The organism is Alicyclobacillus sp. TC, assembly GCF_016804365.1.
Taxonomy (GTDB): domain Bacteria; phylum Bacillota; class Bacilli; order Alicyclobacillales; family Alicyclobacillaceae; genus Alicyclobacillus_I; species Alicyclobacillus_I tolerans.
Map to the genome: position 1 here is coordinate 2,766,208 of NZ_CP044434.1, position 42,383 is coordinate 2,808,590.

General features: G+C 41.3%; 47 protein-coding genes (1 of these 47 running past the window's edge). 6 read left to right on the forward strand and 41 right to left on the reverse strand.

The genetic code is table 11. The annotated features are described in order from the left end of the window. The 7 genes from FY534_RS13515 to purU all read right to left on the reverse strand — a co-directional run. Positions 1-1,400: the 5' portion of a M3 family oligoendopeptidase gene (locus tag FY534_RS13515; RefSeq protein ID WP_203115656.1), read on the reverse strand. 295 nt of this gene lie to the left of the window's left edge; the window shows 1,400 of its 1,695 coding nt (coding positions 1-1,400); the start codon lies at positions 1,398-1,400; its stop codon lies off the left edge, out of view. A 72-nt stretch (positions 1,401-1,472) separates the two neighbouring features. Beyond that, positions 1,473-1,955 (reverse strand): hypothetical protein, encoded by a 483-nt coding sequence (locus FY534_RS13520; RefSeq protein ID WP_203114864.1) that lies wholly within the window; start codon positions 1,953-1,955, stop codon positions 1,473-1,475. Beyond that, positions 1,952-3,118: a ParM/StbA family protein gene (locus tag FY534_RS13525; RefSeq protein WP_203114865.1), complete on the reverse strand. Its 1,167-nt coding sequence runs from the start codon at positions 3,116-3,118 to the stop codon at positions 1,952-1,954. Before FY534_RS13525 ends, FY534_RS13520 begins: the two co-directional genes overlap by 4 nt. Before the next feature lie 327 nt (positions 3,119-3,445). Beyond that, entirely contained in the window at positions 3,446-4,999 is a 1,554-nt protein-coding gene (locus tag FY534_RS13530; RefSeq protein ID WP_203115601.1) for an IS1182 family transposase, read from the reverse strand. Positions 5,000-5,137: 138 nt separating this feature from the next. Beyond that, positions 5,138-5,557 (reverse strand): MaoC/PaaZ C-terminal domain-containing protein, encoded by a 420-nt coding sequence (locus FY534_RS13535; RefSeq protein ID WP_072874370.1) that lies wholly within the window; start codon positions 5,555-5,557, stop codon positions 5,138-5,140. Then, entirely contained in the window at positions 5,557-5,997 is a 441-nt protein-coding gene (locus FY534_RS13540) for a MaoC family dehydratase N-terminal domain-containing protein (protein WP_203114866.1), read from the reverse strand. Before FY534_RS13540 ends, FY534_RS13535 begins: the two co-directional genes overlap by 1 nt. Positions 5,998-6,034: 37 nt before the next feature. Further along, positions 6,035-6,901: a formyltetrahydrofolate deformylase gene (gene purU / locus FY534_RS13545; RefSeq protein WP_203114867.1), complete on the reverse strand. Its 867-nt coding sequence runs from the start codon at positions 6,899-6,901 to the stop codon at positions 6,035-6,037. A gap of 181 nt (positions 6,902-7,082) precedes the next feature. On the opposite strand from purU, the gene FY534_RS13550 reads away from it, so the two are divergent. Next, a complete protein-coding gene (locus FY534_RS13550) occupies positions 7,083-8,066 on the forward strand; it encodes a L,D-transpeptidase (RefSeq protein ID WP_203114868.1) in 984 nt (327 codons plus the stop codon). 6 nt (positions 8,067-8,072) lie between these two features. Here the strand turns inward: FY534_RS13550 and cls are convergent, their stop codons facing one another. Next, positions 8,073-9,518, reverse strand: coding sequence for a cardiolipin synthase (gene cls, locus FY534_RS13555; protein ID WP_203114869.1), 1,446 nt, complete (start codon positions 9,516-9,518; stop codon positions 8,073-8,075). Positions 9,519-9,796: 278 nt separating this feature from the next. Between cls and FY534_RS13560 the strand changes: the two genes are divergently transcribed. Continuing rightward, entirely contained in the window at positions 9,797-9,961 is a 165-nt protein-coding gene (locus FY534_RS13560; protein WP_203114870.1) for a hypothetical protein, read from the forward strand. 343 nt (positions 9,962-10,304) lie between these two features. Continuing rightward, positions 10,305-11,507, forward strand: coding sequence for a transposase (locus FY534_RS13565; RefSeq protein ID WP_203114185.1), 1,203 nt, complete (start codon positions 10,305-10,307; stop codon positions 11,505-11,507). 130 nt (positions 11,508-11,637) lie between these two features. Here the strand turns inward: FY534_RS13565 and FY534_RS13570 are convergent, their stop codons facing one another. Next, positions 11,638-12,255: a nitroreductase family protein gene (locus FY534_RS13570; RefSeq protein ID WP_203114871.1), complete on the reverse strand. Its 618-nt coding sequence runs from the start codon at positions 12,253-12,255 to the stop codon at positions 11,638-11,640. A gap of 232 nt (positions 12,256-12,487) precedes the next feature. On the opposite strand from FY534_RS13570, the gene FY534_RS13575 reads away from it, so the two are divergent. Next, positions 12,488-13,663 (forward strand): solute carrier family 23 protein, encoded by a 1,176-nt coding sequence (locus FY534_RS13575; protein ID WP_072874375.1) that lies wholly within the window; start codon positions 12,488-12,490, stop codon positions 13,661-13,663. A gap of 75 nt (positions 13,664-13,738) precedes the next feature. Here FY534_RS13575 and rlmH read toward each other — a convergent pair whose 3' ends face one another. The 15 genes from rlmH to ychF form a co-directional block, all read right to left on the reverse strand. Beyond that, positions 13,739-14,218 carry a 23S rRNA (pseudouridine(1915)-N(3))-methyltransferase RlmH gene (rlmH, locus tag FY534_RS13580; protein WP_072874376.1) on the reverse strand — a complete coding sequence of 160 codons (480 nt, stop codon included), beginning with the start codon at positions 14,216-14,218 and terminating at the stop codon, positions 13,739-13,741. An 84-nt stretch (positions 14,219-14,302) separates the two neighbouring features. Next, positions 14,303-15,523 carry a S1C family serine protease gene (locus FY534_RS13585; protein ID WP_238413589.1) on the reverse strand — a complete coding sequence of 407 codons (1,221 nt, stop codon included), beginning with the start codon at positions 15,521-15,523 and terminating at the stop codon, positions 14,303-14,305. Between the two features lie 81 nt (positions 15,524-15,604). Next, positions 15,605-16,411 carry an MBL fold metallo-hydrolase gene (locus FY534_RS13590; RefSeq protein ID WP_238413590.1) on the reverse strand — a complete coding sequence of 269 codons (807 nt, stop codon included), beginning with the start codon at positions 16,409-16,411 and terminating at the stop codon, positions 15,605-15,607. A gap of 22 nt (positions 16,412-16,433) precedes the next feature. Next, on the reverse strand, positions 16,434-17,276 hold the full coding sequence (gene yycI / locus FY534_RS13595; protein ID WP_203114873.1) for a two-component system regulatory protein YycI: 843 nt from the start codon (positions 17,274-17,276) through the stop codon (positions 16,434-16,436). Next, positions 17,273-18,565: a two-component system activity regulator YycH gene (gene yycH, locus FY534_RS13600; protein ID WP_203114874.1), complete on the reverse strand. Its 1,293-nt coding sequence runs from the start codon at positions 18,563-18,565 to the stop codon at positions 17,273-17,275. The genes yycI and yycH overlap by 4 nt, the downstream gene beginning before the upstream one ends. Continuing rightward, positions 18,558-20,351, reverse strand: coding sequence for an ATP-binding protein (locus FY534_RS13605; protein ID WP_203115658.1), 1,794 nt, complete (start codon positions 20,349-20,351; stop codon positions 18,558-18,560). Before FY534_RS13605 ends, yycH begins: the two co-directional genes overlap by 8 nt. Further along, a complete protein-coding gene (locus tag FY534_RS13610) occupies positions 20,338-21,030 on the reverse strand; it encodes a response regulator (RefSeq protein WP_203114875.1) in 693 nt (230 codons plus the stop codon). Before FY534_RS13610 ends, FY534_RS13605 begins: the two co-directional genes overlap by 14 nt. 31 nt (positions 21,031-21,061) lie before the next feature. Further along, positions 21,062-21,514, reverse strand: a complete 453-nt coding sequence (locus FY534_RS13615) for a hypothetical protein (RefSeq protein WP_203114876.1) — start codon at positions 21,512-21,514, stop codon at positions 21,062-21,064. Beyond that, a complete protein-coding gene (gene dnaB / locus FY534_RS13620) occupies positions 21,511-22,851 on the reverse strand; it encodes a replicative DNA helicase (RefSeq protein ID WP_072874417.1) in 1,341 nt (446 codons plus the stop codon). The genes FY534_RS13615 and dnaB overlap by 4 nt, the downstream gene beginning before the upstream one ends. A 78-nt stretch (positions 22,852-22,929) precedes the next feature. After that, entirely contained in the window at positions 22,930-23,379 is a 450-nt protein-coding gene (rplI, locus tag FY534_RS13625) for a 50S ribosomal protein L9 (RefSeq protein WP_203114877.1), read from the reverse strand. A gap of 20 nt (positions 23,380-23,399) precedes the next feature. Then, positions 23,400-23,705 (reverse strand): MazG-like family protein, encoded by a 306-nt coding sequence (locus tag FY534_RS13630; protein WP_072874384.1) that lies wholly within the window; start codon positions 23,703-23,705, stop codon positions 23,400-23,402. A gap of 172 nt (positions 23,706-23,877) precedes the next feature. Then, entirely contained in the window at positions 23,878-24,108 is a 231-nt protein-coding gene (gene rpsR / locus FY534_RS13635) for a 30S ribosomal protein S18 (protein WP_072874385.1), read from the reverse strand. Positions 24,109-24,153: 45 nt separating this feature from the next. Beyond that, positions 24,154-24,636, reverse strand: a complete 483-nt coding sequence (ssb, locus tag FY534_RS13640) for a single-stranded DNA-binding protein (protein WP_072874386.1) — start codon at positions 24,634-24,636, stop codon at positions 24,154-24,156. Between the two features lie 23 nt (positions 24,637-24,659). After that, positions 24,660-24,947, reverse strand: a complete 288-nt coding sequence (rpsF, locus tag FY534_RS13645; RefSeq protein ID WP_072874387.1) for a 30S ribosomal protein S6 — start codon at positions 24,945-24,947, stop codon at positions 24,660-24,662. Positions 24,948-25,137: 190 nt separating this feature from the next. Beyond that, complete coding sequence (gene ychF, locus FY534_RS13650; protein WP_072874388.1) at positions 25,138-26,241, reverse strand: redox-regulated ATPase YchF; 1,104 nt, start codon at positions 26,239-26,241, stop codon at positions 25,138-25,140. Positions 26,242-26,457: 216 nt separating this feature from the next. Here ychF and FY534_RS14895 point away from each other — a divergent pair, with 216 nt between their 5' ends. After that, on the forward strand, positions 26,458-26,580 hold the full coding sequence (locus FY534_RS14895; protein WP_255567376.1) for a hypothetical protein: 123 nt from the start codon (positions 26,458-26,460) through the stop codon (positions 26,578-26,580). 33 nt (positions 26,581-26,613) lie between these two features. Here FY534_RS14895 and FY534_RS13655 read toward each other — a convergent pair whose 3' ends face one another. The 4 genes from FY534_RS13655 to FY534_RS13670 form a co-directional block, all read right to left on the reverse strand. After that, positions 26,614-28,620: a molybdopterin-dependent oxidoreductase gene (locus FY534_RS13655; protein WP_203114878.1), complete on the reverse strand. Its 2,007-nt coding sequence runs from the start codon at positions 28,618-28,620 to the stop codon at positions 26,614-26,616. Further along, positions 28,617-28,817, reverse strand: coding sequence for a DUF951 domain-containing protein (locus tag FY534_RS13660; RefSeq protein WP_072874390.1), 201 nt, complete (start codon positions 28,815-28,817; stop codon positions 28,617-28,619). The genes FY534_RS13655 and FY534_RS13660 overlap by 4 nt, the downstream gene beginning before the upstream one ends. 29 nt (positions 28,818-28,846) lie before the next feature. Next, positions 28,847-29,692, reverse strand: a complete 846-nt coding sequence (locus FY534_RS13665) for a mechanosensitive ion channel family protein (RefSeq protein ID WP_072874391.1) — start codon at positions 29,690-29,692, stop codon at positions 28,847-28,849. 74 nt (positions 29,693-29,766) lie between these two features. After that, complete coding sequence (locus FY534_RS13670) at positions 29,767-30,369, reverse strand: hypothetical protein (protein ID WP_203114879.1); 603 nt, start codon at positions 30,367-30,369, stop codon at positions 29,767-29,769. A gap of 136 nt (positions 30,370-30,505) precedes the next feature. Here FY534_RS13670 and yyaC point away from each other — a divergent pair, with 136 nt between their 5' ends. Next, on the forward strand, positions 30,506-31,105 hold the full coding sequence (yyaC, locus tag FY534_RS13675) for a spore protease YyaC (RefSeq protein WP_129583592.1): 600 nt from the start codon (positions 30,506-30,508) through the stop codon (positions 31,103-31,105). Between the two features lie 47 nt (positions 31,106-31,152). Here the strand turns inward: yyaC and FY534_RS13680 are convergent, their stop codons facing one another. The 13 genes from FY534_RS13680 to rpmH form a co-directional block, all read right to left on the reverse strand. Further along, positions 31,153-31,683 carry a DUF4446 family protein gene (locus FY534_RS13680; protein WP_203114880.1) on the reverse strand — a complete coding sequence of 177 codons (531 nt, stop codon included), beginning with the start codon at positions 31,681-31,683 and terminating at the stop codon, positions 31,153-31,155. A gap of 113 nt (positions 31,684-31,796) precedes the next feature. Then, the gene (locus tag FY534_RS13685) at positions 31,797-32,519 is read right to left on the reverse strand and encodes a DUF554 domain-containing protein (RefSeq protein WP_072874395.1); all 723 of its coding nucleotides are present in this window, start codon (positions 32,517-32,519) and stop codon (positions 31,797-31,799) included. Positions 32,520-32,521: 2 nt separating this feature from the next. Then, positions 32,522-33,376, reverse strand: coding sequence for a ParB/RepB/Spo0J family partition protein (locus FY534_RS13690; RefSeq protein WP_203114881.1), 855 nt, complete (start codon positions 33,374-33,376; stop codon positions 32,522-32,524). Next, entirely contained in the window at positions 33,369-34,175 is an 807-nt protein-coding gene (locus tag FY534_RS13695) for a ParA family protein (protein WP_203114882.1), read from the reverse strand. Before FY534_RS13695 ends, FY534_RS13690 begins: the two co-directional genes overlap by 8 nt. A 109-nt stretch (positions 34,176-34,284) precedes the next feature. Next, positions 34,285-35,121, reverse strand: a complete 837-nt coding sequence (noc, locus tag FY534_RS13700) for a nucleoid occlusion protein (protein WP_203114883.1) — start codon at positions 35,119-35,121, stop codon at positions 34,285-34,287. 154 nt (positions 35,122-35,275) lie between these two features. Then, positions 35,276-35,989 (reverse strand): 16S rRNA (guanine(527)-N(7))-methyltransferase RsmG, encoded by a 714-nt coding sequence (gene rsmG, locus FY534_RS13705; protein ID WP_203114884.1) that lies wholly within the window; start codon positions 35,987-35,989, stop codon positions 35,276-35,278. Beyond that, positions 35,982-37,907, reverse strand: coding sequence for a tRNA uridine-5-carboxymethylaminomethyl(34) synthesis enzyme MnmG (gene mnmG, locus FY534_RS13710; RefSeq protein WP_203114885.1), 1,926 nt, complete (start codon positions 37,905-37,907; stop codon positions 35,982-35,984). Before mnmG ends, rsmG begins: the two co-directional genes overlap by 8 nt. A 14-nt stretch (positions 37,908-37,921) precedes the next feature. Continuing rightward, entirely contained in the window at positions 37,922-39,316 is a 1,395-nt protein-coding gene (gene mnmE, locus FY534_RS13715) for a tRNA uridine-5-carboxymethylaminomethyl(34) synthesis GTPase MnmE (RefSeq protein WP_203114886.1), read from the reverse strand. A 129-nt stretch (positions 39,317-39,445) separates the two neighbouring features. After that, on the reverse strand, positions 39,446-40,102 hold the full coding sequence (gene jag, locus FY534_RS13720; RefSeq protein WP_203114887.1) for an RNA-binding cell elongation regulator Jag/EloR: 657 nt from the start codon (positions 40,100-40,102) through the stop codon (positions 39,446-39,448). A 31-nt stretch (positions 40,103-40,133) separates the two neighbouring features. Further along, positions 40,134-40,931, reverse strand: coding sequence for a YidC/Oxa1 family membrane protein insertase (locus FY534_RS13725; RefSeq protein ID WP_072874402.1), 798 nt, complete (start codon positions 40,929-40,931; stop codon positions 40,134-40,136). A gap of 14 nt (positions 40,932-40,945) precedes the next feature. Next, positions 40,946-41,167: a membrane protein insertion efficiency factor YidD gene (gene yidD, locus FY534_RS13730; protein ID WP_072874419.1), complete on the reverse strand. Its 222-nt coding sequence runs from the start codon at positions 41,165-41,167 to the stop codon at positions 40,946-40,948. Positions 41,168-41,191: 24 nt separating this feature from the next. After that, positions 41,192-41,533 (reverse strand): ribonuclease P protein component, encoded by a 342-nt coding sequence (rnpA, locus tag FY534_RS13735; protein WP_238413592.1) that lies wholly within the window; start codon positions 41,531-41,533, stop codon positions 41,192-41,194. A 110-nt stretch (positions 41,534-41,643) separates the two neighbouring features. Next, positions 41,644-41,778: a 50S ribosomal protein L34 gene (gene rpmH / locus FY534_RS13740; protein WP_072874403.1), complete on the reverse strand. Its 135-nt coding sequence runs from the start codon at positions 41,776-41,778 to the stop codon at positions 41,644-41,646. Positions 41,779-42,383 lie beyond the last annotated feature (605 nt).

A 42,383-nucleotide genomic window follows, 5' to 3' on the forward strand; every position in this document is an offset into this window, starting at 1 on the left:
AATGGATTATTTTCATAATCTCGATGCGGTAAATATTCTTTCTCTATGTTCGACCATATTTCTTTGCGTTCCCTTGGTGATAGATTGGGTTCGCTATAGATTTGATGTTGAAATTCATCTACTGCCACGCCATATGGAATAAAAGTTAGCGCCTCTGATAGATGTTTATAGCGAAATTTATCCGCATCTTCTGCAAAGAAGTTATCCATCCAGGGCCATGTGATAAATTCCATACTCATAGAATGGATTTCACATGCTTCTAAAGTTGGAAATAAATATTCAGGTACCGGCAATTTTCGGCTCATATAACTCTGAAAAGCATGCCCAGCTTCATGAGTCAGTACAGTAACATCATGATAAGTGCCATTAAAATTAGCAAAAATAAAGGGGGCTTCGTATTTAGGAATTACCGTGCAGTACCCACCTACCGCTTTTCCCTTCTGAGCCAGCAAATCCATTAATTCGTTCTCCTGCATATTGCGGAAAAACTGCCCCGTTTCAGGAGAAAGTTCTTCATACATCTGAGCTGCTTGAGCTATAATCCAATCTGCGTTTCCGTGTGGATGGGGATTTCCATTAGCAAAAGTCAACGACTCATCATAGTATCGAAGGTTCTCCAGTTGCAGTCTGTTTCTTTGCTCCTCACGGAGTCTACTTGCTATGGGTACTATTTCCTGTTTAACCTGCCGCCTAAAGCGGGCTACCATTGCGGCATCATAATCTGTTCGATTCAGTCTTGCATAGGCGAGTTCCACAAAACTTGGATAGCCAAGTTTTCTGGCCATTTCATGTCGAACATGGACTAATTCGTCATAAATATTATTTAAATCTTCTTCTCTTTCTAAAAAATAATTCCACAAGCTTTCTTGTGCGTCTTTCCTTGTTTCGCGATTCGTTGACTGAACGTAGGGACCTAGCTGCGAGAGATTGAGTATTTGGCCTTGAAACTCTATATTGGCTGCTGCCATCAATTGTTGATAACTTGTTATAAGCTGATTTTCTTTTTGTAAATACGGGATGATGGATTCATCAAATGTTTTTACACTATTTTCTGCGATTCGGAAAAGCTGTTTTCCCCATTTGAGCTCTAGTTCACGACGAAAAGGTGAATTGATGAGTTTCTGATAATATTTATTAATCATCCCCTCCATAATGGGGCCATTCTGATCAAAATATGCCTGCTGTTCTTTGTAAAATTCATCTTCGGTGTTCATACTATGCCTTATGTAGACCAACGACTGCCGAGAATTGTAGTCCATTCTCAATCGTTGTATTTCTTCCAAAACTTCATCTTGTTTTTCGGCAGATGTACTACTCTCAAACTTTTCTATTAATAGGGAAAACTTTTCCGCCATCTCCTGTATATCCGGTTTCTCATACAACATTTCTGTAAATCTCATATCAATCGTCATCTCCCCTCGTTTCCTCTTCTTCTATTCAAAGTATACTGAAACTCAGGGATGATGACTGAATTAATTTTCTTGTTGACGTGGTGCCTGTTGAACGAGTGCCATACGCTGGCGACGAAGCGCTTCTATTGCCTTCATGGGTAAACTTGCAGGAGTTTCTGCCGTGTGCGATTGGCTAACTGATTGTTCATCTGTCGAAGCTGTAATGGATTCTCCCCCTGTGACTTGATTTAGCGTTTTATTCTCCACTGATGGGCGAGTTACATTTGTTTGCTTTTCATCTGTTCTAACGGGTATCGATTCTAAAGCCTCCATGTCTATGTTTTCTTTCACTTTGTCTACCGTTGTATCACTTGTCATGATTCTCGATTGTTTTAGATGTTGCTCCACAATTCTCAATATCTCGTAGCTAAAATCGCCTTCGCTCTTTAGTTGATTAATAAAATTTACAACTTCTTGCGGCGTGTCAGACGCAATATAAATATGAATCAAATCTCCATGTCGAACTGTCTTTTCCCTGCGACGCCGCTCTCGCCGCTCATTCACGCTTTATCAGCCTCTGCTGAAGCTATTTCCATTTGAGCTGGCGACAAAGCGGTCGCTAAAGAGCGGAAAGTTCCACGCAAATTACGCATTTGTGCTAATTCTGGTGTATCAAAACGAAGTGGATGTCCTTGTCGGTCTAACTCTTTTATATAGGGGCTGAGTATGGCCGATCCGCCACCGATAAATAAAAATTCTTCCGCTTCTGGTGCAGCTGCCCACGCATCAAGTACTCTATCCAGTACTTCTCGGGCCAACTCGCTTAAGTGCAAATTTGCAATATCAGCAATACTTCCTTTAACTAAACCCTGCCATCGTACTTCATAATCTTTATGAACCAATCTTTCTACTACATTGACATCACTGCTTAAATACTCTTGTCCCATAGCAGTATTAAAATCTTTGCGAATTTTAGTGACAATGTCGTTTAAATTAATTCGAAATCCTGTGGAAGTATAGTCGTCAAGTTGCAAACCTGGTCGAAAAAATGCAATATCCAGGTCAATTCCACCGAGATCAGCCACTCCAAAAGCTTTGTTGGCAAGTGAATTCCCTTTTTCACTGGCAATATCAATAATACCAGCCACGTTATCAACATTTACTCCATCAGGCAGCGCAATATCCAGTTCGACTACAACTCCAGCATACTCGGGTGTTGATTTAAATTGTACGGTATGAATTCCGGCTGTCAGTTTTTCTTCAAATAGTGCTGCTTCTCCCACTTCTGCTATAGGTAATCCGATACCAAGTTGTACATCGACTCGTAATTTTTTAACTCCGTTCTGGATATCTTGCGCATGTTTTTGCGCAGCTGCATAAGCGATGGCGGTTAACGTTGTAATGAGCGTCTCTACTCGTTGCGATTTCATCTGGGCTGCCCGATAACCAACAATGGATTGGGCGCGAGCATTTCGAGATGCTAAGACACCCACGTGATAATTTCTTCCTGCCCCTTCCGGAATCGCTGGAGAGACAATTTCCACATCTAAATTTTCTATGGGAGAGCCTTGGTTTAGAATCACTTTTCGTTTGATATCCGATTGGAAAATTACATTGGGAAACATGAAAGTTTGATCAATATTTTCATATGCTGCCTTAACAAAACTATTGCCATTGTCGACAGCGATAACGAGTTTTGTTTCTTTCATATTGGATTCCTTGGCCATGGGCTGCTCTCCTTTTAATCATTCTTTCCTCTGTCCAGCAAAACTGTCATTCTGTAATCACTATCCTACCTACCACTCATTATAGAGATTGTGCTAGATTATCGTCAAACATCAATGCATTTATGAATTTATGGGTTAATAAATAAATGAATATACTAGTTAACTACTAAATTCATATATTCATTAACCCCTAAACCCGTTATCGAAAAAAGTGAAATCAAAATAAAAAGGGGCTGTCCCAAAAGCGGTTGAAAACCGCTGACGGGCAGCCCCTTCGTTTGTGGTTGGGGATTTTTCATTGGAGGTTTAGAAAAGGATGAGATCTCCTCATCCAACCCTGTGCCTCATTTCGTCAATCGCGGCTTTCTTCAACAAATTGTGGGCAAGTGAAATCCACCCAACTTCCATGGTAACCTTGGGCAGGTTTCGGAGTAGGAATCGTCTGAATCCACGGTTGTTCTTTATCTGTCCAAATACGCTCTCCACTTCAGTCATTCGCCGTATGGCTAAGTCCCTTCCTTCTGGACTCTTAAGTCGTTCGGCTGCTTGCTGCTTGTAGAGCAGATACTGCAGGCTCACTCGAATCTCCCTATTACCAGCGGACTTTGTACAACGTTCCCGAAGTAAACACCCTTCACAGTTCTCGCTTCGGTATGTTCGTAGCTGTGTCTGGTATCCATTATCAGTGTTTCTGTTGCTTTGCCCCCAAAATGTCAGCTTTCGTCCATTCAAACACGTCCATACATCCTGCTCAGCATCGTAGTGCCAATTCTCAACTCGGCTTGGGTCATTCTTCCACGTCTTAGACTGCTCTTTGTGAAATGTGTTGTACTTTACAACGCCATCAAGTTCTTCTTTTTCGAGATACGCGTAATTCTCTTCGCCACCGTATCCTGCATCTGCAATAATTGTTCTTGGAAGTTTGCCTAGACGGTCTTTTACCTGTTTTAGATGTGGGATCAGGCATCTTGTATCCGTTGGACGCTGGTGTAGGGTATACCCCAAAATAAACTGGTTTTCCGTACCTATTTGAACATTGTAACCTGGCTTTAATTGTCCATTTTTCATATGGTCTTCTTTCATTCTCATAAACGTAGCATCCGGGTCAGTTTTACTGAAGCTATTCCGGTCACCAAGTGTCTGTTCTTGCGATTCGTACTTCTGTAGGCGAGGCAGAAGATCCCGACGAATTTGGCGTACACTTCGCCGAAGCGGCTTGTCCTTCGGTCTTTCTTGTAGTCGAGCTTCTAGATTTTGTACAGCCTGCTCCAGCTTTTCACTGGTCAACTGCGAGGACTCACCCAACTCAAGTAAGTCATCACCACTATGCTCAAGCTCCTCTTGTCGTTCCAATTCCTCTATGTTGGAAAAGAGTGTTTTCACGTTCTCCTGAAGTCGAGCTTTATGCTTGGCAACAGCCTTTCCCCAGACAAATGTGTATCGATTCGCGTTGGCTTCAATCTTCGTGCCGTCAACAAAGTAGTTCTCCAGCTTGACGTATCCCTCTTCAACCAGTAGTTCTAGTACGCCGGTGAAGATTTTCTCCAAAACGTCCTTCATGCGTTCCGTTCTGAATCTGTTAATCGTCCGGAAGTCCGGTGTTTGTCTTCCAGCTAACCACATGAACGGTACGTTCTCTCGAACAGCTTTGGCGATTTGGCGAGAGGAATATATACGTTGTGTATAGGCATAAATCACAATTTTGGTCATCATTTTGGGATGGTAACTATCCCGACCGCCGCCAGGGTAAGCCGTTTTAAAAATGGTGTCATCTAGGCGGTTAACGGCTGTGTTTACCACCCGAGAGATGTGACCAGGGGGAATGTCTAACTCCAAATCCATTGGGAGGTATTGCTGATCCATGTTATACTCAATAAACAAAGAAATCGCTCCTTTGGTGTTTTGGTTGCTCACACTTCCATTTTACCAAAAGGCGATTTCTTTTTGTTTACACCAAAGGGGCTATCCCTCAGTCATCTACGATGACTTTTGGGACAGCCCCAAGAAAAGAGAAAATCATTACTGCTGAGGAACCATAAAAGTAGCCGAACCTGCTACAACACGAGCTCCATTCTGAGTATGAGCTTCAATATCACACTCAACGTAATATTCCGTACCTTGCTCTTCTATTTTTGTTACTTTACCACTACAAGTAACAACATCCCCAGGCCGAACCATTTCCTGAAATCGAACCCCAAACTGTAAAATTCGGCCTTGATAAGGCTTAACCGTATCCTTAATCATTTGTCCCACAAAAGCCATGGTCAGCATACCATGCGCGATAACTCCACCAAGGCCCGCTTCAATTGCAAACTCGTCCACCGTATGAATGGGATTAAAATCACCTGATGCACCAGAATACATAACCAGTTGTGTTTTCGTTATGGGTGGCTTGATCAAACGAGGTAACTCCTGCCCAATCGTGAATAAAGGATTCATCACTTAGCACCTCCCGTACGAATAACTGTTAAATTTTCAACCAACAAAAGTTCTCCAGCACTGTTCCTAACTTCAGCTTCAAACATGTAAAATGTCATGCTACCTAGCCGACCTGAGCTCTCGCGCACTTTTAACAATTTACGACTGCAAAAAACTACATCTCCAGCATAGATAGGTTTGTGGTATGTAAATCTCTGCTCACCATGTATTAACCCAGCTTTAGGCATCTCAAGACCAGGTATCTCTCCGTAATCAAATGTACGAGAAAAAGTAGGAGGAACCGGAATGGCAGGAAAACCAGCTTTTTTTGCCGCTTCCTCATCCCGGTAAACGGGATCTTTATCTCCTATCGCTTCAGCGAATTTTCGAATAGCTCCCTTTTCAACCTCATTTTTTACAGGTTGCGAAGAAACACCAACCATATCCTGCAAAGACGACATTTTATACACCCCTTTTTAAGAACATACTGCTTCATCATCATACTAGTACAATAGTTTTATTACGATGCACAAGAATCCGATCCTCCACATGCCACTTCACAGCTTGAAATAATGTGGAACGTTCCACATTTTGACCAATTCGTTTCAGATCATTTACTGAATCTCTATGGCTAACCCGCAAAACCTGTTGTTCAATAATAGGTCCCTCATCCAATTCTTCAGTCACATAATGGGCAGTCGCACCAATTAACTTTACACCACGATGATAAGCCTGTTCATACGGATTACAACCTACAAATGCCGGCAAAAAAGAATGATGAATATTAATGATACGGTTAGGAAATGCCGCTAAAAAATGTGGGGAAAGAATCTGCATATATCTAGCCAAGACAATAAAATCAACTTGCTTTCCAATGAGGTTAAGTTGTTTTTCTTCAATTATCGATTTCGTGTCTGGACGAACAGGCAAATAATGAAAAGGTATCCCTAAAGATTCAACCAAAAAACGAGCATCATCATGATTGCTGATCACCATGCAAATATCCGCATGCAAGTGACCTATTTCCCATTGCCATAACAATTCTCGTAAACAATGTTCTTCTCGAGAAACAAAAATAACAAGTTGTTTGCGACGATTGGAGAGTTCAAAGTGATAATCCATAACAAATCTATCCGCAATCTCAGCAAACTCAGAACGTAAACGATAAATTAAACTTCCAACTGAAGGTATCTCAAATTCAATCCTCATAAAAAACAAGTTGTCATCTTCACTCGTGTACTGATTAGATTCCACAATATTAGCGTCATGAAGGAACAGGAATTCAGAAATAGATTTGATAATGCCTGGTTGGTCTTTACAAATCACTCTTAATCTGCAGCGAGAATCTCTTTCACGCAATAACAAACATTCACCACCTCTATAAACTCAACCCTAGACAGAAAGAAATAAGAAAGACAGACAAGCATTCTGCATAATTTTACACTACGCAAACTTAATTTCGACAGTATTTGACGTCCTGTCTTTGTTACACTTTCCACATTGTCATCATACATATATTTACATCGAAATTAGGATGGTGCCTTGTATGAAAATAAAATTGGCGCAAATCATTACATTACTTCTGACAACACTTACGATATGTGCAGTAAGCGGATGCTCCACATGGGACACGTTAAAATCTGCACACACAACAACCGATATATCTGGCAACGCAAAAACCCAACCCATCGATACCCATGTTAAAGTCAAGGTAGACGTTATAAAACCAAAAACGATTCCCCTCCTGACGAGAGGAATGACTGGCAATGAAGCACTATGGTATAACGAAGCGTTAGCCATATTAGGTTATTTACCTGTGACATGGAACGACCCACAAACTTCCGAACTTCAAAGCACAACAGCGGCCACATACACAACACCAACAAACGATACAGAGAATGAAGAAATGATCGAAAGTCAGTTTGCAACGCAACTCGTCCATCATCAGTTAGAACCCATACTATCAGTGCAGTGGTCTTGGAAAGGGAACTATCCCGAAGTCCTACAAAACGATTGGAATCCTTACAAAGCGACAGCCATTACACAAGGGGCAATCATGAGTTTTGAACACCAACACCAACTTGCTGTGGATGGAATAGCCGGACCAGAAGTGAATCAAGCACTCTACCAAGCATTGTTACATCATCAACAGAACAGCCAACCATACACTTATATTGAAGTACAAAAAACAAAGCCTGAAACCTTACAAGTGTGGGAGAGCGGTCAACCCATTTTTAAAAGTTTAGCTAATACGGGAATAGCAGCAAGTCCAACGCCCAACGGTATCTGGCCAGTCTATCTACGATTAAAAGAACAAACCATGCGTGGGACCAATCCCAACGGAACTCCTTATGACGATCCGGGAGTACCCTTTATCAATTACTTCTATCATAGTGACGCTGTCCATGGATTCATTCGCGCATCCTACGGCTTCCCACAAAGTCTCGGTTGCGTAGAGCTACCCATGATTAACGCAAAGACAGTCTATTCCATCATCCATTATGGAACACCCGTACAAATCATTAGTTAAGGCATATTAAAGAATGGGGGATAGCAAGCGGGCACATGATTCAGCAATTCGAACTGCATGTGGACGTTTTTGATATAACTCACGAGTCAACTCAGAGCTTTTTTCAATATCCGTATAAAACAGATCCGCCAACCGGCATGCGATTCGACTGTCATACAAAACAGCGTTAACTTCAAAGTTTAATTTAAAACTGCGAATATCAAGATTTGCAGTGCCAACGGATGCTAATTCACTATCGATAACAACCGTTTTGGCATGTAAAAAACCGTTTTTATACAAATAAAACTTTACGCCTACCTCCAAAAGCTCCGCCAAATAAAAGCGCGAAGCAAAATAGACCAAGTAATGATCAGGTTTATCAGGTAGCATAATTCTTACATCAACACCAGAAAGAGCCGCTGTCTTTAGTGCAGTCAACAAACTTTCGTCAGGAATAAAATAAGGACTTTGAATTAAAATTTGCCGTTTGGCTAAATAAATCATTTTTACATAAGCATTTCGAATCGTTTCTGAACGACTGTTTGGTCCACTAGAAACAATTTGAACTCCTACGTCACCTGTATCAGGTTGAAGAGGAAAATAGTCATCCGTTACACGAAGACGTTTTTTTGAGGCAAAATTCCAGTCCATCAAAAAGAGAGCCTGCATTTCCAACACAGACGTCCCTTCAATTTTCAAATGTGTATCACGCCAAGCTCCAAATCGTACATCACGGCCAAGATATTCATCACCAATATTAAATCCCCCAATATAACCCACTCTGCCATCAATAATCGCCAATTTACGATGATTTCGATGATTCATACGCGGATTGAAAAAAGGAAAAATAGAAGGAAAAAAGCGGGCAACATATCCTCCTGCTTGAATCAAATCGCCAAAAAAATCCATATGCAATCCTTTACTACCAACAGCATCATATAAAACTCTGACTTCAACACCCTCATTCGCTTTTTGAATCAAGGCGGACACAAGTTGCCTACCTAATCGATCAGGGCGAAAAATATAGTATTCTAAATGAATATGATGTTTCGCTTGTCGAATAGTATCTAATAAAGAAATAAATTTACTCTGTCCATCGTAAAAAACTTCCACCCGATTATCTTGGGTAAAAACAGCATAACTACTGACTAAATTCATATAAATAAGGTCTTGGTATCGCTGAACAAACGGATCGTAAAATTCAATATTTCCTTCACGGAGATTCGTCTTTTGAGCTTCAACAATCGCATTTACAAACTCTCTCTGCATACGACGAATCCGATACATTTTTACTCCATTTAATTTCTTTCCAAGTAATAAGTACAACAAAAAACCACCAATAGGAACAAACAAAAGAACCATTAACCATGCCCAAGTTACTGCAGCATCTCGTCGTTCAAGGAATATAATGACCCCCGCAGTCACCAAATCAATGGAAAATGTTACAATATAAAGAAGATGAATGAGCATCATACCTATGCAGCCCTCTCATGGTCACGCATGACCCAAACTTCAAAAAACATATTGCCAAAAATGACTCCAATCCTATTCAAGCAAATCCATCTGCTTTCAAAACAAAACGATTGCTTATCAACATTGTATCAAAATTACATGACTGGTATCGATTATGAGAGACGAATGGAAACCATCCAACACTGGTAGAAACAAGTCTGTTTAGTCTGTATAGAAAAACTTGTACGGAGACAAAGTGAAAGTGTGCCAACGATCAATCAACAAAGGAGACGATATAAATGGGTAACAGTAAAACGTATAATTATCCAAAAGCAAATTCCGTCAGTACCAGTTCTCAAGCCGGACATAGTTCTCGAGTTCAAAAACGCAAACCTGAACCCCACCAAACACAAAATCTCGAACAAGAAGACACTGCCAAGGGCTCACGCACTCTACACGATTAAGAATTACCCATTCATTGAGTTGGTTCATATAGGATGATCTAAAAAACTCCAAGCTAATACATGCAATCAAAAATTATCGATAAAAGGGCCTCCTTATCAACTCTGAAACTCTAAGAGTGAAAAGGAGGCTGTTCTCCAATTAAAATTCAGAACAAACTTTGAAACAATCGTGACATCCTCAATAAAAACATAACAGTGTTGAATATAAAACTTACTTGAGCGTTTTGCAGATTCATAAGCCCTTGTGGGACAAAGGATTTCAGAGCATGAAAAAGGACTTCACCCCAACTTGGAGAAGATTTCAAGTGACCAAACCCAAAATTCTCCTAGGAGGGAAGTCCACTTGTATCTTCTCCAAAAGTCCCTGTTTTCCTTTGAAGAGTGGCTAGAAATCGAACCCAGTGAACGACTTGAACTGTTCTTTTCTGCTCTGGATCTTCAGCCGTATGCCGCAAAGTTACGAAATTCATCACCCCAGGGTGCAAAGCCTATCAACCGTGAAGCGATTTTACGAGCGTTGCTCGCTGCTCCGCTTGAGGGGATTTCAACCTTTACCAAGTTGCACAAACGTTTGGTTAGCGACTTGCGGTTCCGGTACCAATGCGGGTTTCGGTTAGATGAATCCGCACCGTCAATTGCCACACTCAGTCGAGTCTTCAAGGCTGTAGTGGATAAAGATCTTGCCAAGGCACTCTTCATTGACCTGGTCAGTCAGTGCAAAGAGGCTGGAATCATCGATGGAAGTCACCTCGCCATTGACAGTACAGCGATTGGTGCCTATGAGAAGAAGCAACCGAAATCGCGTAGCCAAGAAACAGGTAATGCCAACTGGGGTGCCAAGTACGACACATTTGGCAATAAGCTCACGTGGTTCGGGTACAAAATTCATCTCGCTGTGGATACCTCCAGCGAGTTACCGGTAGCCTTAGAAGTCACACCCGCTCATATTTATGATGGTGAGATGGCGATTCCGCTCATGAAAGATGTCGTCGAAAACTACGGTTGGAAGGTCAAATACGTCATGATGGATGCCGGGTACGACCAGGTGAAAAACTACGAAGCTGCCCGTGGTTATGGTGCGCAAGCAATCATTGCACTCAATAAGCGTGGAGAAAAGGAACCACCTGCAGGCATGACATCCGATGGGACACCTCGTTGCTCCATGGGTTACGACATGGTTTATTGGGGAGCCGACGGTGACCGATTAAAGTTCCGTTGTCCACATGCAGTAGGCAAGGTTGACTGCCCGCTTGGGACTGCTGCTTGCTCGGACTCCAACTACGGAATGGTGGTCAAGAAGAGCATCACCGACGATGTAAGGCGATACGCCAATCCACACCGAAACACGCGGGGTTGGATGGAACTCTACAAGGAGCGAACGTCCGTGGAGCGATGTAATTCTCGGCTGAAAGAAAATCTTACAGCCAACGACACGCATGTCCGGGGTATTGAGAAGGTCACCACATACGTCTACCTCAATGCGATTATTCTACTTGCTTCTGCACTAGCGGTACATGCGACGGCAAGTTCACTGAAGACGGCTTAATCTTGGCACTCTGTTATTGGTAAAGGTATGTGAAAATCTAGACAACACAAACAAAAAAAGTAAATAATAGCCCTCAGACTAGTACTGTTTCTTTTTTCACTTCAAAGAGAAATGCAATTCTGCAAAACGCTCACTTAAAAACTTTTACTCGCTCAGAAATAGGATTGAACTGTTTTTCACCAGCAGGTTGCTCTGGCTTACCGAATGGCATCTGTGCAATCAATCGCCACGACTCTGGCAACTTCCATTCTGCTTTTACTTTCTCATCAATAAGAGGATTGTAATGCTGTAAACTTGCTCCCAATCCTTCTGCCTCAAGCGCCATCCAAATCACAAGCTGATGCATAGCGCTCGTATGCTGAGCCCAGACAGGAAAATTATCTTGATATAAGGGAAATTGTTTTTGCAAACTTTCGATTACTGACCAATCTTCAAAATAGAGCACAGTTCCATATGCTGATTTAAAACTATCCATTTTTTGCTGAGTAGAAGCAAATTGATCAGCAGGAACAACTCCACGCAATACGTCCGTCGTCAAATCCCACAATTCATCATGCTGTTTACCCAGCAAAAGTACTATGCGAGTACTTTGTGAATTAAAGGCGGAAGGTGTATGTTTAATGGCTTCTTCTATGATTTCCTGAATCCGAGCATCAGAAACAGGAGAATTTTTGCTTAAGGCATAGATGGAACGACGGTTACGAAGTGCCGTATAGAAATCAAATAATTGCTGAGTTTGTGTATTCATACTTCATTTACCTCCACTACTTATTTTTTGTTTGCTACGCATTTTTTATACTATCATCCTCTCTGACTAAAATCAATTCAGAAGAGCAGAAATATCATGCGAAAAGATACGAACAAGCATACAGTAGTTTTTTACCAAAGGACGGTTTACAAAAGATTTTCTAATTCATCTTGCAGAATACTTGTCCAAACCGTATACTTGTGGCAATTTGTGTACTTTGGAGGTGATTAGGATGCGATCGTTTTTCCGCGGCTTACCGCTCTCATTCCAACATGTCTTTGCAATGTTTGGCGCAACAGTCCTAGTCCCCTTGCTTACCGGTTTAAATCCTGGAGCGACTCTTGTTGCAAGTGGCGTAGGAACTCTGTTATTTCATCTGATTACAAGGGGCAAAGTGCCAGCTTATCTAGGCTCTTCATTCGCTTTTATTGCTCCATTGGCGCTATTTGTCAGTCAACATCATGCTCCTAATCAAGCAGCAGCCGGACTTATCAGTGTCTCCATTGTTTATTTTATTTTTACGATTCTGGTAGCTACGATTGGTTTTGACAAAATCCGCAAAGCGATTCCACCAGTCGTTGTAGGTCCAGTAGTTGCAATAATTGGTCTCTCTTTAGCGCAAACTGCGATTACAAGCGAAGCCAATACACATTGGGATGTGGCCATTGTCAGTCTTGTAGCCGCCATCTTGTCGGCAATTGTAGGAACTCGACAATTACGCCTTTTACCTATATTGGTAGGAATTGTCGTTGGTTACCTTTATGCCGTATTGCGAGGATATGTATCTTTTCAAAAACTCCACGCTTCTCCCTGGATACAAACACCAACTTTTCACATGCCAGATTTTACTTGGACTGTGGTACTTTCCATGGCTCCCATCGCACTAGTAACCATGATTGAAGATATTGGTCATATGTTTGTATTAAATGAAATTATTGGACGCGATGTGACGAAAGATCCAGGCTTTTCATCTATTCTCTTGGGAAACGGTGTCGCCACTCTTGTCTCAGCGCTCATTGGTGGCCCCGCTGAAACGACATATGCCGAGAATCTCGGTGTACTTGCCATGACTCGCCAATTCTCCAGCCGATTAATAGAAGGCGCTGCAGTAATTGCCATCATATTAGGACTGCTTGGCAAATTTGGCGGCTTAATTGAAACCATACCTGCTGCTGTCATGGGTGGAATTGGCATTTTGCTTTATGGAATGATTGCTGCCATGGGTATTCGGCATATGATTGAGGAGAAAGTTGATTTAACAAGAACTAAAAATTTAATCATCGTCGCAGTCATTTCTATTATAGGCGTGGGAGAGCCCAATAACGGCATTGCCTATGCCACCATTGCAGGACTGATTATTCATTGGATTTTGCCCGATCGCGATCGCCCCAAAGAAGTGACAGCGTAAAACGGCAGCTATCGATCATTTAAGCTGTGGAGGATGACATGAATTCACCGATGAAACGCTTAAGTGAGTATACCGTTACTTATGATACGGTTCACCCCGTTGAATACGAATACCCCGATATAGCTGCTCTAGAAGTACAACACGGGCAAGCGCATGTGGCAAAGTTAATGGTCCAAAAGACCATCGAAAATCAGACCGCGCACGTATTTCCGAATGAACGCCTAGTGAGCCCCCCACGATAAAGACCAGGCGCCCAAATCCACGCCCGCAAAGTTCTTGATATTGTTGACTCCACTTCTCAGAGGTCAGCTCTTTCCCTAAGATGTCCAACAAGACTAAGCCGTCTCTTTGCCGGAGATGTCGAGATAAACGCTTTGCTTCTAATTGCAGCACCCGTTCTTTATCCGCCGCAGAATAATGTTCTGGACATGGCTCATCATCGACTTCCAATATTTCCAATTGTACATAAGCGTTAAGGCGCTTTGCATATTCTGCAAGCGCCTCCTGATAAAATTTCTCTTTGATCTTCCCCACAGAAAGAATACAAATTTGCATGTCAGGCCACCTCATAAAATTCTCTTTCTATGACAGCAGCCTAAACCAGTCCAACATGTTTCCTGTATACCAAAGAAACTAAAATCAGCGAGTGCTCCAGAAATTTGGACCATATTCGGGGGCTCCCTGCAAAAACGGATCGACATCATCATCCGATGAAGAACTTGGAATGATGGAATTGGGGCTGGCTGTTGTCAATTTCGTATCCATTTTACCTATTTTCAACTTAAGATTCAGTTCGCGGCTACCCCGATATACTCGCAGTTGAGCTACATCGCCTGGATGCTCCTGAAAAAGATGCGTACGCAAATCAGCCATGGTTTTTACCGGATGATTATCCATAGCCACAATCACATCATTCTCCTGCAATCCGGAAGCACGAGCTTCAGGAGAAATAGCAGCCTTCACCCATACTCCATAATCAACAGGCACATCAGGCCACCACTGCTCTGGCAGAGTAGCCAACGAATATCCTTCAATACCTAGCGCGGGATGAATAGCATGGCCTGTCTTTAACAATTGATTGGCAATGGTCACAACCTCATTGGAGGGGATGGCAAAACCCATTCCTTCAAACTCAGGCGCTACAATTTTACTGCTGTTAATACCCATGACCTGTCCGCGAATATTGACCAAAGGCCCTCCACTGTTACCTGGATTGATAGCAGCATCTGTCTGTATCACCGCTTGATAATCAAGCACCTGATCCGTCTCAGGTTCGGAAACTGGCATAATACGCTTGGCAGCGCTCACAATACCTGCTGTCACCGAATCAGCAAAATCTAACCCCATTGGCGTTCCAATAGCAATCGCAGGTTCACCCACAATCAGATCATTTGAATTGCAGAAAGTCACAGGCTGAATTCCTCGTACTTCTGCAACTGGGAGTCGAATAACCGCCAAATCTGTATATGGATCGGTACCTACCACAGACGCTTGAATATGTTTTCCCGACTCTAAGACTGCGCTCACTTTAACAGAACCTTCTACCACATGGTTGTTCGTAACGGCGTAACCGTACTCGCTGTCTTTGTAAAAAAGTACCCCTGTTCCCACACCAGCGGGCTCAATTTTGGTCTGCTGAGTAATGTTGTTCGAGATTTGCGCATAATTGACAATGCCCATTACGGCTGGTTTTACACGTTTCACCGCGTCAGTGATATTGTTTGTGTAGCCGCCAGAAATCGCTATGGATTGGGCACTAGCTTCTGCATGAAAAAACACCGGGCTCAAGCAAAGAAATGTAGATACGCTGCTTAAAGCCAAGAAGCATTTTTTCATTCTTTGAACATGGCGCTGACTCATCATAGACACCCTCCAGATGGAGAATTCGGCAATGATTGCCTCTTCGAATTCTCCCTCTAGCGTGTCTCAGACCGACACTTCCTATGCGTTGCATTTAGCGGACACAGGAGTCAGTATCGTCGGTTCATAGCGACTTGTCCGTAACAGTGAGACCTGTTCTTGATAGGTCGATCGCGCTTCCTGCAAAATACTCGAAACTGTTAAATCAGCTAAATCGGGCTGATTGTTCTCCTCACTTAAATGAGCCAAATAAACTTTTACTTCTTGTTGACCGATAATATCAATCAATGCCTCTGCAGCATCCGTATTGGACAGATGCCCCTTATCGCCAAGGATGCGCCGTTTGATAGACCAAGGATACGGACCAGCTCGCAACATCTCTACATCATGGTTGCTTTCAAAAACATAGGTGTCGCAGCCAGCAATCACATCTTTAATCGAGTCACTGACAAAACCGAGATCCGTGACTACAGCCAGACTTTCGTCTCCTGCATCAAACCGATATGCTACCGGTTCTTCTGCGTCATGTGAAACAGCAAAAGGCGTAATTCGAATGTCGCCAATACTAAAAACTTCTCCTGCGCGTACAACCTTATGAATGTGATTTCCGCTTATTCCTGACACAATTTCCGCATATGTACCTTCCGTCGTATAGAGCGGTGCTTGAGAGAGCTTGAGTATCTGTTTTAAGCCGCGAACGTGATCGACATGCTCATGGGTAATCAGTACAGCCGTTATTTGCGAACCATCCACTTGGCAAGCGGTAGCTAATCGTTGGGAAATCTGCTTACCGCTAATACCCGCATCAAGCAACAAACGAGTCTGTTCTGTAGATATGTAAATTGCATTTCCACTGCTACCACTCGATAAAACACTAACAGACAACAAAGAGTGAATCCTCCATCCTGCGTCAAGCTGACGCACTCGATGCATTATCTACTTCACCTGTTAAAGCGTTGACGTCATAAGACTGGCTGGGTGTAATAATGCGCCAAACCGGAAACCAGAGTTGTTGTCCCAGGTGTCCACTAGAAATTTTTCCTACTCCAACTTTTCTGGCATATCCTAATTGTATACCTAAAATCACATTATCTGTGGCACTGTAGGTCTTGTCTACCGATTCTGCCAAACTATTGAGCGCATCAATCGCTGATATGACAGGTTTGGGTCGGCCAATCGGTTGGATATGGTGAATGGCCTGTTGACTATAACCTAAAATTTCACCATGTGAACCTGTTCGAATTTGAATATGGACATCAAAAACCGGAAAATTATTGTAGTTTTCCAGATAATCGGATATATTTTGCGTCGATGAATATTTATCAAATGTATACAACTGTCCATGAAAAGCTGTCTTCAACAGATCCACAGGCTGTATCCCTTGCAATGGAGGCTGAAATTGAATCTGCCAAGTTTCACCTCGCACTTTGATTTGACCCTCGGAATCTTGAATCTGTGTAGTAGACGTATAGAGAATTTTTCCATTTGGAAAAACTGCTTTGGCTAATTCATCTAACTTGGGCGTAATCCAATTGGCTTTAAAAGTAACCATCTCTGGTTGTGACTCTGGAACATGCGCTTGGAGAGTAAAACCGTGATCAGCCAATACCGTTTTCGTATTGGCAAGAAGATCGCTGTAGGACTCGACATAGCCATACGTTTGAATATGACTTTCATATAATTGCCAGCCAAGAATAAGATCTAAAATCAAAAAGGCAGCAATCAGCCAATTCTTTGCGACCTCCCAATTCACGGCAGATCCCCTCCTAAAACATGACCATCTATAGCGTCAATGATAAGCTGCTGCCCTTTCGGCAATTGTACAAAATACGCTGGAATTAAAGATACGATTGAACCTTCATCTTGCTCATCAAGGCCGAGTTGAATTTGTTGTATCTGTTTGATTTGTTGAACACTTAAAATCGTTTTTAAGACATTCAACAACTGCCAACCATTTAAAGCATTTCCTCGGGTTGAATCTATTTCACTGGCCAAATTGTACAAAGGACGACTGAAGGACACGACTCTGCCCGCTCGAATGACTACTTGATAGTCGTTCGATCCGTTTAAAATGGGCAAACCATCAACATAAGGCACTAGAGTGATGGTTTCTCCCGAAGCATTGGACTGCACATGAGTCGCAATCAGATTATTAGGTCCTCCACCGTGATCGCGCACAAAACGTGCGGCTAGTTCCAAGGTATCCAGATTTTCAATTCGTTTGCCGTTTGCATTTGGATCTTGATAAGTAATTTCATCTGGATGCTTCGTCCATTGCACGGCTCGACTGCCATCCGTCCAAAGGGTAGTGTTATTATCTTCCTGAATTCGCGTTACGACTAAAGGATTAACAAAAAATGAATGAACAACAGGCAGAAGCGAAATCGCATTGGTGGTCCAAGTGCTCGTACTCAATTGGGTATAGGAGCTTGGCAAGTCATTATTACTTTGTACGGTAGTCCAAATGGACCACGGTTGTGCCCTGACGGCTTCCGTAATTTGATTGTAAAGTGAAACAGTCGATAAGTTGGTTTGCGCTTCGTAGTCTACTCCGCCGCTGGTTAATCCAAGCCATACAGGCCCATTGGAGCTTGTCTGATACAATAAAATTAACCCTGAGTATTGCACATACCCTGTCGGTTCAATATTCGGTACCCATTGTTGTAAAAGTGCTGCGGACAGAGGCACGCCAAAATCATATTCCACCTCGTCCAAGGTTCTCTTGGGGAAAGCTGGGATTTCCTGCAAAGCAGTCACACGCACTGATTGCAATAATGTAAGCCATTGATTGTAACTATGAGTTTCCGGTAAAGCGACACTTAAACTTGCTGCCGAATGTTGACTGAGAATAATTCGATACGGACGACCTAATTGGCTCGCGATGGGATACTCGGTTGCTGCCAATGGCAAAGGTTCACCAATACCAACTTCCGTTGCGTTTTGAAAATCTCCTACCCACAGCCAATAGCTTAACAACAGTGAAAGCCCAACTAAAACAACTAAAATAAGGGTACGAATGTGTGCGAGCCAATTTTTATTCATATTGGCCAACCCCTTTATCTTTGACCATCGGCAATCGCAAATGAACCTTTGTGCCTCGATTGACTTCGCTTTCCATATCAATGGTACCACCGTGGCGCTCAACAATTTCCCTGGCCAGCGCCAACCCGAGACCAGTACCACCCGATCGACGACTACGCCCTTTGTCCACTCGATAAAAACGTTCAAAAACATGCGGTAAGTCTTCTGGTGGAATGCCTATACCTGTATCAGAAACTATAATTTCTACTTCATCCGCATTTTCTATATGAGCTGACAGGCAAACAATTCCTCCTGCAGGGGTATATTTAAAAGCATTAGAGAGAAGGTTGTCCAAGACGCGATGCAACATATCTTCGTCACCCAACAAGGTAGCGGGTGGAGCGGGATCAACTATAAAAGTTAACTCGCGCGCATTTGCCTGTATACGGAACCGCTGCTCGGCAAAAGCAAACAAACGTTCCATGGTAATGTATGTAACTGTCCTTGGACGCTGCGAATCCTTGGATAAACCGGATAAAAGCAATAGATCTCGCGTCAAACGGACCATTCTATCTGTTTCATCACTGACAACTTGTAGAAAATCTTGTCGGACATCTTCTTCATCTGGTGTTAAATCGCGAAGAGCTTCAATATAAGACTTAACCGAGGTTAGCGGTGTTCGCAATTCGTGCGAAACGTTGGCTACAAAATCTCGTTGCGCTTGTATGAGTTTCTCTTGTTCTGTCACATCTCGAATCACCGCGACATAGCCTTGGCGTTCTTGATGCTGTTGAAGCGCTGTCACGTGAACATGAAGAATACTCTGGCCAATTTCTCGAACCCAAATCTTCTCCCGTATATCTTCTTTCATTTCTGTCAAGCCAAGCCGTATCGCAGCATTGCTATCGTTTGTGCGCAATTGCAACATACGCCGTGCCGCTTCGTTTAAGAAAAGCGGTTGCCATTCTGGATTAAAAGCAACCACGCCGTCACCCATCGAAGTAATAATGGCTCGCAAACGTTCCTGTTCCCGCTGGTTTGTTTGCAAAGCATCTTCCAATTTAGTCGTCAAATCATTAATCGCTGTCGCCAAATCACCAAATTCATCATCGCCACCTACATGCACTCGACGACTGAAATCTCCACTGGCCAAGACACGGGCTTGGCGTGTCGCATCTAGAATAGGACGAGTAATGGTTCGCGCCAGTAAAATACCAAGCAGAGCTGCTAACATCAAACCTATGGCCGATCCGGTATAAAAAATCTTTGTAACCTCATGGACAGTGTTATATACAGACTGGATGGGGACAACATATTCCACCACGCCAAGAAATCGGTTGTTATACAAAATAGGTACAGCAACGGTTAATAAATGCTGGTTTGAAAGAGGATCAAACCGAATGGCGGCTACCGTTTTATGCTGCAAAAGAGCCTCTGTGGAAACTGAATCTGTGCGCTGCTGACCAATCAATGCTGTTCCTGCAGAAGTATCTACCACAAATCCGTCACGATTAAGAATATAGACCGAACCACCCATAAATTGTGGCAGAGACGATAACATGGAAGTCAATGTATCAAGTGGATGTTTGTTATGTGACGAATTACTTATTTCCAGTTGCGGAGCTACCAATATGGACATAAGATGAGCCTGATTTTCAACAGTTTGTGTCTCACTCTGAACGAGAGATGTCGTAAGTGTACGCACAAAATAAGCTCCGATGAGCTCTAAAGAAAAGAGTACGAGCAATAAAGAGACCGTCACTAACTTAAAACGAATACTTCGCCAAAAACGCCTATCTTCGCGCATAATAGCCAACACCGCGCCGAGTCAGCACATATTCAGGAGCACTTGCATCCTCTTCTAATTTTTCACGCAAACGCCGGATGGTCACATCAACCGTACGCTCATCGCCCACATAGTCCATACCCCACACCTCAGTCAGCAATTGCTCTCGGGTATAGACCAGACCTGGCCTTGAAGCGAGATACGCTAACAACTGAAATTCTCTATGTGTGAGAGATATTAAAGTACCATTCTTACGCACCTCATAGTGGGCCAAATCAATGACAATATCATGTAAATAAAGTAAATGACCGTCTTCTTTTTCATGCATATCCCTCTCAAGTTCAACACGTCGTAACGTTGCCTTTACACGAGCCAACAATTCACGAGTAGAAAACGGCTTGGTTACATAATCATCTGCACCCAGTTCAAGACCTAAAATTTTGTCAACTTCCGCATCCCGTGCAGTCAACATGATGATGGGTACAGCTGTAAATTCTCTTAACTCTCGACATACTTCAAAACCGTCTTTCTCAGGTATCATTAAATCCAGTAATACTAAATCCGGTTTTTCTTCGCGAGCCAATTGCACTGCACGTACACCATCTTCAGCAGAAATCACTTGATAGCCTTCTCGTTCCATAGCAAATCGCAATATTTTTTGAATTGGCTCCTCATCTTCTACTACTAAAATTTTCGGCATAGAGTTTCCTCTCTTTATGCGGAATCCAACATCAAGAATGTTGATCTAAAGCTACCCAAACGAAGTGAGGATGTGTCAATACGGCTTGGTATCTCCCCAATTGCATCAGCAACAACGGATAGGGAGATAAATTCGTCTGTTCTGGCAAATTTTCAGACTCTACATAACTTTCGATATCAAATACAGGAGGACCAAACCACCATGGTTTCACAGTAACATACGACTCGACACCTTGTAAGGAGCCGATTTGAGCAAAGGATGGAATATTATAAACAAACGCGAATCGGGACCAAAAAGCAACTGACAAACCAATCGCCAGCCATGTAATCGCGCGTGTCCAAAATCGCAGCGAACGCACAGCGCGCAAAGCACGAATTCTTCGCATACGTGCTCGACGTTGTTTACGTCGACGCTGCCTTTTCTTATTAAGCTGACGCTTATATTCTTTGCGACCAAGCGTCTCGAGCGATCCTGACTCTATCATGGTGCAGCATGCGCCCTCTCCAGATTAACAAATTTATTGTAATTCTTTAAAAAGACAAGCTCGACCTTTCCGGTTGGCCCATTTCTCTGCTTAGCAATAATAATCTCAATGATGTTTTTCTTTTCAGACTCTGGATCGTAATAATCATCCCGATAAAGAAACGCTACAATATCGGCATCCTGCTCAATACTTCCGGATTCACGAATGTCGGAAAGCATTGGACGTTTGTCCTGGCGCTGTTCAACAGAACGGCTTAACTGTGCAAGTGCTACCACAGGAACTTCCAGTTCACGAGCCAACCCTTTGAGCGATCTCGATATTTCGGAAATTTCCTGCTGCCTATTTTCTCCCGAAGCACGGCGACCCTGAATCAATTGCAAATAGTCAATCACCACAAAACCTAAACCTTTTTCTAATTTGAGACGACGAAGTTTACTGCGCATTTCAGGCACTGTAATACCAGGACTGTCATCAATATAGAGTGGGGAGTTGGATAGTGTGCTGACACCCATAGAAAGCTTTGGCCAATCCTCGTCATCTAATGTACCATTGCGAAGTTTGTGTCCGTCAATATACGCTTCAGCGCAAAGCATACGCTGAACAAGTTGATCTTTAGACATTTCTAAAGAAAATATCGCAACAGGTAGACCTGCTCGCACAGCAACATTTTGGGCAATATTGAGTGCAAACGCTGTTTTGCCCACAGAAGGACGAGCTGCAACAATAATTAAATCTGACTTTTGAAATCCGCTGGTCATTCTGTCCAGTTCACTGTAGCCTGTTGGAATACCTGTTAACTGGCCCTCACTTGCGTACAACTGCTCAATACGATCGAAGGTCGATTGCAATACATCAGAAATATGGGTAAAATCGCGAGTTTTTTGATACTGCGAGAGTTCTAATATCATTCTTTCTGCATCAGCAAGGACTTCTGCAGCTGTTTTTTCTGTATCGTAACCTTGTTCAGCAATTTTCGTAGAAACCTGGATAATGCGGCGCATTAAAGCTTTTTCCTTAATGATTCGTGCATAATGATACGTATGCAAGGCTGTTGGCAAGGCGGCGGCCAATTGAGCGATGTATTCAACGCCGCCTACGCTTTCCAAAGCAGCTTCTTCTGAAGCTAAAGAAGCCGTAACAGTAATCACGTCAATCGGTTCTGCTTCCTGAAACAATCGTTGCATGACTCCATAGATGATACGGTGGGGAGTACGATAAAAATCATCTGCTTCAAGAATCTCAATAGCTTCCACGACTGCATCATTAGAAATGAGCATGGCGCCAAGAACCGCTTGTTCTGCCTCAATTTGTTGAGGAGGCAAGCGTAACCCGTTCATCTCAACTTCTCTTTGCCGCACAGATGGAGATACGGCTTCTTCCACTCCTGACTTCTCCTCTCCAAACTCAAAACAGTTTTATTCGCCTTCGGCAATTATGTGTACTCTGACGTTTGCCCCTACTTCTGGATGCAATTTCACATGCACTTCATGATATCCAAGCGACTTAATCGGTTCATGCAAAACAATTTTCTTTTTATCAACAGGATAACCAGCTTGATGTAAGGCATCTGCAATATGTTTGGTGGTAATAGCTCCAAACAGACGACTACCTTCACCTACCTGCACCTTGAGCAAAATTTCTCTGCCTTCTATTTTTTGAGCTAGCGCTTTAGCGTCTGCCAATTCCTGTGCTGCCCTGCGTTCCTTGCTCGCTTGTTTTTCCTTTAATTGATGTAAGGTGCCCTGATTGGCTTCTACTGCCAACTGCCGAGGAAATAAAAAGTTTCTAGCATATCCCTCTGATACCTCTTTAATTTCGCCTTGTTTACCTTGTCCTTTCACATCCTGCAAGAAAATAACCTTCATCCATCAACTCTCCTTTTGAGCTAAGCCCGATGGTCTAGATATCTTCGAACAGTTGCCGAATCCTCCTGCAAAGCTTCATCATCCAATGAATATACGGATAAAGCCTCCAGAACTTCCTGTTCAATCACTGCCGGCGCAATACCCATCTGGCGACCTAACAGATATGCGGAAGCTATCAACGCTCCAAGTGAACGCGTAAGCTCCCGTTCTTCTCCGAGATGTATACTTTTAAAAGTTTCCGCTACATCTGTGATGAGCCCAATGCGCAAAGATTCTAATACACGCAAGCGCCGGGCAATTTGTATCTGAGGATCCGTGTGCGACACCTCGATTTCCCCCTCAATGCGCACCAGTGCTCCGCCTCTAACCTATTGCATCGCGAGTAATCCGCGCGCTGTATTGCCGCTTCTATTCCACAACCTAATCTCTGTTTCCTGCTAAGAGAAAAGCCGCACCATGAGCGATGCGGCTCCAGACGTTTCCATCTCGGGACAACATTTATTCAGTAGTATATGGCATCAAAGCAATTTGACGAGCACGCTTTATGGCAATCGTCACTTGACGTTGATGTCTTGCACAATTTCCCGAAATTCGGCGTGGTAAAATTTTGCCACGTTCAGTAAGAAATTTATTTAAACGACCAATATCTTTGTAGTCAGCATAGTCAATCTTGTCCACACAAAACTGACACACCTTACGGCGCTTACCTCCACGACCTTTGCGCGGCATAACATTCTTCCCCCCTTCATCCTATTCTTCTCTCAACGACAAATCTCAGAAAGGTAAATCATCATCAGAAATATCTATCATCGGTCCATCATCCGCAAATGGATCATCATCAAATGAGGGTCTGGGAACTTCTTGGCGGCGATTTGAATTCATTCCTGAGCTGTTTCTCTGCATACCTGCGTTGCTGTGTGTATCGCGTGCAGAATTTTCGCCTCGGTCGAGGAATCGCACCGTTTCAGCTACAACTTCTGCTACACGAACTTTTTGACCGTCTTTATTTTCATAAGAACGGATTTGCAACCTTCCGTCTACCGCTGCCAAGCGTCCTTTATGCAAATACTGTGCAACGGTTTCAGCTTGTTTCTGCCAGACTACTATCTGGATAAAATCGGTCTCTCGTTCTCCAGCTTGATTAAGCCTTGGACGATCTACCGCCAGACTGAATGTTGCTACAGCCGTTCCGCTATTGGTATAGCGAAGCTCAGGATCTTGAGTCAATCTGCCAATCAGCACAATTCGGTTTAACATTGTACCATCCCCTCCGACGCGTCCTATTCCCCAAGACGTACTGTGAGGTATCGAAGCACATTATCTTCAATACGCATCACACGCTCGAGTTCATTGGTCACATCGGTGTCTGACGAGTACTTCATCAGGACGTAAAATCCTTCACGATGGCGATCAATCTCATAAGCCAAGCGTCGTTTGCCGATTTCTTGAAGTTCATCAATCTGGCCTCCGTGCTCGGTTACAAGGGATTGATACTTCTCCACCAGTGAAGAAATTTGTTCTGATTCCAGTTCAGGTTTCAGAATGTACATGGTTTCGTACTGGCGCATCCCTATTCACCTCCTTTTGGACTATGGCCCCAAGTCAATGCTTGGAGCAAGGATAGGCATGCGACATGCCAAGATAAAATTTTATCTTATTTATGATAAAACAGCAACCAGTCACTCTTGTAGAACTCGATTTTCAGACAGGTCCTTAACACGTCAGAACCGATGAAATCCAAAATAAAACATTTTCTTCTTAGACATTAAATCGGAACAGCATAATATCGCCATCTTGTACAACATATTCTTTTCCCTCTAAACGTAATTTGCCTGCTTCTCGCGCAGCCACCATACTGCCAGCATTCACAAGATCTTCATAAGAAACAACTTCCGCTCGAATGAATCCTCGTTCAAAATCACTGTGAATAACACCTGCAGCTTGTGGCGCCTTCGTTCCTTGACGAATGGTCCAAGCCCGCACTTCAGGCTCCCCCGCTGTAAAGTAAGTAATGAGCCCCAAAAGATGGTAAGCTGCCCTGATCAGACGATCAAGTCCGGATTCTTCAACACCGAGATCGGCCAGAAAAGCTACTTTGTCCTCTGCATCTAACTCAGCTATCTCTGATTCCATTTGAGCAGAAACACGAATTACTTCAGCGCCTTCTTGATCTGCACGCTCTTTTACAGCATTAAAATATGGATTATGGGTTGATTCATCATGGATTTCTGATTCACCCACATTGGCCACATATAGAACAGGTTTCATTGTCAATAAATGCAAATCTTTTAATACGTCCTGCTCTTCTTCTGTTAAGTCCAAACTGCGAGCCGCTTGTCCTTCTTCTAAAACACCTTTTAACTTTTCTAGCGCTGCAACCTCTATTACGTAACGCTTGTCCCCAGATTTTAAATTTTTCTTTGCCTTATCCAATCGACGTTCTACGGTTTCCAAATCGGCTAAAGCGAGTTCTAATTCAATGGTTTCAATATCCCGAATAGGATCGACAGAACCTGCCACATGTGTTACATCATCATTTTGAAAACACCGGACGACATGTACAATAGCATCCACTTCCCGGATATGTCCTAAAAACTTGTTGCCCAGTCCCTCTCCACGACTGGCCCCCGCAACTAACCCGGCAATATCCACAAATTCAAAAGTTGTTGGAACAATTTTTTTAGGATGGACCATCTCCGCCAAACGCTGTAACCGTAAATCCGGAACTTCTACAACACCGACATTAGGGTCAATTGTACAAAAGGGATAGTTTGCGGCTTCTGCTCCAGCCTTGGTTATGGCATTAAACAATGTAGATTTCCCTACATTCGGCAAACCTACAATTCCTGCTTGTAATGGCATACATGCACCTCATCTCCAGCAACAAACACTGCTAGTATAAAAATCATCTGTGTCTCGCACAATAAATAACAATACAAAAATTCTTCTTATTGTACAAAACTACGAGCATATTTTCAGAAACTTTTGTATATGCCTGTTAAGAAGCCAAAACCGGGCTGTATACAGCTAGAATCTTGACAAAAATTATGGCAGACTATTGACAGGGAGGTGATTGATGTGCTGAAGCGACTTATGCGCAAGCTAAGGGTACCTAAACTGTCGCCCAAAGCATTGGCAGTAAAAACGCTCGACAGCCAACACTCCGTCAACAAACGCCATTATTGTAAATTAGCTTCCTAACCTACATTTTTGACGAGCCCTTATGGGCTCATTTCATTTGTCTTCATTCCCTTCTTGTTGAATAGGTGAAATTGTACAAAGGCATTCGTATTGTGCTGTTTGATCCCCCATATCAGCCATTTCATTGCCAGTTAAATGATTGATGGTATGCTCTCCATTCCACCAACCTTCCTCGAGCAAAACAGCTTTTGGATAACCTGTTTGCAGCAATCTGACTTCAGCTAATAATACTCCGTTTTGGGTGGAGATTTGAACGATGTCCCCAGCTACAATACCCATTTTTTCTGCCTCTCGAAAATGAATCTGGACAATAGGCATGGAAGGCAGTTTAGGGAACTCTGCATGTTGTGAGTTTTCACTTTTTCTAGGATGAGCCGTAATAAGATGATATTGACCTTCATCTAAAGGAGTAAGCGCCTTCCATCCATCAACGGCAGTTCTAGGCAAACCATCTTTTTCGGCTTTATCCGAGGCAAATTCAAAACGTCCACTTGATGTTAGAAATTTTTTGTCTTCAAAAGCAATATCAGATAATGGAACTTTGATAAATCCGCGTTGTTTGGCCTCATCTAAAGATACACCGGTTTGAATTAGAGGACGTAAGGCTTTAGCTATCCATTCTTTGGGCGATCCGTCATACAACTCATGCAAACCCAGCGCATTCGCTAATTCCTTAAATATTTCCCAGTCCGCCTTTGCTTCTCCCTGTGCTGATACGACAGGCTGAATGAAATTGCCATATGCATGCCACATCGTTGTATATGTGAAATCTTCCTCTTCAAAAACTGTGGTACAAGGTAAAATATAATCAGCCATCTCTGCTGTGCGAGTCATAAATGTATCTATCACTACTTTGCACGGAACTTTTTTCAAGACACTTTCTAGTTTTTTTGTATTTGGGATTTGCGTTAATGGATTGGTCCGTGTAACCACCATAACCTGAATTGGTGGTTCAGCCATCTCCATACATTCTGCTATTTTGCCTCTCGAAAATGTTCTGATATTCTCTGGTACATCACCCGTAAGTACTTTAGTATCAAAATACTGACCCATATCTCGACTGGCATATTGTACGCCACCGCCTGGTACACCAATATGTCCAGTGGCTGCTACTAACGCATCAATAGCCCGTATATTTTGCCCACCATTTTGATAACGTTGCAAACCTATTCCCAGTAAAGTAGCTACAGGCTGTTTTGTGCCATATAACTCTGCCAATTGATGAATATCTTCAGCAGATACGCCAGTTTGACGCACTAAATCTTCATAGTCAAAAGCAGAAAGCTGTGACTCAAACTCTTCCCAACCTATGCTGTATTGGTTTATAAATTCCCTGTCCAAATACCCAAACTGTATACATCTTTTTAATACAGCCAGCGCTAAAACTCCGTCCGTTCCTGGTCTTAACGATATTACCTTATCTGCCCTGGCGTCTAAATCTGTTGGAAGCGGATTAATAATCCATAATTTCGCACCCAATGACTGCGCTTCCCGTAAAAAGGGGAGAATATGCATATTCGTAACTGCAGCGTTTCTACCCCAGACCACGATAGCCGAACTATTTAGTAAATCATCTGGTGCGTGACTTCTTGCTTCACCCATGTCATACTGTTGCGCTTGCAACCCAGCATTCCAACAAAGACTTCCTACAGTTTCTGTACATCCACCAAGCGCATAAAAAAATCTTTGATTCAAACTTTTTAATAACGCACCAGAACCCCAGTCATAACAATGAAAGATAGACTGATGTCCATATAAATCCATTGCTTGCCGAATATTTCTAGAAACTTCAGAAATAGCCTGTTCCCAAGATAAACGAACCCATTTATCTTGAACTCTTTTTAATGGATGTAGAATGCGATATGAAGCATACGTACGCTCTTTTAATCTTCTGCCTCGACCACAAATAACACCTTTGGTAATTGGATGATCTTTATTCCCCTCCAATTGTGTTATCTGACCATTTTCCTCAGTGACTGAAAAACTACAGGCATCATAACAATCGAGAGGACACGCTGTGATAATAGTGCGTTCAGTCATGACGTTTCACCTTCATGATCTGTCTCGACTTTTCTTAATAATCTTTCAAAACGAGATCTCGGTATAAGCACACTGTGACCACAATGCAAACATTTCATGCGTATATCCATCCCTAACCTGATGATCTGCCAACGGTTTGTACCACAAGCGTGAGGTTTTTTCATCACAACAATACTATTGAGCGAATAGGAAAGCATTATTGTTCATCACCAATCTGTCATGAACTTTATTGAATAAGTCTTACTGCCAATTGATTATATGGAATATCAATATTGGCGTCAGTCAAGGCTTCTTTGATTCTTTGTTGTGCCAACCTTTGAATAGCATATTGTTGTGTTGGTTTACACTCCACCGTGATTCGCAAATTCACGCTAGATGCTCCAAGCGATTGAACACCTAACATTTTGACAGGGCCAACTACAATCTCTTGATTTTCCTCACAAATTTTATTCATTTCCTCTAAAATGATTTTTTTCGCCTCTTCTATATCCGCTTCATAAGCAATACCAACATCCACCACAGCAATGGAATTAGTGCGTGAATAATTTGTTACTGTCGTAATTTGTCCATTAGGAATTATCTCCACTTCACCAGTCCAAGCACGCACACGAGTCAATCTTAATCCTATGGATACGACAGTCCCTGTAAATTGGTTAATTTGTACCGTATCTCCCACACCATATTGATCTTCAAATAATATAAAGAAGCCTGTGAGCACATCTTTAATCAAAGATTGCGCACCTAAGCCTATAGCTAGCCCAGCAATACCTGCTCCAGCCAGTAATGTTTCAATATGAAAACCAAAAGACTGCAATACCATTAAAAAATACAAGAAATATACTGTATAGTGAATCACATTATCGACCAAAGACTGTAAAGTTGTTTTTCGGCGTTCATCCGAACGAACAGCTTTAGATTTAAAGAATCGATGACTAATATGTTCAAGTACAGCAATAGCAATTCGACTTAAAAAAAACAGAATGATGATTTTGATTAAAGCTATAGCAATCTTAGTTAAACTCGGTATATCCGATAAAGATTGTTGAATCAGTTGATGCCAAAAATTTTGCACAAGTCTATTCCTCCATTTTTAAATCTATTGCATTTTGTAATTTCCAATAATCATAGAATGAAATAAGAATTGCGTCAAAAATTTCTCGCCAAAAGATATTGACTACATTCATGTACAATGGCTCCAGCCGCTTTGACTATTTCTCCATCTGTGGAACTATTAAAATGTTGGGGTAAAAAACAAGTAACCATCGACAATATACTTGCTGCCAAAATAACTGAAGCAAGTGACGTAACCATAGCAAGTACTTGAGAGAAAATTTTAGCTACAGGACCTTCAGCCATTCTGTCTTCTTCATCCCAAATCGCCTGCTTTAACTTAGAAATTATCATAAAAGAAGTAAATGTAATCCATACAACACCCATCCATAAACTAAATCGAAAAATATATAGAGACCATAAATGAAAAGGTGTGATAGAAGACACTGCTATAGCGTTCCGAGGAAAAAATTGTGCCCACACACTGATAGCACCTTGGTTGTCTTCAATATGTTGACTAATCCAAACTAAAATACCTGGATCTCGAAGAGTAATGTATTGGCTTATGGGGTGGTAAAATGCATAGCCAACATAAAATGATGCCATCCATCCTGCCCAAAATTTGATGATCCTCTCTGGAGACCATCTTTTCATCATCAAATACACCCATAAGAAACACGCTGATAACCCAATATCCACAATATTGTCCCCCATAAAATTTCAACTTGTTACAGTGAAATTGTATGAGAGATAAGGTATAGAACATGTCCATTGTACGTATACTGTGAATACTTCATGAGCAAAAGGACTGGGCTCAAAGGGGCTGGATGATGTCGTGGGTTTTATAGAAACAAGTAAGCCAAGCTGGCGTATTCCTTATGATGATGAACAGGCAGTAGGTCTGTTAGAACAAGCATTGGATAAAGTATTTTCAGCACCAAACATTCAAAACATACTCATTATATGCGTTGGAACAGACCGATCAACAGGTGACGCTTTTGGACCAATAGTTGGTACACAACTAACACAAGGTGCTCCCATGCCTTATGTACAAGTCAAAGGCACACTCGAAAATCCCGTTCATGCTGTAAATTTATCCTCTACTCTTGAAGAAGTAAGAAATTCATATTCACATACACCATTTATATTGGCTATCGATGCTTGTTTAGGACGTTTTGACCATGTTGGACACATCACTTTGGAGCCTGGTCCTTTGCGGCCCGGTGCAGGCGTTAAGAAAAATTTGCCCGAATTCGGAGATATGACTCTAACCGGTGTTGTTAATGTCAGTGGATTTATGGAGTATTTTGTTCTTCAAAATACAAGATTAGGCATCGTTATGAAAATGTCCGAAATCGTTGTGCAATCCCTAAAAAATAGTCTATGGAAATTTCAAATCCGAAAAAACATGAGTAGCTCCCTACATACTTCCTAATAGTCAAATGAAATAATAATATATTTTAAATACTGAAACCGTCTCTCTCATCTTGAGACGGTTTCAGGTTTTCTCAAATCACTCGATAATTCTGCTGCTACTTGCTGAATGACCATTTTTTCTTCTTGCGTCAAAGTATATTGAGATTCTCCCTCTTGAATAGGTTTTCCATACGTATGAGATTCTTCTCGACCATAAATAGAAGATATCACGACACCGTTTTGCTCATCATCTAAAAATGCAACTGAGTAGCTTAAATCATTGCCGAGATCGCCAAACGCATTATAACGCACCATTCTTGGCGTAGAGATTTTTTTATGGAGCCCTTCTTCAATAAATTCCATTTGTTTTTGTAATTTTTTCATTTCTTCTTCTGTTTTATGAACAGCTAAAACAGTTTGTTCATAAACTGCCTCTAAATCTGCTGATGAATGAATCGATTTCCATCTACGATTTTGCTTGCGAATTTTGGATAACGAACTTATTGATACCAAAGCCAGAATAATACTCAATATGGAGAGTATTAGGCTGACTCCTACAGCAATCCAAAGATATTGACTTACAATTTCTTTTAACAATGATTTTTCCTCCTAAAAAGTACTCCAACATTATTTTTCATTGTTCCCATCCATCTGATACAATGAAAATTTTTCTGCCATGTAGCAAACTAAATGATGAGTTATAAAACACCCTAAATCCAATGATGATGTAAAACATGTATAATAGACGGATAATAAATTTTTAATAAAACAGCTATAAAAATTGCGGGCAGCAGATTACCCACGGCAATCTTCTTTAATCCATACAAATTGATAGCTATCGCAATAAGTAACAATCCACCAGTAGCTGTCATACAACTTATTGCCGCAGGATTATCCATTCCTTTACCTACCCAATGTGCTAACAAGGCAATGCTACCTTCGTACAAAAATACCGAAACAGCAGCAAATGCAACGCCAAATCCTAATGTTGAAGCAAATATAACTGATGTGATTCCATCTATAATCGATTTTGCAAATAAAGTTTGAGGATCTCCACTTATACCATTTTGTATAGCTCCGACTATTGCCATGGAACCTATACAAAATAACAAAGTTGATGCGACAAATGCTTCGGAAACCGGACCTTGATTTAGACGATGCATTTTATGTTCTATCCAGTTACCGAATCGCAAAAGACGGTTCTCAATATCGATCCATTCTCCAATAATCGCCCCTATAACAATCGATATAATCAAGTAAAGAATATCTTTTTGATCAGATAGAGCCATGCCAAGCCCTATTAAAGCTACACATAAAGCAAGTCCCTGCATAATGGTTGTCTTCATGCTTTCAGGGACTCGTGGTAACAGTACACCTAGCACTGAGCCTAAAATAATCGCAATTGAATTTACCAAGGTTCCAATTAAAAACAAGATTAAACACCATCCGCATCAGTAACCATTAATAACTGTAGAATTCGTTCTAAATCCTCTTCTGAAAAATACTCTATTTCAATTTTACCTTTGTTTTTACCCGATTGTATTCTAACTGATGTACCAAGATATTGTCGTACTTGTTCTTCATAATGTTTGAATCGTTCATGAATTTTTGTTTCACGTGAAACATTTCTAGTTTTTTTAGGCTCATAAATCATCGCCTCTAATTTTCTAACACTCCACTCTTGTTTAACAGCCAAGTCTGCTATTTGTTCTTGCTCTTCTTTATTCTGAATAGCTAAAAGAGCACGAGCATGTCCCATACTTAATGTTCCACGTGAAACATACTCACGTACCAAAGGAGATAATTGAAGTAATCTCATCATATTCGCAATATGACTTCGACTTTGTCCAATCCTTTTTGCTAACTGCTCTTGAGTATATCCACAACGTTCAATTAACTGTACATAAGCCTCAGCTGTTTCCAGAGGATTTAAGTCAGCACGTTGAAGATTTTCAATAATGGCTATCTCCATCAACTGTATATCCGTTAAATCCCTTACAATAGCAGGTACTACATGTAAACCAACTAATTTTGCAGCACGAAATCTTCTTTCACCAGCTACAATATCAAAACCTTGAATAGCACTTTTACGTACTACAATCGGTTGAAGAATACCATGTTCTCGAATAGAATTAGCCAATTCCTGCAATTTGTCATCATCAAATACTCTTCTAGGTTGATAAGGGTTAGGACGTAAATCACGAATATCAATGGATGAAATAGAATCAGCTGATGTTTCATGTAAAGGTATAAGTGAGTCCAAACCTCGACCGAGTGCTCGTTTACTCAATACCAATCACTTCCTTCGCTAAATCCATATAGCTTTCAGCACCTCTAGATTTCGGATCATAATGAATAATAGGACGTCCGTGACTGGGAGCTTCAGATAAGCGAACATTTCTAGGAATGACAGTATGGTAAACCTTATCCCGAAAAAATTTTTTTACGTCTTCAATGACCTGCAATCCTAAATTCGTACGAGCATCCAACATGGTTAAAACCACACCTTCGACTTCAAGAGAAGTATTCAGATGTTTTTGGACCAAACGGATTGTATTTAACAACTGACTTAAACCTTCAAGTGCATAATACTCACATTGAATAGGGATTAAAACAGAATCAGCAGCCGTAAGTGCATTTACAGTCAAAAGTCCCAGAGAAGGTGGGCAGTCAATAATCATATAGTCAAATTTTGACCTGAGTGTATTCATAGCTTGACGCAATCGAACTTCCCGTGAAATCGTTGGCACTAATTCGATTTCAGCACCCGCTAGTTGAATGGTAGCTGGTAGAATAGAGAGATTTTCCAATCCAGACGGTAAAATCGCTTCTTCCATAGTTACATCATTAATAATGACATCATATACACAATAACGTACATCGGCTTTATTAATGCCTATACCTGACGTCGTATTTCCTTGGGGATCAATATCGACCAGTAGCACTTTCCTGCCTAGATTAGCCAGACAAGCTCCCAAATTCACCGCTGTGGTAGTTTTACCTACACCACCTTTTTGGTTTGCAACAGCTATGATACGACCACCGGACACAAAGAAGCCCCCTAACCTCTCAACCCAATTCAGTACCATACATTGTACTGCATCTATGAGCTAAAAGGGAGGAGCCGATATATAAAACTTTGTATGAATATAGATTAGATGACGATAAAAACAGGAAAATTTAGAGTTCAACATCATATCAAGAGGATACATGAGACTTGGGAACTCTTATCACAAATTGATAATAGGAATCTTCATCCTGTTCTTCAACATTAACAGATAGTCCATTTTTTTCAATCAATTGCAAAGATTGACGAATCGTGTTGACTGCTAGACGCACATCTCTGGATAAACCCTTTTTTCGGGCTTTACGCTGGGGTTCTTTTTCTAATTTGTTTAATAATCGTTTCACTTGCTCTTCCATTTGCTTGACATTCCAGTTTCGCTCAATACATTCCATAAGTAATTTTAATTGTAACTCTTCAGAAGGTAGAGCCAACAAAGCACGAGCATGTCTCTCAGTAATCTGTCTAGATAACAAAGCCTGTTGAACATCGGACGGCAAATGAAGAAGACGAAGCTTATTGGCAATCGTTGATTGGCCTTTCCCTAATCTTTGGGCTAGGCTTTCCTGTGTCAACCCATGTAATTCTAACAATTGTTGATAAGCGACAGCTTCTTCAATCGGAGTAAGGCCTTCGCGCTGCAAATTCTCTATTAATGCAGCAGACGCCGTCTGAGCATCGTTCATATCTCTTACAATTGCCGGAATTGTAGTCCAACCCAGAAGTTTAACAGCCCGCCATCTGCGTTCTCCAGCGATCAATTCATATCCACCGGACTTTTTCCGAACTACAATAGGTTGAATAATGCCATGCGTATGAATAGTCCGAGCTAATTCTTCAATAGCACGTTCATCAAAAACGGTGCGTGGTTGATATGGATTAGAAACTATACTATGAACATCAATATCCATAACGTTTTGAGCGGGAGGCGATGTATCCCGACTCTTGAATTTTCCCCAAGCTTCCTTCATCATAAATCACGAGCCCCCAATGGATAAGCAGAATCCTCGTCTCGACATGACTAGGTTTCCACACTTCGATCTGCATTTCCTTCCAGGCGACAAAGGTTCTCAGGAAACGACAAAACATCTCTTTCTACGACATGCAAAAGACCAGCAAAAAACATCATAATAACGGTTGCTTCGACGGAATTCCCGCTTTACGCGGATACTTGCGAGACAAACTGCTTATTTTTTGAAACCACAACAAGTGCCTTGTACCTGCTTCATCAGGCAACCTAAAATTTTCTTGATGTTGCAGATGTACCGCTAACTTGCTTTGGGCTACTTTGGAGAATTGTAATTCATCATCAACTTGCGGTCCTTTGTACATACAAATCCAACCATGTTTTTCTACAAAAGGTGATAGATATTCTAATAAAACATTCACTTTAGCAACAGCCCTGGAAACTGCGCCAGAAAATTGTTCACGATAATCTGGAGATCTACCTAAATCCTCTGCTCGTGCATGAATAATTTCCACATTTTCAATTCCTAATTCTGAAATCACAGTTTGTAAAAATTGAACTCTTTTTTGCAATGAATCTACTAAAGTAAAAGAAACCTCAGGATATACAATTGCCAATGGAATCCCAGGAAAACCTGCTCCTGTACCCACATCAATCACTCTACGACCCGGTTCCATTAAGAAACTACGGTAATTAGACACATGAATAAGCAAACTATCAATAAAATGTTTGATACGTACATCAGGCCAATCAATAATTGCGGTTAAATTTATTTTCTCATTCCATTCAACTAACAATTGAAAAAAAGTCTCAAATGCAGACTTTTGATGATCAGGCAGCCTGTCCCAAACCATCGATAATTGATTATCCATGGGCATGTCTTCCCCAATGCGATTTCACTGCAATCAACAAAATAGAAATATCGGCGGGTGTTACTCCAGGAATGCGGGATGCCTGACCAATAGTTTGAGGCCTTATTTTGCTTAATTTTTCTCTCGCTTCCATAGCCAGTCCACGAATTTGATCATATTCTATTTGAAGAGGAATTTTCTTTTCCTCCAATCTCCTTTGACGTTCTATTTCATTTTGCTGTTTATCAATATACCCAGCGTATTTCGACTGAATTTCCACTTGTTCTAGCATTTCACTTAGCAATACTTGATCTGTAGAAATCTCATTAAAAAGCGAAGAAACATCCTGATGACCATCAACGAGGAACGGCAACAAATCGTTTACGCCTACTTCTGGTCTTCTTAACAGTTGTGATAAACTCACAGCTTCATCAATAGTTTGCGAAGATAGGCTCTCTAAAACTTGATTGATTTCTGCTGGTTTTACTTTCGTTCTCTTCAATCGTTCTAATGTTGTAACTACGCCATCACGTTTTCTTGCCATTCTTGAATATTTTTCCTCAGAAAGCAATCCAATATCTCTTCCAATTTCCATCAATCTCAAATCAGCATTATCGTGACGCAACAACAAACGATACTCCGCCCGAGAAGTTAACAGTCTATAAGGTTCTAATGTCCCTTTAGTAACCAAATCATCAATCATTACCGCAATATAGGCGGCCGATCTCGGTAAAATCACAGGTTCTTTCCCTTGAACTTTACGCGCCGCATTAATTCCGGCCATGATACCTTGGCCTGCCGCCTCTTCATATCCGGATGTACCGTTAATTTGTCCAGCTGTAAATAATCCTTCCACTCGCTTAGACTCTAAAGATGGCCAGAGCTGAGTAGGAACAATGGCATCATACTCAATTGCATACCCGGGACGCAGCATTTCTACCTGTTCGAGCCCAGGAATGGTTCGCAACATCTTTAGTTGAACATCTTGTGGAAGACTAGTCGACAAACCTTGAACATACCATTCAGCAGTATGAGGACCTTCAGGTTCTAGAAAGACTTGGTGATTCGGTCGATCTTTAAACCGAACAATCTTATCTTCTATACTTGGACAATATCTAGGCCCTGTACCTTGAATATCTCCAGAAAACATAGGTGCACGATGTAAATTTTCTTGTATAATTTCGTGCGTATTTTCATTCGTATAGGTCAGCCAACAATCCAATTGTTGACGTGTGGGTATATGACTATTAAATGAAAAATGCTCGGGGTGTTCATCACCAGGTTGCGCTACCAATGCGTCAAATCGTACTGTATTTCGATTGATTCGCGGTGGCGTACCCGTCTTAAAACGAACCAATTGGAAACCTAATTCAAGTAAACTATCGGTTAATCGTATAGCGGGCATTTGCCCATTTGGACCGCTCTCATAATTCACTTCTCCAATAAAAATTCGTCCCCGTAAATAGGTCCCAGTTGTCAAAACCACGGCTTTTGAACGATAAATCATGCCACTTTTTGTGGCTACACCCACAACTTTCCCGTTTTCAACCAGAAGTTCTTCAACCATCCCCTGCAAAAGTTGAAGATTCGTTGTATTTTCTAAAGTCCATTTCATATTCTGTCCATAGAGTGGTTTGTCAGCTTGTGCTCTTAAAGCTTGTACAGCAGGTCCCTTACCAGTATTCAACATACGCATTTGAATATAAGATTTATCAATATTCTCTGCCATTTCTCCACCGAGTGCATCGATCTCTCTAACGACAATACCTTTAGCTGGACCACCAATAGACGGATTACATGGCATATAGGCAATTGTGTCTAGATTTATTGTGATCAATAAAGTTTTACAACCCATTCTTGCCGCAGCAAGCGCCGCTTCACAACCAGCATGACCTGCGCCAATAACAATAACCTCATACTGACCACCTTCAAATCTCATGATCGATTCACCTCCTATTTTCCTAAACAAAAATTAGAAAATATCTCATCAAGCAGATCTTCTCCCACTTGCTCTCCAATCACCCAGCCTAAATTTTTGTAACACTCTTGAAGTGACACAGCTATAACATCCAGTGTTACATTGAAAGAAGCCGCCTCTATAGCCTCTTGTAAAGATTCATCAGCTTTATTTAGCCAAGCTAATTGACGCGCGTTGGCCATTAAAGCGCCTTCCCAAAAATCCTGTTGTTGACTCCCTAAAGCACTACTCACAATTTCATGATTTAAATCATTTAAATTTTTTTCCGCTTTTATAGATATTTTTACAACCCTATCTTCTTTTTTAAAAAATGATGACCCAATCTCATCAATATCCCACTGCAATATTTCATCAATTTTATTGATCACGATAATCCTGCGTTTGGACTGAGTATAGGAGAAAAGTTGAAAATCTTCCTCCTCAAGAGGTCTACTAACATCCAAAAGCAACAAAATCAAATCTGCAGATTCCATCTCTTGATGTGATTTTTCTACACCAATTCGTTCTACTAAATCTTCAGTGATTCGAATACCTGCCGTATCGACAATTTTTATAGGAACGCCATTCAGAGAAATATATTCTTCAATAACATCTCTTGTCGTTCCTGGAATATCTGTCACTATGGCACGATCTCTACCTAAAAATAAATTCATAAGAGAAGATTTACCTACGTTCGGTTTACCGACAATAGCAACTTTAATGCCTTCACGCAATATTCTTCCCTTGACAGCAGCTTCTCTTAACCAATGAATACTGTTATGAATTTGCTCTCCTTCTTGAATAACTTGCACAAGAGCAATTTCTTCATCATCATGTTCAGGATAGTCGAGATGAACTTCTACATGAGCTTGCAATCTCAAGACCTGTTTACGCAATCGAATAATTTCATTGTGAAGTTTTCCCTGCAAACTGGAGAATGCTGCTTTATTGGCAGCTTCAGTTTTTGATTGAATTAAATCCATAACTGCTTCTGCTTGAGATAAATCAATTCTACCGTTTAAAAATGCGCGCTTTGTAAATTCACCTGGTTCCGCAATCCTTACACCGGAACGCATTAACGCGTTTAGTGTCAAATTTACAGACTGGAAACCTCCATGAACTTGAAATTCACAAGAATCTTCTGCAGTATAACTTTTAGTTCCTGGCATCCAAAGCAATATACATTCATCAATTTTTTCTTCAGTAACCGGATCGACAACAAAACCGTATCGAATCACTCTCTTTGTAGGCAAAACAGCCTTTTTCCCGGAAGGCGTTCTAAAAACAGAACGTATCAGATCTTTCACACCTTGCCCACTCGAGCGTACAACAGCGATACTTGACTCACCAGGAGCAGTAGCAACAGCAGCAATAGTATCGTTTACACTCATTCAGAGACACCTCCCTTGTCACAACAATGAAAACCCGTCCTATTTCATAAGAGAGACCCTTCTCCAAGAGAAGGGCTAAAATTTAATATCATAACGCTGCTATTCAAACTCAAATAAACTCAAGAAAAATTAATCATGATCGACAGGGATAATTTTAATTCTTCTATTGGGTTCCTTACCTTCACTTTCTGTTCGTATATCTGAGCGATTTTGAAAATGTTCATGAATTAATTTCCGATCGACAGCAACCATCGGTTCAAGAAAAATGACTTTTTTCAAATGAGTAGCTTTTTCAGCTGCAATATCAGCTAAATGAATAAGTTTTTGTTTTCTTTTTTCACGATAATTACCAATATCCATATTGATCTTAACTGTAGAAAAAGATGTATCGCGCATTTGTTTGTTGTATGCAAGCGTCAACCAATTTTGCAAAGCATCCAACGTATTTCCGTGATGACCAATAAGATAGGGTAAAACATCTTCTTCAGCTTCAACATTAATCATTAATTCATTTACATCAGACTCAGAATGATAAGAACAACGAACAACGGCTGTCATTGAAAGTCTATCAAACAAATTGCGCATTAGACGTAAAACGACTTCATCAGGTTTTTCTTCAATAGAAACCTCAACCTGTGCCGGGCGTCCGCCTATCCACCCCAGAATCCCTTTTACTGGTTCTGAAATAATGCGCACTTTTGCTTGAGAACGGGTCACACCCAGTTTTACTAAGGCGCTGGTCACAGCTTCTTCCACCGTTCGCCCAGTCGTGACGACAGATTTCACTGCTTGTTCCCCCATTTTTATAACGAAGAATTTAACGACCCTTTCCTTTTTGCGGAGCCGGAGCTTCAACTATATTTTTATCAGACTTTTTCGCAGCAGAATTTTTTTCAGGAATATATTTCATTAACCATGTTTGGATGGACGTAAAAATATTAGTATATATCCAATATAACGCAAGTCCTGAAGGCAACCTTAAGCCAATAAACAGAACCATGATGGGTGTTACAAACAACATCGCCTTTTGTTGAGTCGGTTGTCCACGCATAGTCAACCAAGTAGAAAGCAATTGAGTCAAAGCAGCTAAAATCGGAAAGATATAATTTGGGTCAGGTTGTCCTAAATGAACTCCCAAAAAAACGGCTTCATGAAGTTGTCGACTGCCGTATATCGCTCCATATAAAGCATAAATAATAGGCAACTGCAAAAGTAAAGGGAAACATCCTCCAAGAGGATTCACGCCAGCTGTCTGATAAAGCTTCATGGTTTCTTCTTGAATTCTTTTATTGTCACCTTTAAATTGACTGCGAATTTTTTGCATTTGCGGTTGAAGCTCCTGCATCTTTCGCATACTGCGCAATTGATTAATCATCAAAGGAAATATAATCAAACGCACAATAAAAGTAACAATCAGCAAAGAGATTCCATATCCCCCTGCATGCTTTGCAAAGAAGTCAAGAACACTGGAAACAAATTTTAAAATATCGCCCCATGCATTATGGGGCCAATCACCAGGTTTTGCTGGATACAATCCACAGCCAGTTACAGACAACAATGCAACCGCCGAGAGAGCCCAGAGCCAACGTGACTTGCGTGGTTTTCTTTCAGCCACTATCCATATTCCTCCTAATGGACTTTGGTCGGAACGTGATCAACACCGCCCGGATGCCAAGGACCGCAACGTACAATCCGCTTTATGGAAAGCCAGCTGCCACGCAATGCCCCATGTGTCTGAATAGCTTCTAAAGCATATTGAGAACAGGTAGGATAAAAGCGGCAAGTTGGTCTCTTAAGCGGCGATATATAAAGTTGATAAAATCGAATAGCTAAAAGCAGGATAGATTTCATCATCGCTATTCACTCCCGCCACCATCATAGCATGTTTTTCGCCTTATTGAGCATTTTCCGCAAATCTGACAATAAAACATCAAATTCCGCATCAACAGCAGGTTTTCGACAAATAATCACAAAATCCGCAGAAACAGACGACAAATCTTTTTCGAGTTGATAAAAACATGCACGCAAAACTCTTTTTAATCGATTGCGTACTACTGCATTGCCCATCTTCTTGCTCACAGAAAACCCAACACGATAGTGAGAGAGTCTATTAGGAAAACTATATAAAACAAGCCGAGAGGTTGCGAAAGACTGACCTCTTTGAAACACCCGACGAAAATCACGATTTTCGCGCAAACGGTGAATTCGAGATATCAATAAACCCAACCCCTCGCATGACTTTGCACATTTGCTGTTTAAGAATACTCGCTGTTTAAAAATACTCTTTGAGTAGAAACATTGATAGAAAAAGGCCACCTCGAGTGGCCTTAAGCTGTCAATTCTTTTCTTCCCTTTTTACGCCGAGCCGCCAAGACTCTGCGTCCATTTTTGGTTGACATACGCTTGCGGAACCCGTGTACCTTTTTCCGCTTACGAGTATTCGGTTGATAGGTAGGTTTCAACTCTTACACCCCCTTGACAATCAAGAAAACCGCTCAAAATGATACCATATTAATTTTCAAAACACAAGACAATTCATGTAAATGACACCTATACACAATCATCATTGAAAAGGAATATCAAAAAAATTAAAGCAAGACTACCATTCGGAATATTATACACACAGAATCGCAATTATTATCCACAAAAAATAATTTCTTAGAAAATCTACAGTTTATCAATCATAAAAACCCACAAATTTATACACAAATCCACAGATATTGCATTGCTCACTTTGCAAAATATGAACATTGTGGATAACTAATTTGTCCATTGCTCTTTACCTAGAAATTCTGATATGATTCTCTTCATCACCACATTTTAAAAACTGTGAATAAGTTCAACTTATCCACCATTTTATCCACAGGTTGTGGATAAAATAATTCACCTCTTGTTGAAAAGTGAATAACTGATCCTTTAATTTTGTCGATTCATCTCGAATCAACTCGAAAATCTATCAAAAGCGTATTCATAAGTATTCCAAATCAAACTTTGTGGACTTCTTATGAAAATTTTTCAATGCCCATTTTCTCTATTTACAGATGGTAAGGGGGATTTTTGTCACCCA

Bases quoted from the DNA above. Each gene is read 5' to 3' on its own strand.
- FY534_RS13655 (WP_203114878.1), bottom strand. From the start codon at position 28,620: ATGACTGAACGCACTATTATCACAGCGTGTCCTCTCGATTGTTATGAT.
- ychF (WP_072874388.1), bottom strand. From the start codon at position 26,241: ATGCCATTACAAGCAGGAATTGTAGGTTTGCCGAATGTAGGGAAATCT.
- yycH (WP_203114874.1), bottom strand. From the start codon at position 18,565: ATGAATAAAAATTGGCTCGCACACATTCGTACCCTTATTTTAGTTGTT.
- rsmG (WP_203114884.1), bottom strand. From the start codon at position 35,989: ATGGATAATCAATTATCGATGGTTTGGGACAGGCTGCCTGATCATCAA.
- FY534_RS13610 (WP_203114875.1), bottom strand. From the start codon at position 21,030: ATGCCGAAAATTTTAGTAGTAGAAGATGAGGAGCCAATTCAAAAAATA.
- rpsF (WP_072874387.1), bottom strand. From the start codon at position 24,947: ATGCGCCAGTACGAAACCATGTACATTCTGAAACCTGAACTGGAATCA.
- FY534_RS13550 (WP_203114868.1), top strand. From the start codon at position 7,083: ATGAAAATAAAATTGGCGCAAATCATTACATTACTTCTGACAACACTT.
- rplI (WP_203114877.1), bottom strand. From the start codon at position 23,379: ATGAAGGTTATTTTCTTGCAGGATGTGAAAGGACAAGGTAAACAAGGC.
- FY534_RS13585 (WP_238413589.1), bottom strand. From the start codon at position 15,523: ATGAGTCAGCGCCATGTTCAAAGAATGAAAAAATGCTTCTTGGCTTTA.
- mnmG (WP_203114885.1), bottom strand. From the start codon at position 37,907: ATGAGATTTGAAGGTGGTCAGTATGAGGTTATTGTTATTGGCGCAGGT.
- FY534_RS13560 (WP_203114870.1), top strand. From the start codon at position 9,797: ATGGGTAACAGTAAAACGTATAATTATCCAAAAGCAAATTCCGTCAGT.
- cls (WP_203114869.1), bottom strand. From the start codon at position 9,518: ATGATGCTCATTCATCTTCTTTATATTGTAACATTTTCCATTGATTTG.
- FY534_RS13575 (WP_072874375.1), top strand. From the start codon at position 12,488: ATGCGATCGTTTTTCCGCGGCTTACCGCTCTCATTCCAACATGTCTTT.
- FY534_RS13525 (WP_203114865.1), bottom strand. From the start codon at position 3,118: ATGGCCAAGGAATCCAATATGAAAGAAACAAAACTCGTTATCGCTGTC.
- FY534_RS13660 (WP_072874390.1), bottom strand. From the start codon at position 28,817: ATGCTTTCCTATTCGCTCAATAGTATTGTTGTGATGAAAAAACCTCAC.
- noc (WP_203114883.1), bottom strand. From the start codon at position 35,121: ATGAAGGAAGCTTGGGGAAAATTCAAGAGTCGGGATACATCGCCTCCC.
- yidD (WP_072874419.1), bottom strand. From the start codon at position 41,167: ATGAAATCTATCCTGCTTTTAGCTATTCGATTTTATCAACTTTATATA.
- FY534_RS13695 (WP_203114882.1), bottom strand. From the start codon at position 34,175: ATGGTACTGAATTGGGTTGAGAGGTTAGGGGGCTTCTTTGTGTCCGGT.
- rpsR (WP_072874385.1), bottom strand. From the start codon at position 24,108: ATGCCGCGCAAAGGTCGTGGAGGTAAGCGCCGTAAGGTGTGTCAGTTT.
- mnmE (WP_203114886.1), bottom strand. From the start codon at position 39,316: ATGAGTGTAAACGATACTATTGCTGCTGTTGCTACTGCTCCTGGTGAG.
- FY534_RS13605 (WP_203115658.1), bottom strand. From the start codon at position 20,351: ATGCGCGAAGATAGGCGTTTTTGGCGAAGTATTCGTTTTAAGTTAGTG.
- FY534_RS13615 (WP_203114876.1), bottom strand. From the start codon at position 21,514: ATGATAGAGTCAGGATCGCTCGAGACGCTTGGTCGCAAAGAATATAAG.
- FY534_RS13535 (WP_072874370.1), bottom strand. From the start codon at position 5,557: ATGAATCCTTTATTCACGATTGGGCAGGAGTTACCTCGTTTGATCAAG.
- FY534_RS13570 (WP_203114871.1), bottom strand. From the start codon at position 12,255: ATGAATACACAAACTCAGCAATTATTTGATTTCTATACGGCACTTCGT.
- rlmH (WP_072874376.1), bottom strand. From the start codon at position 14,218: ATGCAAATTTGTATTCTTTCTGTGGGGAAGATCAAAGAGAAATTTTAT.
- FY534_RS13540 (WP_203114866.1), bottom strand. From the start codon at position 5,997: ATGTCGTCTTTGCAGGATATGGTTGGTGTTTCTTCGCAACCTGTAAAA.
- dnaB (WP_072874417.1), bottom strand. From the start codon at position 22,851: ATGAACGGGTTACGCTTGCCTCCTCAACAAATTGAGGCAGAACAAGCG.
- ssb (WP_072874386.1), bottom strand. From the start codon at position 24,636: ATGTTAAACCGAATTGTGCTGATTGGCAGATTGACTCAAGATCCTGAG.